The sequence below is a fragment of the Paenibacillus sp. FSL M8-0142 genome (genome assembly GCF_038597315.1).
Lineage (GTDB): Bacteria > Bacillota > Bacilli > Paenibacillales > Paenibacillaceae > Paenibacillus_AQ > Paenibacillus_AQ lactis.
This window is the reverse complement of sequence record NZ_CP152008.1, coordinates 6,394,987-6,452,657: the sequence shown is the minus strand read 5'-3', so window position 1 is coordinate 6,452,657 and position 57,671 is coordinate 6,394,987. Positions and strand designations below refer to the sequence as shown.

Here is a 57,671-nt window from a genome sequence, read left to right as displayed (position 1 = left end):
TACTTGATGCGAACCAGCCGGTATCGATTGAGCATCTGACTTTCAGCTACAAGCCGGGTGAGCCGGTGCTGAAGAATGTCAGCTTCCGGATGGAGCCGGGGACGGTTACGGCCGTTGTCGGGCCGAGCGGAGGCGGGAAAACGACGCTGTTCTCCATGCTGGAACGTTTCTACCTGCCGCAGGAGGGACAGATTAAGCTTGGCCAGGATCCGATTCATACATTTGCTCTACGGTCCTGGCGCGGATTGATCGGTTATGTCTCGCAGGAAAGCCCGATGATTGCCGGTACGATCCGCGAGAATCTGTGTTATGGGACGGAGCGGGACATCAGCGACGCGGAAATCCGGAGAGCGGCTGAAATGGCTTATGCGGACGGATTTATCGATGAGCTGCCTAACGGCTTCGATACCGATGTAGGTGAGCGAGGGATCAAGCTTTCGGGCGGACAACGGCAGCGGATTGCGATTGCGAGGGCACTGCTCCGGGATCCGAAAATATTGATGCTGGACGAGGCGACCTCGAGCCTGGACAGCCGCTCCGAGATTGAAGTCCAGAAGGCGCTGAAGAACCTGATGGCCGGAAGGACGACGATTATTATCGCTCACCGGCTGTCGACGGTGGTGGGCGCGGACCAGATCATTTTCATCGAGAAGGGGGCCGTTACCGGAAGGGGCACCCATGAGGAATTGGTACGGGAGCATGCGATGTACAGGGAATTTGCAGCTCAGCAGTTACAGATGAACGAAAGTCCGGAGGCCTAGGAAGCAGGCCGGGGCAGGGGATAATGCTTCGGAAAGAAAGGGATGGATATGGCAAACATATTGGTCGTCGATGATGATCCGAATATTCGGGAGCTGGTGAAGGTGTTTCTGGAGGAGGCCGGCATGGACGTCCTGGAAGCTCCGGATGGACTGGCGGCGCTGAGCGTGATGGAACAGAGCCCCGTTGATCTGGTCGTGATGGATATAATGATGCCGAATATGGACGGCTGGGAGCTGTGCCGGGAGATTCGCCGGCATGACGGCGTTCCGGTGCTGATGCTGACTGCCAAAGGGGAAACCAGGCAGATTGTGAAGGGCTTCGAGCTCGGTACCGATGATTATCTGGTGAAGCCCTTTGAGCCGGCCGAGCTGGTGGTTCGGGTGAAGGCGCTGCTGAAGCGGTATCAGGTGGCCGCCTCGCAGACGGTCACCGCCGTGAACCGCCGCACCTATGAAGCGAAGACGGATGAGGAGACATTCACGCTGCCGCTGAAGGAATTCGAGCTGCTATTCAAGCTGGCCAGTTATCCGGGCAGCACGCTGCCCCGGGACCGGCTGATCGAGGATATTTGGGGCTATGATTTTGAGGGGAATGAACGGACGCTCGACGTCCATGTGAACCGGCTGCGGGAGCGGTTCCCTGAGGCGAAATACCGGTTTCGCATACGCACCGTGCGCGGGCTCGGCTACCGGCTGGAGGGGTGTGAGGACTAGTGCGCAAAACCGGCAAATGGGCATGGAGAATCCTGAGGGAGATCCTGCAGATCATTGTCCTCTTCGCCGTGCTGGCCGTCTCCTGGACGGCCGCGACTTATCTGACCAAGGTCGTGTACACGAAGACGGGTGCGCCGTCATCGGCTTATTTCGCGCAGATCATCGACTTGTTTCTTGGCGTCGTGATATTCTTCTTATGCATTATGCTGATCGGACTGATGTTCAAACACAAGCAGATGGCCGTTTTGAATGCGATGATTGATGCGATGCGCCGCATCTCTCAAGGTGATTTCAACGTCAAGATGGAGGAGCATAAGCTGCCCGGTGAATTTAAAATGATTGCGACCGGCATTAACGACATGGCCGAAGGGCTTGGGCGGATGGAGACGATGCGCCAGGATTTCATCTCGAACGTATCGCATGAAATCCAGTCGCCGCTGACGTCCATTCGCGGCTTTGCAAGGGCGCTTCGCAATCCCCGGCTGACGGAGGAGCGAAGGAATCATTACCTGGAGATCATTGAGGGAGAGAGCAGACGCTTGTCCCAGCTTAGCGATAATCTGCTGAAGCTGTCCTCGCTCGAAGGGGACCGGACCGCGTTCGATATGCAGCCCTACCGGTTAGATGGGCAGCTTCGCGCCGTGGTGCTTGCAAGTGAGCCGCAATGGCTGGCGAAGCGGATACAAGTGGATCTCGAGCTGGCGCAGGTGGAAGTCCGGGCGTCGGAGGATTTAATGAGTCAAGTGTGGATGAATCTGCTGCACAACAGCATCAAATTCACCCCGGAGGGCGGCGTGATTACGATTGAGCTGAAGGCAGACCGGGAAGAGGCCGTTGCTACGATTGCCGATACGGGAATCGGGATGTCGGAAGCGGATCAGCTGCGCATCTTCGAACGCTTCTACAAGGCGGATAAATCGCGAAATCGTGAGGCCGGGGGGAGCGGACTCGGGCTGTCGATCGTGAAGCGGATCGTCGACATCCATCAAGGGACTGTGACCGTGCTGTCCAGGCCCGGAGAAGGCTCCGTCTTTACCGTGAGGGTGCCGCTTGCGCCTCCTCCCGAATGAGGGGCGGACGCAACAAGGCTCACCTGCCATCGCGAGATGTCCGGTGAGCCTTGTCTTTGTTTGTTGCGTTGGTAAGTGGGAACCTTACGCCAAGACGCTGCGGCTGTCACTTGGGTTACAGCCGTTCAGCGTCATAGCACTTTCTCCAGGAAGCTGATCGTCCGCTCGTTCTTCGGATTGCCGAATACCTCTGCGGGCGGTCCTTCCTCCACGATATAGCCGCCGTCCATAAAGATGACCCGATCGGATACCTCGCGGGCAAAGCCCATTTCATGCGTGACGATCATCATCGTCATCCCTTCGCGCGCCAGATCCTTCATGACGCCGAGCACCTCGCCGACCATCTCCGGATCAAGCGCCGACGTTGGCTCATCGAACAGCATGATGTCAGGGTTCATGGCGAGCGCCCGTGCAATCGCGACCCGCTGCTTCTGTCCGCCCGAGAGCTGGCTAGGAAAGGCCTCCGCCTTATCGGACAGCCCTACCCGTTCCAGCAGCCGCAGGGCCGTGGCCCGCGCTTCCTCCTTCGTTTGCTTGCCGAGCTCGACCGGGGCAAACATAATGTTCTTCAACACGTTGAAATGGGGGAACAGGTTGAAGTGCTGGAACACCATGCCGATATTTTCCCGTACCTTGTTGATGTCGGTTTTCGGATCGTTGATGTCCCGTTCGTCCACGATGACTCTGCCGGCCGTGATATCCTCCAGCCGGTTGATGCACCGGAGGAAGGTGCTCTTCCCCGAGCCCGACGGGCCGATCACGCAGACGACCTCACCTTCCTGTACCTGCATGTCGATGCCCTTCAGCACCTCGTTCGAGCCGTAGCTCTTCTTCAGTCCTTCTACACGGATTTTACCCAACTCGAACCCTCCTTTCCAGACGGTTCGCAATCTTCGTCAGAATGGTGATAACAATCAGATACATGATCGCTACGACCAGCCAGATATCAAATGATGCGAACGTTCTTGCAATGACGATTTTACCCGATTGGGTCAATTCGACCAAACCGATGACCGACAGAATGGACGTATCCTTCAGCGTAATGACGAGCTGGTTGATAAACGTTGGAATCATGATTTTGACGGCCTGCGGGATGATGATCTTCATCATCGCCTTGCGATACGGCAACCCGAGCGAGCGGGCTGCTTCCAGCTGGCCGGGATCGATGGACTGGATGCCGCCGCGGATAATTTCCGTCACGTAAGCCCCGGCATTGAGGCTCAAAGTCAGAATGGCTGCCACCAGCGGGGACATCGTGAATCCGAGAGCCTGCGGAATGCCGAAATAGATGAAGAAGGCAAGCACCAGCAGCGGAATGCCGCGGAAGATGTCGACAAAGACGGTTGCAATTCCCCGAAGCCATTTGTTGCGGCCCACCTTCATGAAGCCGAAGATCAGGCCGATGAAGAAGGCGAAGAACAGCGATACGAAGGTAAGCAGCAGCGTTTTGCCGAGACCTGTGAGCAGTGCCGGCATCGACTCGGCAATCAATCCGAGACGGCTCTGGTTAGCCGGTCCAGCGGCGTTCTCGCCAATGTATGTTTCGAGAATGCGGTTATACTCGCCGTTTGCCTTCAGATTAGCCAGCCCGGCGTTGAATTTCTCCATAAGCTCCTGGTTCTGCCCCTTCTGAACGGCAAAGCCGTAGGATGCCCCGGGTTCTTTGTCGGTAACGAGCTTCAGCCCGTTATTTTGCTTGACGCCGTAAGCCAGCACCGGATAATCGTCAAAGCAAGCGACGGAATTGCCGGTTTTGACATCTTCGTACATCTGGGCCGAGTCATCGAACGGCACGATGGTGAAGCCGTATTTCGATGCGATGGATTCGGCGAAGCTGTAGCCCTCCGTGCCGGTTTTGACCGCCACCTTCTTGCCTCGCAAATCCTCGTAGCTTTGAATACCCTCTTGGTCCTTACGGACGGCCATCACGACACCGGAATCGAAATAAGGGTCCGAGAAATCGAATTTCTGCTTCCGTTCCTCCGTGATGCTCATGCCGGCGATGACGCCGTCCACCTGGCCGGCTTCCAATGCCTGAACGGCTGCGTTGAAGCCGAGCGGCCTGATCTCGTATTTGAAGTTCTGATCTTTGGCGATCGCTTTCATTAAATCCATGTCGATGCCGACGAATTCGCCGCTCGGATCCTGGAATTCAAACGGAGCGAACGTGACGTCCGTACCGATCAGATAGGTTTTGCCCGATCCCGGCTGATCCGCCTGGCTTTGCGCCAACACCGGTACGCCCGTCGTTGCAGCGAGCAGCAGGACCAAGGCAAGTACTACACCCCGTATTAATCTCATAATGACCTCCTCATGTTAAAAACAACATATTAAGTTAGTTACCCACTTACCATCTTACATTAACATCCTGCTGCCTATTTCGTCCTCTATTTCTATTTTATTTGTCATAGCGGCCTGCAACCACTGGCATTTCCTGGATGCCAAAATAGAGGGGGCGGATGAACGAAAAAAAGTTGTGAAACCGCTTAAACGGGATGCAACATTTACCAATCGGTTTGCGTTAGAGAGGTAAGGCAAGCATCAGAAGCGGGCCAATATTAAAGGAGGTTGACCACACATGAAAAGATGGGTCAAACAGGTAGGTTCCATTATGATTGCAGGCGCTCTGCTGACAGGCGGCACGGCTTGGGCCGGATTCGGCGGCGCCACGGAAGCCTATGCGGCCGAGGCGGTGCAGCAAAATGTCGTGACGGTGCTCGGCAAGGGCGAGATATCCGTGAAGCCGGATATCGTATATTTGTCCATTGGGGCAGAGTCGTATGCGGAGACGGCTAAATCGGCGCAGAAGGCCAACGCGCAAAAAATGGATAAGGTTATCAAGGTGCTGAAAGAGACCTGGAAGATCGACGACAAAGATATTAAAACCGAACAGTTCTATGTGCAGCCAAATTACTCTTATACGGAAAAAGAAGGCCGCAAGGTGCAAAACTACTCGGCTTATCATTCCCTTGAAGTAACGCTGCGCGATCTGAACAAGGTGGGCGAAGTGCTGGATGCAGCGGCTGAAGCCGGGGCCAATTCGATCGGCAATGCCCGCTTCTCCGTGGAGAATCCTGATACATTCGAGGCTCAAGTGATCGATAAGGCAATGGCGAATGCCGATCTCAAGGCCCAGGCGATCGCCAAGGCTTCCAAACGTCAGCTTGGGGTTGTCGTTAACGTAACCGAAGGCTCCGTGAACAACAACGTTGTGTACGGCATGTATGACAAGATGTCGATGGAAACGGCTTCGATGGCCGACGGCGGCGCTGCGACATCCGTGAAGCCGGGCGAGATCAAAATCACGACCCAGCTGTACGTGCAGTATGAGCTGAAATAATCTCCTTTATGAGGAACCGGCAAGAGAAGAGACCGTTCACCGCTTAGCAATGCGGGGGGCGGTTTTTTGTATTTGGCAACCCTAAGCCTTGGACGGTTCGATCCACCACGGGATCCAGAATCCGGCGAAATATCCGGGGCTTCCCCTGTCGAATTACTAAGAAAAGTGTTGTGTACAAAGGGAAAACAAGGTATAGTGAATATGCGAAAAACGTAAAGCCGCCAGTACGCGGCGTGAACATCGAACGAAATATGAAGCAAACGGTAAAGCCATACCCATGGATATGGCTTTTTTTTCTTAAAGAGACTTTAAAGCATCGTCCCTCAAGAAACGGATCCCCCTTCAGGCACAGGCTGGAACACGGGCGGAATTACCGTTTCTTCTTAATGGAAATGGAATTGTAGGTTCGGTCAAATCAAGAGGCCCTGTGCCGATAGGCCGCATTTTGAACAAGGAGTTGGTGCATGTGATTGAACTTGTCCAGATCGAGAAGCATTTCCAAGGACAAGCGGTCGTGCATCCGCTGTCGCTCTCTATTAAAGAAGGGGAATTCCTGACTTTGCTGGGCCCCAGCGGCTGCGGCAAAACGACGATTCTCCGGATGATAGCAGGATTTGAACAGCCGACAGGGGGCCAGGTATGGCTGGCGGGTCAGAACGTGACAGAGGTGCCCGCGAATAAGCGGGATCTCAATCTCGTATTCCAGCATTACGCCCTGTTCCCGCATATGACGGTGGAGGATAATATCGCCTTCGGGTTGAAAATGAAAAAGCTGCCGCGCCAGCTCATCAAGGAACGCGTGGAGGAGGCGGCTGCGATGACGCAGCTCACCGCTCTGCGGGAACGGTTCCCGCACCAGCTCTCCGGCGGACAGCAGCAGCGCGTGGCGATCGCCCGCGCGATTGCGAACAAGCCTAAAGTGCTGCTGCTCGATGAGCCGCTCGGCGCGCTGGATCTGCAGCTGCGCAAAAGCCTGCAGTCGGAGCTGAAGCATCTGCAGCGGACGCTCGGCATTACCTTCGTCTATGTAACGCATGACCAGGAAGAAGCGATGATGCTCTCGGATCGGATCGTCATCATGAACCAAGGGAAGGTCGAGCAGATCGGGACGCCGCGCGACGTGTATGCGAAGCCGCAAACGCTCTTCGCTGCCACATTCATTGGGGAGAACAATGTTTTCTCTTCGCCGGAGGGCCTGTTCTCTGTCCGTCCCGAGAAGCTGGTTCCGCAGCGCGGCGTGGCCGGCAGGAAGACAGGCGTCATCGAAGACGTCCAGTTCCTTGGCAGCGTGCATAAGCTGCTTGTCCAGCTGGACGACGAGCCGATGAAGGTGACGATCGCGCTCGATATTACGGAGGAGCATCCTTGGAAGATCGGCGAGAGGGTCGGGGTGAATTGGAACGACAAGGATGAGGTGATGATCGGGCCATGAGGAAATCGAAATTCCTGCTGACCCCGGTGCTGCTGTGGATGTCCCTGTTCCTGATCATCCCGATGCTGATTGTGATCGGCATTTCATTCCTGTCGCGGGATGCCCAAGGCAATTTGGTGTTCGAGCTCAGCATGGAAGGCTACAAGACCTTTTTCGATCCGTTATATCTTGGGATCTATTGGGATACCTTGGTGCTGTCGCTGCTAACAACCATCATCTGTCTGCTGGTCAGTTATCCGCTTGCCTATTATATTGCGGGCGCATCCCCGCGAATCCAGACTTGGGGTCTGATTCTCATTACGATTCCGTTCTGGATTAATTTCTTGATTCGAACCTACGCCTGGGTGCTGCTGCTTCGGACACAGGGCGTTGTCAACAGCCTGCTGATGTGGCTCGGCTGGATCGATGAGCCGATTCAGATGCTGTACACCTACGGCGCCGTGCTGCTCGGCATGGTGTATAACTTCATTCCGTTCATGGTGCTGCCGATCTATGTAGCGCTGGAGCAGATGGACAAGCGCCTCCTGGATGCAGCCAGCGATCTCGGCGCGTCCAAATGGAAGGCATTTCGGCATATTACGCTGCCGCAGAGCAAATCCGGCATCATGACCGGATCGGTGCTGGTCTATGTATCGACCTCGGGGATGTTCGTCGTCACGGACATCCTGGGCGGAGCCAAGTCCTCCATGATCAGCAACATCATCCAGTCGCAGTTCCTTGGAGCCCGCAACTGGCCGTTCGGCGCCGCGTTGTCGGTCATTTTCGTGGCCACGTCCCTGGTGCTCATTCTGCTGTTTAACCGGGCGATGCAGGCCCGCCATCAACGTGTAGGGGAGGGGAGATAAGTGAAGAAGAAGCGCCAGCCTTTGCTTTCGATTCACGCCTTCCTGATGATGGCGTTTATCTATGTGCCGATCCTGATTATCATCATTTATTCCTTCAACGATACGCGGTTGAGCGGGAACTGGGAAGGCTTCACCTTCGACTGGTATATCTCGCTCTTCGACAACCGAAACGTGATGGAAGCCTTGATGAACAGTCTGACCGTGGCGGTGGTGTCCACGATCATCTCGACAATGCTGGGAACGGCGGCGGCCCTCGGGCTCCGAAATTTGGGACGCAGAGGCCGCAGCGGCATGAACGGTCTCCTGTACTTACCGGTTATCATTCCGGATATTATCATGGGCCTGTCGCTGCTCGTGCTGTTCAGTCAATTAAATATTCCGCTCGGCAAGATGACGGTGATGATCGCCCACATCACCTTCAGCATATCCTATGTCTATGTAGTGGTGAGCGCCCGGTTGTCGGGAATGGGCAAGCAATTGGACGAGGCGGCCCAGGATCTGGGCGCTACGCCTTGGCAGGCCTTCCGGCATGTGACGCTGCCGCAGATCGCACCGGGTATTATCTCCGGGGCCTTGATCGCGTTTACGCTGTCGCTTGACGATTTCATGGTCAGCTTCTTCGTCGCCGGACCAAGCTCGACTACGCTGCCAATCTACATCTATGCCCAGGTGAAGCGCGGAATTTCGCCTGAGATTAATGCGTTATGTACGATACTGATTCTGGTGAGCATCACGCTCATCCTGCTGGCTCAATATATTCTTAACCGCGGCAGCGGGGATAAGAAACACAAAACGCTGCCGATTTAAAGCAAATGTTCCATTTCTTTTTGGGAAGGATCCGATATATCCATCATGGATACGAAAGAGAGGAGATAGGGAATTGAAAAGATCAAGATGGACCCGCCTGCTTGCTGCAGGGCTGGTCGCCGTATTGTCCGCAAGCCTTCTGGTTGCGTGCGGATCAAGCAAGGAGACACTTCACATTTACAGCTGGGCTGACAACTTCGATCCTGAGGTACTGGAGGATTTCGAGAAGAAGTTTAACGTAAAGGTCACGTATGACAACTACGCGAACAATGAAGATCTGCTGGCGAAGATTAAGGCCGGCGGCAGCGGCTACGACCTGATTCAGCCGTCCGATTACATGGTCAAGACCATGATTGAAGGAGACCTGCTGGAGCCGCTCGACATGAACAATATCCCGAACTTCGTCAATATTTCGGAGACGTTTAAGAACCCTTCTTTTGACCCGGGGAACAAGTACTCCATCGTCTACACGTCCGGTGTGACGGGGATTGCTTACAACAAGAAGTACGTGAAGGATGAGATCAACAGCTGGGAAGATTTGTGGAATCCGGAATACAAGGGCAAAGTGCTGCTTCTGGACGACAACCGTGAAATGATCGGCATGGCGCTGAAGAAGCAAGGGAAATCCAACAGCACGACGGATGAAGCCGAGATTAACGCTGCGGCCCTGGACCTTAAGACGCTGCTGCCGAACGTCCTTGCCTTCGACACGGATAACATCAAGCAGAAGATGATTCAAGAGGAAGGCTGGATTGCAACGGTATGGTCCGGTGACGCTGCATTCATCGCGGAAGAAAATCCGGATGTGGCGTATGTGGTGCCGGAGGAGGGCGCAACGATCTTCTCGGATAACTATGCAATTCCGAAGGGCGCGAAGAACAAGGAGCTGGCGGAGAAATTTATCAATTTCATGCTGGAGCCTGAAGTCAGCGCGAAGAACTACGAATATATCGGATACAGCAATCCGAATACGAAAGCGATGGAATTCCACAGCGAGGACTATCGCAGCAACACCATGATCAACTTGACCGACGAGGAGCTGGGCCGCACGGAATGGCTCGATAACGTCGGAGAAGCTCTCCAGATCTATGATCGCTTGTGGACCGAGCTGAAGAGCGGACGATAGAGAATTGGTGCTTTAGCACCTTTTTTATAAGCCTTGCCCATAGGGGCAGGGCTTTTTTTATTGGAATGGGGATCATGACGGAGGAGCAGCGGTCTATGAGATATGCCAAAGATTTTGAATGTTATAGAACCAGCTGAAGTGGTAAGACACTATAAAGAGATACGGTTCGCAGATCGATCAGGTGAAGGAAGCAGCCCGTTCATAAGTTTTGGTCAAATATGGGGAAATAAGACTATAAGACTATATTCTTCATGTAGTTCCTATAGCATGGAATCAAAATTGTCATTCACTTGTTACCAAACGGTGGTCCGGATTTTTTATAATGAATGAGGGTAATAAACAACTATGGCAACTTAAATTGGAAAAGGTGGAACTAATATGAATTCCAAATTTCGCGTATGCGCAACAATTATTGCAACTGGCGTCCTGCTCGGAAGTCTTGGCTTGAACGGACAGGTCATCGATGCAAGCCCCTCGAAGCCCTCTGTTTCCGCCAGCCACAACGTAGCGAAGAAGAATGAAGTGACATTGAAATGGAACGGCAAGACCCTATCCCAGAAGGGAGTCCTTCTGCACGGAGTTACTTATATCCCTGCAACCGTACTCCGGGATGCGGCGGGAATGCCCCTGAAATATGATTCGAAAAACCGTACGTATACCCTGAACGCCGGCTATCATCAACTAAGTGCCGTTGTGTATGATTCGAAGGAAATCGGCTTGTTGGTCAACGGCCTCTATGCCGGAGAGCCTGGGGGTCAAATCCTCAACGGACGGCTCTATCTGCCGTTCAAGACGGTCAGCGAATACTTAGGGATCCAGGGACAATGGAGTCCGTCCTCGAAGACGCTCAGCTTGACGAAGAAGCAGAGCGATCTAACGATCAAATCGGAAACGTTGAAGAAGACGATCCAGGGCGTGGAAGCTGCTGTGAGTTATCCGGTTGTCAGCGGCTTAAGCAATGGCGAGGCCCAAACTCAAATCAACAGCGTATTGAAAAAGCATGCGGAAAGCGTGATCGCCCGCGCAGAGGAAAGCATCAAGGAGCTTCCTCCGGGTGAAGACAGCTTCCCTTATGCCTTCGAAGGCAATTTTGTGGTCCACTACAACAAGGACGGCTTGCTGAGTGTTACGGCGCATGATTATTCCTATCTCGGCGGCGCGCACGGCATGACCTTCAAGAACAGCTTCACGTTCTCCCTGAAGGATGGAAAGCTGCTGAAGCTTGGCGATTTCATCGACCTGAAGGGCAAGAAGAAGAAGCTCGACAACCGCGTCTTGAGCGAGTTGAAGAAGGGCGGGGGCTACCTTGGCGGATTTGAAGGAGTTCCGGAAGATGCGGAATTCTATCTGAAGGATAACGCCGTGGTCCTGTACTTCCAGCTGTATGAATACACGGCTTATGCCTACGGCTTCCCTGAATTTGAATTGAAGCTGAAGGAATGGAAATAAGGATGGGAACCGCAGGTTCTGAACCATGGGATAACTGAATCCTAGGGGGCGCGAGGCCTGTGACCGTTTGATACACTGTGCTGTAAAGATGCAACAATGTGCCGGAATGCAATCAGAAATCCCTTGGATGGCAGCCTGAGGTTAACTTCAGGCCTAGCGGCCAAGGGATTTTTTCATGCGTAGGGCATGGCGGCGGGTTCTACATCACAGTTGGGTATAGCTAATGAGACGGATCTGGGCATTTACAAGCTCATGAACCAATTAGGAATCCATCCTGAAGAGATCCGATAGAATCTCATGTTGTTTGTTCGGGAGCCCTTCGTCTGAAGCGGAAATGTCCAATTCCGTAACCAACAAGACCGGCTCCCCAAGCAACGACCGCATGGACAAGCGGATAAACAGTCTCCTCCGAGTGACCGGTGTAGTGGACGAGCCCGTAAAGGGGAACGGCGTACAGAAGGACGAATGGAACGAGAATGACGTAGAGCTTCAGCAAGTAGCCGACGACCATGAAGAACACGCCGACGAGCCAATAAGCCGAGAACCAGCGGGGGTAGAATGTCTGATTGGTATACCCCATCACAAAACCGGAGAACAGAAGCAGAAGGACAAGAACAATGGAGGCAACTCCATGTATCGCATGCGGATCGGCGCCGGTAACGGCTCGCTCCAGGTTCATGATCAGAAACGGAAGATGGATGAGCACGAGCATGAAAACAAAGGATATTTTTGAACCGATCATAAGGACCTCCCTGTATATAGGAATCAACAATACAATGATACCAGAAATAACCATGGAGGGCTGGGTTGGTCAATATGTTCTATGCTGACATAAAAAAGGCATGCACCTTTACGTGTGCATGCCTTTTGCATGTATTGCTTCTTATAGTCCTTGCGAAGGCGTCTTCTCCAACACTTGGTCGACGAGACCGTATTCTTTGGCTTCTTCAGCCGTCATGAAGTAGTCGCGGTCGGTATCCTTCTCGATCCGCTCCAGCGGTTGGCCGGTGCGCTCGGCAAGAATACGGTTCAGCTTGTCGCGCATCTTCAGAATGCGGCGTGCCCGGATTTCGATATCCGTTGCTTGACCTTGTGCGCCGCCAAGCGGCTGGTGGATCATGATTTCGCTGTTCGGCAGCGCGTAGCGCTTGCCCTTAGCGCCTGCATTCAGCAGGAATGCACCCATGGAGGCGGCCATACCGACACAGATGGTCGAGACGTCCGGCTTGATGAATTGCATCGTATCGAATATTGCCATCCCCGCGGTGATCGAACCGCCAGGGCTATTGATGTAAAGGTGAATATCCTTCTCCGGATCCTCTGCCGACAAGAACAGCATTTGGGCAATGATGGAATTGGCGACCACGTCATTGACGTCGGAGCCGAGGAAGATTATGCGGTCTTTCAGCAATCTGGAATAGATGTCGTATGCCCGCTCGCCGCGGTTGCTTTGTTCAACGACCATAGGTATAAAACTCACGTGAAAAACCTCCTCATTAAGTGCATCACTAATAAATACTGTTACCGTATTACCCACATGATAAACAATTTTAATCAAAAAGTCAAAGATAGTCAAACTATTGGGTAAAAAAAAGAGCCGTCATGGGCACTTTCGGGTAATTCATATATGAGAAAATTTAAAGATGGCGCGCCCGCGAGGAATCGAACCTCGATCTCAGGCTCCGGAGGCCTACGTCATATCCATTGGACCACGGGCGCATATAAAAAATCAGCAACGAAGATGATTATACCCTATCTAATAGAAAAACACAAGAGCGGATAAAACATTGTTTTGATATATAGAGAGGTTTCGATTTGGCCATAATGTATAAGAATGATGGTTGCAGAGAAATATACGTTCGGACACTTGCAACCTGCATCATTATTGGTTAGAATAGGGGTGGGACTTAAAAGGTTATCCCGGGACATTTTACGTCCAACCGATAGAAGAGCCGAGACGAAAGTTTGCAGGAGTGGAATGCATGCGTAACCTATTAGAAATACAAGAGCAGCTTCTGCCCGATTTGATGGACACCTTTAAACGAAGGTACACGATCCTCCATCAGATCAAGCTGTCCGGGCTGGTCGGCCGACGAACGCTGGCGTCATCCTTATCGATGACGGAACGGGTTCTGCGGGCTGAAACCGATCTTCTGAAAGCGCAGGGACTGATCGAGATTGAGACGCTCGGTATGCGGATCAGCCATGCAGGACTGTGTCTCCTCGAAGAACTGGAGCCGCTCATGAAGGATTTGTTCGGGCTGGTCGAGCTTGAGGAGAAGATCAAGAAGGCCTACGGACTCCGCAAGGTTGTCGTCATTCCCGGTGACAGTGAATCCTCTCCGGAAGTGAAGCGCGAGCTCGGACGTGCCGGAGCAAGAACACTGCTAAGCTTCGTCGAGAACGGCGATACGATCGCCGTCACGGGTGGATCCACGCTCGCCGAAGTCGCGGAGCAGATGTCACCGCTTGCGGCAGGGCCTCTGAAAGGCACATGGTTTGTGCCCGCACGCGGCGGTCTCGGAGAGAGCATGGAAATTCAGGCCAACACAATTGCTTCCAAGATGGCGAAGCGCGTGGGTGCCGAATATCGTCTGCTGCACGTGCCTGATCTCCTTAGCGAGGATGCCTATCAATCCCTAGTGCAGGATCAGCACATCCAGGAGATTGTGGATGTCATCCGACGTTCCCGGATCATTATCCACGGGATCGGCGACGCGATGGAAATGGCCAGAAGACGCAAGCTGGACGAGGACTCGATCCGTAGCCTCCAGCAGGATGGGGCGATTGCCGAATCCTTCGGATACTACTTCAGCGAGGAAGGCGCGGTTGTCCACAAGATGCTGACTCTCGGGCTCCGGCTGGAAGACATCATGCAGACGGAGACGATCATTGGCATTGCCGGCGGCCGAAGCAAAGGCAAAGCGATTCATGCCGTGCTGAAATTCGGGCACGAGGATATCCTCGTTACGGATGAGGCGGCTGCGCTGGAGGTAGAGAAGGAGATCGATGCAGCGGCATCGTAACCTTACGGTCCGGCAAGCATACAGGTGCAAGGCCTCGTTATTCTTTATCCCGTTGTCTTGATCGGCTTAACGGCCGGTCTTGAATATATTAATTTTACAAATATGGAGGGAACTACTCATGGTTAAAGTAGGTATTAACGGTTTTGGACGTATTGGACGCAACGTGTTCCGTGCTGCGCTGAACAACAGCGAAGTAGAAATCGTTGCAATCAACGATTTGACGGACGTAAGCACGCTGGCTCACCTTTTGAAATATGACACGACTCACGGAAGACTGAATGCAACCGTTGAAGCTAAAGAAGGCGCACTGGTTGTAAACGGCCGTGAGATCAAAGTATTTGCTGAGCGCAACCCTGAAGCATTGCCTTGGGCTGAGTACGGCGTAGAAATCGTTGTTGAGTCCACGGGTATCTTCACAGCGAAAGAGAAAGCTTCCGCTCACCTGAAAGGCGGCGCTAAGAAAGTTATTATCTCCGCTCCAGCTACGGACGAGGATATCACTATCGTTATGGGCGTTAACGAAGAGAAATACGATGCTGCTAACCACACCATCATCTCCAACGCTTCTTGTACAACCAACTGCTTGGCTCCATTCGCTAAAGTTCTCGACGAGAAGTTCGGCATCGTGAAAGGTATGATGACTACCGTTCACTCCTACACGAACGACCAGCAAGTGCTTGACCTTCCGCACAAAGACCTGCGTCGTGCTCGTGCAGCTGCTGAGAACATCATTCCTTCCACAACAGGTGCTGCTAAAGCGGTTAGCCTGGTTCTGCCGCAATTGAAAGGCAAGCTGAACGGTATGGCAATGCGCGTACCTACGAAGAACGTTTCCGTAACGGACCTCGTTGTTGAGCTGTCCAAGAACGTTACGCAAGAAGAAGTTAACGCAGCGCTGAAAGCAGCTGCTGAGGGTCCATTGAAAGGCATCCTGAACTACTCCGACGAGCCGCTCGTATCGAGCGACTACAATGGCGATCCTGCTTCTTCCACGATCGACGCGCTCTCCACAATGGTTGTTGGCGACAACATGGTTAAAGTTGTTTCCTGGTATGACAACGAGTGGGGCTATTCCAACCGTGTCGTTGACCTCGCTGCTTACATCGCAAGCAAAGGTCTGTAATTGATCCAGCCAACCAATCGAAGAGGAGTTCCGTTTACGGGCCTCCTCTTTGGTTCATGGTTTTAACCTGTTTTCATGCCAGAGTACTGGGAAGTAGCGAGAGAAGCCGGCTCTGGCGGGCGATTAGAGAGAGAAACGAGAGCAGCGGCATGCTGCCCGGCGAGGGAGAACATTTTGTTAGGAGGAACGTGGAGATGAACAAGAAAAGTGTACGTGACGTAGAAGTAAGCGGCAAACGGGTGTTTGTCCGCGTCGATTTCAATGTACCGCTCGAAGATGGTAAAATTACAGACGACACTCGGATTCGCGAAACTTTGCCGACGATTCAATATTTGGTGGAGCGGGGCGCCAAGGTCATCCTGGCGAGCCATTTGGGCCGTCCGAAAGGCGAGGTTGTCGAATCGCTGCGTCTGAATCCTGCGAGCGAGCGTCTGTCCGAGCTGCTGGGCAAGCCGGTAGCAAAAGCGGACGAAGCTGTAGGGGAAGCGGTAAAAGCGCAGGTCGAAAAGCTGCAAAACGGCGACGTGCTGGTGCTTGAAAATGTTCGTTTTTATCCAGGTGAAGAGAAGAATGATCCGGAGCTGGCGAAGCAGTTCGCAGAGCTTGCCGATCTGTTCGTGAACGACGCGTTTGGCGCAGCACACCGTGCGCATGCATCTACTGAAGGTATTGCTCATCATCTTCCAGCCGTATCCGGCCTCTTGATGGAGAAGGAGCTGTCCGTTCTCGGCAAAGCCCTCTCGAATCCGGATCGTCCGTTCACGGCGATTATCGGCGGCTCGAAGGTTAAGGACAAAATCGATGTCATCGACAACCTGCTGAACATTGCCGACAACGTGATCATCGGCGGTGGATTGACGTATACCTTCCTGAAGGCGCAAGGGCATGAAATCGGCCAATCTCTGCTGGATAAAGAGAAGCTGGATGCCGCGCTCGGATTCATCGAGAAAGCGAAGCAGCTCGGCAAGAATTTCTACCTGCCTGAAGATATCGTCGTTACCGACGAATTCAGCGCAAATGCCAACACCAAGATTGTCAATATCGATGGTATTCCGGCTGATTGGGAAGGCATTGACATCGGACCGAAGACTCGTGCCAAATATGCTGAAGTCATTAAAAACTCCAAGCTGGTTGTATGGAACGGACCTATGGGCGTATTCGAAATCGAACCATTCAGCCATGGTACCCGTGCAGTGGCACAGGCATGTGCAGAAACGGAAGCCTACACGGTGATCGGCGGCGGGGATTCCGCAGCAGCTGCTGAGAAATTCGGACTCGCTGACAAGATGGACCATATTTCCACCGGCGGCGGTGCGTCTCTTGAGTTCATGGAAGGCAAAGCACTTCCTGGTGTTGTGGCACTGAACGATAAATAAAGATATAGATCAATGATTTTGGATAGCTAATGTGGAAGAAGCTTGAACCCCGGCTCACCGGGGGGAATAAAGGAGTGAACTGTGTGAGAACACCTATCATAGCTGGCAACTGGAAAATGTTTAAGACGGTTCCGGAAGCAAAGGCTTTTTTCGAAGAGATTAAAGGCAAAGCGGAAGTAGAAGGCGTGGAAAGCGTGATCTGCGCACCGTTTACGAATCTTCCGGCTTTGGTGGAAGCAGCCAAAGGAACGAACATCAAGATCGGCGCGCAAAACCTCCATTTTGAAGATAACGGCGCATTTACAGGCGAAATCAGCGGTTTGATGCTGAAGGACCTGGGCGTTGATTATGTCATTATCGGACATTCCGAGCGCCGCCAATACTTTGCGGAAACCGATGAGATCGTGAACAAGAAGGTTCATGCGGCATTCCGTCACGGCTTGCTGCCGATCGTATGCGTAGGCGAGAAGCTGGAAGAGCGTGAAGCCGGCCAGACGAAAGATGTGTGCAAGGTGCAGACCGAAGCCGCATTTGCAGGTCTCCCTGCAGACCAAGCGGTTCATGTTGTCATTGCTTACGAGCCAATCTGGGCTATCGGGACAGGCAAATCTTCCACGGCTGAGGATGCTAACGAAGTGATCGCCTATATCCGCGAGCTGGTGAAGGGCTTGTACGGTGAAAGTGTTGCAGCTCAAGTACGGATTCAGTACGGCGGCAGCGTGAAGCCTGAAAATGTAGCGGAGTATATGGGACAAAGCGACATCGACGGCGCGCTCGTCGGCGGTGCAAGTCTTCAGCCGGCTTCCTACATCGCACTCGTTGAGGGGGCGAAGTAAGATGACAGCTCCAAGACCAGTAGCCCTGATCATCATGGACGGTTTCGGGCTTCGCAACACCGAAGTAGGCAATGCAGTCGCTCAAGCGAACAAGCCGAATTATGACCGGTACTTGAAGCAGTATCCGAACACAACGCTTACCGCTTGCGGCGAAGCGGTTGGTTTGCCGGAAGGCCAGATGGGGAACTCTGAAGTAGGCCACCTGAACATCGGCGCAGGCCGGATCGTGTACCAAGACCTGACCCGGATCTCGAAGTCGATTCGTGAAGGCGAGTTCTTCGAGAACGATACGCTGGTCGAGGCGGTTCGCGCGGCAAAAAACAGCGGCAAGAAGCTTCATCTGTACGGGCTTGTGTCGGATGGCGGGGTACATAGCCACATCGAGCATATGTTTGCGATGCTGGACCTGGCCAAAAAGGAAGGCATGCAGGACGTTTACATCCATGGCTTCATGGACGGACGGGATGTAGCGCCTGACAGCGGCAAGCAGTTCGTGAAAGATCTCATTGCCAAGATCCAGGAAGTGGGCGTTGGACAGATCGCTACATTGTCCGGACGCTATTACGCGATGGACCGCGACAAGCGTTGGGATCGCGTGGAGAAGGCTTACCGCGCCATGGTATACGGAGAAGGACCGAAGTACACCGATCCGCTCAAAGCGATTACCGAATCGTATGAGAAATCCGTATATGACGAATTCGTCGAGCCTACGGTGATCGTTGATGACCAAGGCCAGCCGATAAGCCTTGTGGAAAGCGGCGATTCGGTCGTCTTCCTGAACTTCCGCCCTGACCGCGCGATTCAATTGTCCCAGGTGTTCACGAATAAGGATTTCCGCGGATTCGATCGTGGTCCGGGATTCCCGCAGAACCTGCATTTCGTGTGCTTGACCCTGTTCAGCGAGACGGTGGAGGGCTTCGTTGCCTACAAGCCGAAGGATCTGGACAACACGCTTGGCGAAGTGCTGGTGCAGCATAACAAGAAGCAGCTGCGCATTGCGGAAACCGAGAAATATCCGCATGTGACGTTCTTCTTCAGCGGCGGACGCGATGTGGAGCTTCCAGGCGAAACGCGCATCCTCATCAACTCGCCGAAGGTAGCAACCTATGACCTCAAGCCGGAAATGAGCGCTTATGAAGTCGCAGATGCGTGCGTGAAGGAAATCGAAGCCGAGAAGCATGATGCGATTATCCTGAACTTTGCGAACCCGGACATGGTTGGCCACTCGGGCATGCTCGAGCCAACCAAGAAGGCGGTTGAAGTGACGGATGAGTGCGTCGGCAAAGTGGTTGAGGCCGTTCTGGCTAAAGGCGGGGTCGCCATCATTACGGCTGACCACGGCAATGCGGACATGGTATTCGACGAGAATGGACGCCCATTCACGGCTCATACCACCAACCCGGTACCGTTCATCGTTACCGATGAGAACGTGACGCTGCGCGAAGGCGGCATTCTGGCCGATATTGCTCCGACGATCCTCGACCTGATGGATCTGCCGAAGCCGGCCGAAATGACCGGAACTTCCATGATTGCGGCGCGTAAATAAAGACGGACAAAATCTTTACCATAAACGATACCAAAGAAAAAGGAGACTATACCCATGACTATTATTTCTGACGTATATGCTCGCGAAGTCCTTGACTCCCGCGGCAACCCGACTGTAGAGGTTGAAGTATACCTGGAATCCGGCGCGATCGGACGCGCGATCGTTCCATCCGGCGCTTCCACTGGCGTTCACGAGGCGGTTGAGCTTCGCGACGACGACAAATCCCGTTACCTGGGCAAAGGCGTTCTGAAAGCTGTTGAGAACGTGAACGAAATCATCGCCCCTGAAGTAATCGGTATGGACGCGCTTGACCAGCTCGGTATCGACAAGCTGATGATCGCTTTGGACGGAACGCCTAACAAAGGCAAGCTCGGCGCAAACGCGATCCTGGCTGTATCCATGGCTGTAGCCCGCGCTGCTGCTGACGCATTGGATCTCCCGCTGTACGTATACCTCGGCGGATTCAACGCCAAACAGCTTCCAGTACCAATGATGAACATCGTGAACGGTGGTGCACATGCCGACAACAACGTAGACGTTCAAGAGTTCATGGTACTGCCTGTGGGCGCACCTAGCTTCAAAGAAGCGCTTCGCATGGGCGCTGAAATCTTCCACAACCTGAAGTCCGTTCTGAAAGGCAAAGGCCTGAACACGGCAGTTGGCGACGAAGGCGGTTTTGCTCCAAACTTCACGTCCAACGAAGATGCACTGTCCTCCATCATCGAAGCGATCGAAAAAGCCGGCTACACGCCAGGCAAAGACGTATTCCTGGGTATGGACGTTGCTTCCACGGAATTCTTCAAGGACGGCAAATACGTTCTGGAAGGCGAAGGCAAATCCTTCACGCCTGCGGAATTCGTTGACCTGCTCGCTTCTTGGGTAGACAAATACCCAATCATCACCATCGAAGACGGATGCTCCGAGGACGATTGGGAAGGTTGGAAGCTGCTCACTGAGAAGCTGGGCAACAAAATTCAGCTGGTTGGTGACGACCTGTTCGTTACGAACACTGAGCGTCTGGAGAGAGGTATCAAGGAAGGCATCGGTAACTCCATCCTGATCAAGGTTAACCAAATCGGTACATTGACTGAAACATTCGATGCAATCGAAATGGCAAAACGCGCAGGCTACACCGCTGTTGTCTCCCACCGTTCCGGTGAGTCCGAGGACAGCACGATCGCTGACATCGCTGTTGCTACCAACGCAGGTCAGATCAAGACGGGTGCACCTTCCCGTACGGACCGCGTAGCGAAATACAACCAATTGCTTCGCATCGAAGACCAATTGGGCGAGCTTGCTCAATACAACGGCTTGAAGTCGTTCTATAACTTGAAGCAACAATAATTTAGGGTAAAGCCCGGCTCCTGCTGTTGCGGGGGCTGGGCTTTTTAATTTGCGCTTTTTTTGGAAGTGGGAGGAGGGCTTTGCTGCACTCGTTTAGCGTGCCGTGGGGCGGTGCGTATATCGGCTTCGGTCGCTGTTAAAATCGGGAAACTGGGAATGATCAAGTTGAGGGAAGTTTCCCGATTTTAAAGGCGAGCGCGTTGCTCCTCCGCCGATATACGCACCTGTGGCAGGGGAAGAAGTGTGCAGCAAAGCCCTTGCGGGTGTCCCATGGAAGCGCAAAGGCAAAGCCCGGCTTGGCTGCAAAGGCAGGAGCCGGGCTTTTTATGGAGGAGGGGGGCTGTGGCTGCACTCCTTAGCGAGCCGTGGGGCGGTGCGTATATCGACTCCGGTCGCTGTTAAAATCGGGAAGCTGGAATGGAATAGGTAGAGGATGCTTCCCGATTTTAAAGGCGAACGCGCTGCTCCTCCGCCGATATACGCACCTGTGGCAGGGGAGGATGCGTGCAGCCCAGCCACGTAGGTGTCCCATGGAAGCGCAAAAGCAAAGCCCGGGTTTAGCTGCAAAGGCAGGAGCCGGGCTTTTTATGGAGAAGGGGGGCTGTGGCTGCACCCGTTAGCGAGCCGTGGGGCGGTGCGTAAATAGTCTCCGGTCGCTGTTAAAATCGGGAAGCTAGAATGGAGTCGGCAGAGGATGCTTCCCGATTTTAAAGGCGAACGCGCTGCTCCTCCGCCGAAATACGCACCTTTGGCAGGGAAGGAAGCGTGCAGCCAGCCACGTGGGTGACCTGGAAGCGCAAAGGCAAAACCCGCCTTGGCTGCAAAGGCAGGAGCCGGGCTTTTTATGGAGGAGGGGGGCTGTGGCTGCACTCGTTAGCGAGCCGTGGAGCGGTGCGTATATCGGCTTCGGTCACTGTTAAAATCGGGAAGCTAGAATGGAATAGGTAGAGGATGCTTCCCGATTTTAAAGGCGAACGCGCTGCTCCTCCGCCGATATACGCACCTGTGGCAGGGAATGAAGCGTGCAGCAAAGCCCTTGTGGGTGTTCCATGGAAGCGCAAAGGCAAAGCCCGGCTTGGCTGCAAAGGCAGGAGCCGGGCTTTTTATGGAGAAGGGGGGCTGTGGCTGCACTCCTTAGCGAGCCGTGGGGCGGTGCGTATATCGGCTTCGGTCGCTGTTAAAATCGGGAAGCTAGACTGGAATAGGTAGAGGATGCTTCCCGATTTTAAAGGCGAGCGCGCTGCTCCTCCGCCGATATTCGCACCTGTGGCAGGGGAAGAAGTGTGCAGCAAAGCCCTTGTGGGTGTCCCATGGAAACGCAAAGGCAAAGCCCGGCTTGGCTGCAAAGGCAGGAGCCGGGCTTTTTATGGAGAAGGGGGGCTGTGGCTGCACTCCTTAGCGAGCCGTGGGGCGGTGCGTAAATCGTCTCCGGTCGCTCATAAGTCTGACTTTTCAAGGTTATTAATTTTTGTATGTAAGTTTTTTACCTCTGCCCTTAATTTTGTGATGTCCTCTTTAATTTCAGATCGGTTAACCGCAAGTTTTACGATTCGATATAGGACTAATAAAACAACAAAGATTATGACTAGATTGGCGATCAGGCCTCCAAAACCAAATGCCGAACCCATATCAACACCCCCTTATCATGGGATTTTATTAAACTATTTACAATTATACCATTACACGCGCTCTTCGTTCGACCGTATGGTGAAAACAACCGATTGCTTTGCACCAGGCTCCTGCTCTTGCGGGGGCTGGGCTTTTTATTTTGCGCTTTTTTCGGGAGTGAAGGGAGGGGCTGTGGCTGCACACCTGTTAGCGTGCCGTGGGGCGGTGCGTATATCGGATAAGTGAGCAGATTTGAATTCCTCATTCCGCAAACTATGGTAAAATTGGGTATGCGGCATAGTGGAGGTGCATTCATATGGTCATGGGCCCGGAGCCATTGGATCAAGTACAACAGGAAGTTTCAGAAAGAAAGGTCAAGGAGAAGCTTGCAGGTCATCAGCAGCGGGGGTTGCTGAGCGATATAGCGATGACTTTATTAGCGGCTGGTGTATTGATCGTGATCGCTGTTATTTTTGGATTTATCATTCATATTGTCAGGTAGTGATTGGAGTTGCATTGAAATACTGATGGAAAAGAAATTGGGGTTTCATCCAATCGTAGGGGGAACGAAAACGTAATGAGTAAAGTTGTTTCTGGATGGTTGATCGTGTGCCTCTTCAGCCTGATCTCATTCGCATCAGGGGTTGATGCGGCTTCAACCAAGGTTAAGACAAGCGTACATTACTTCCTCGGCCAACAATATGTGCAAATTAGCGGGGAAAACAAAAAAGTGGTCAGTGATATCAATAGGATTCTTAAAGCAGACGCCCAGCTTTTAGCTTGGGCGAATATGGAATACAAAAAGAGCGGTGAACATACCTCTTTTCGTTCCAAAGCCAATACCAAATACAATAAAAACGGAAAGTTATCGATTGTTAATACCATCTACTTAAATTCTGAAGGCGGCCAAACCATCTCAGCCAGTACATTTAATTTTGATCTAAGGACAGGCGAGCGCTTGGAGCTTGATGATGTGATCAAGACTGAAAGTCAAAAGCTCAATCTGATTGAGGCTGTTACATCGCAGCTTGTAAAGAGGGAGTCCAAAGGGGATCCAATCTTCACGGATCATATTGAATTTTACCTTACTCAGTCCAATCACTCATTTTACTATTATGATCAGGGCATCGTCATCCGCTTCAATCCAGGTGAAGTTGGGCCTCACTCCGAGGGATTTGTGGATGCTAAAGTAGACTATTCAACAATTAACAAGAAAAGGAATGGCCCGCCATCGCCTGCTCCAACCATTCCAGGTTATACGTATGTCACAAAGTCCCATATCGAAAATGAATTTACCGGATTTGATTACGGGAATATTTATGAATTAGCAAACGGGCAAACGTGGAAGCAAGTGGGGTATGTATTTTATTATAATCCCTCTTGGCCGGAAGTGATCATTTATCAAAAAGGGTCCAAATATTACTTGAAAGCCGAGTACATAGATGAACTCGTAGAGGTTGAGCTTGTCGGAACAGATTAACTGGATCTCAATGTTTTTTAAAAAGCGCTACTACCCACTTCAGCTAATAAAGAAGCCGCCGTCCCTCTCACCGAGGAAACGACGGCTTCTTTGAATTACAGCACCTCCAGCGGAATGCGGTCCCGGATGGATTGCCCATGGCTGTTCCTCCACTCGACGACGACATAAACGCCGGAAGGCTGGAATTTGATCATATTCCGTTCGGCAGCCGTAATCGGGCTTTCCACCGAGCCTAGATCCTCCAGATTCTGGAGGAGATTGATCGCCCCGCCTACGGCTGTCTGGCTTCCACTAAGCACGGGAACGGCTTCATTCTCGCTGCCGAGCGTCTCATAAACGGTATAGCTCAGGTAGTCGGAGTGCCTGATTTCGTTAGAGTCCCCCAGATAGACCAGCTTCGCATTGCCGCGCCAAATGGAGTCCTTTGTTCGAATGACGGTATAGTCCTCCACCCGCCAGGCGGCTCCATTCCCTTCTAGTGTATATAATTCCGTATGATCCGCAGTCTTAGTATCTGCAGTTTCGGGATCAGGTATTGCTTTAGACCAGAGGATGCCTAAAGTGATGAGACTCGAGGCAAATAACACCACAAGCGCTCTGATCCATTGCTTCCGGGCCATGCTAAGCAGCTCCTTTCAAAATCAGGTAAGCGGGACGGCCCATCATCGCTTCTTCCAGAACAGCTGCAGCGCCACCTTGGCGCACCACAAGGAAAAGACGAAGAACAGCAGTGCCCAGATAATCGCGGGAACCACAGTCATATTGGCCAGATTGCTTGCGTCTCCTGCTTGCGATGGCTGGCTCAGCGCCCGTATGGCCAAGGTCAACGGCCCCATGACGGACTCCTCCAGCACGAGAAAGGCCAGGAGCAGGTAATAGAAGTTGCGGATTTTCGGTCCCAGCATGTAGAAGATAAGATTGACGATGATGAAAATAATGAGCCACCACAGCCCGTACCCCTTGTGTACGAAGAAAATAATCATAATAACCGCCAGCGCGGTAATGGTCATTAAGCCTTCGCCCTGCCGTTTGCGGGCATATCCCAGGAACATGAGAATGGCGAACACGGAGGCCGATACATACCCTGCCAACGAGACAACGACAGGACTCCAGCCCCCCGAGGACAGCATGGAATACGTGACGCCGCTGTGATCCGGGTTCAGCTCAATGCTGAGCACTCGGCCGGACATGAGGAGGGTCATGAGCGCGTGTCCCAGTTCGTGAATCATCGTATCGAGGATGCGGAACCAGGAAGAGAAGGGGATCAGCCGGGTCAGAATGGCCGCCCCTACCAGAAATAATAGTGCCTTGATCCATTTATTCATCAGGAAGTCCTTTCCGGCTTCAGTCTTTGATCTGGAGCATCGTTCGCTTTCATCCCTTATAATATAGATGAGTTTCATATGAAAATCCATTAGACTGGCCACGCAAAATGGTATAATTGAAGTCATGACGGAGGTTCATGACCGATGAAAAATGAGAAGCCGGATTTCAATAATAACAAAAACAATCACATAGAGCACATAAGACATACCACGCTAGTCAATGATCAGGGGATTCGATTTGCGGAAATCGAGTTCGGCGGGGAGGAGCGGGACATGCCGCTTGCCGCCCGGTCCGGGGAGGGTCTGGATCCGGAACAAGAGCGGGATAGGCAAACGGAGGCACCTCAAGCACCGGGGGAGAGAACCTCGTTGGTAGTGAAGCCGCAGCAGCCCCTTGATCTGAATTTGGACGACAGCTTCCGTTATCTCACCAAGGAGCAGCAATTCGCGCTGAAGGCACGGGAGCTGGCTTGGCATACGGAGGATGAGGCTCCATTCGTTCCGTTCAAAACGTACTGGCCGACGTACGAGCAGATGAGGCCTGAACAGTTTCGCTGGTATTTTTACTGGCGGGAGGAGGTAAGGTCCGGCCGGTACCCGGATACGGATTTATCCTATTTGTTCCTGTACTTTTACGAGCTGATTCACGGCGTAGGCTGGAGCGACCCGCGGCAAGGGTACGATTTGATGCTGCAAGCATGGAACGCTTACCGAGAGCGTTATGCCAAGCTCGATATGTACTTGCGGGAATGGCTATATGATTTTATGATCGTGCATCACCTGGATATGCCGATTCCCGAGACGTATGATCGCCTGCCGCGGGCCATTTCGCCAGAATTGAAGGAGCGGGAGTACATGCGGCGCTTCTCCCTTCAGCCTGCCGAGCTGACCTGGGAGCTGCTGTGCGGCCTGCTGGATTATGACGCCGAGAAGAGCCGTTTCTATCAGGAATCCGGACGCAAGGACATGCAGCGGTATGCCCCGAAGGTTGTGGCGCTGGTCGACAGCTATCTGGCCAAAAAGACGGGGCAGCGCTTCATCGACCGCTTCCAACCCCGGCCAAGACAGGTCAAGCGATATCTGTTTCGCAGCGCGGTGTATGACCATGGTCTGCATGGGCGAACGGTTGTCCTGACAATCCTCTCCTTAAGCGAGTATGCCCCATTGCGGGCTTACATGACCGGGTTGATCCGGCTGACGGAGAACAAGCTGAGGGAGCTTAGGGGCTTCAAGGGACGGCTTCGCGGGACGGAGGCCATCGGACCGGATGTGGCGCAGCTGGTTGAACGGTATTTGACCAAAGAAATAGAGCAGCAGCTTGAAGCCGAGCGGAAGAAGAGCATCCCGGAGGTGCAGATCGATACAAGGAAGCTGCGGCGACTGCAGCGGGAGTCGGACGAGGTCCGCGACATGCTGCTTGTCGAGGGGGCCGGATCGGAGGAGGCCTTGGATGAGAAGTCTTCATTAGTCCATGCAGGTTCAGATCAGTCCCCGAAAGCCGTCTCATCTGGAAAGCGCAAACCGAAGAGTGTGGATGTCGTTCAGGCCGTGATGGATTTTGATGCGGGGCTCCCTAGCGAAGATTCTTCCGGAATGGAACCGCGGATCGAAGGGACGGCTAACGCAACGACCGTAAAAGCGGCTAAACCAACGACCGTCGAAGCGGCAAACGTACCGACTGGACAAACTACGGGGGGATCTTCTGCGGAAGCCGCTGAGCAAATCTATAAACAGGCTGCTGAACAATCTATCGCGCTTACTACTGTAGAAACTACCCTGGATACTAACATAAAAACTATCGAAGAACCAATCGAAGAAACTACCAAAGAAGCTACCGAAAAAAACGCTGAAGTAACGCTTGGCGCTAAAGAAATCCCTCATATTGAACGGGGATCGGAGGCTGAAGCGAGTAAAGCAGAGGAAGCATCCCATTCACACGGACAGGCATGGCAATGGGATGTTGAGGATGACGATTGGCAGCAGCTTGCGGAGCGTCTGACGCCCGTGCATATGGAGATTCTGCACGTCTTGAAGGCGGGACCGAATTCGGCTGCGCTGCAGCCCATTGCAGAGCGCGCAGGCTCGATGCCTGCCCTGCTGCTGGATGAGATTAACGAGGCTGCAATGGATACCATTGGCGATCTGCTGATTGACGGAGAATCCATTGCGGAAGAATATGTCGACAAGATGGATGCTTTGAAGAGGATATAAAAGCAAGGGCGGTACAACCGGCCCCTAATGCTTTTGAAAGAAGGTGAATATCGATCATGAACGAGTTGAAAATCCCGAAGCGGCTCACCACTGCCCTTGTGAACTCCATGACGGCAGGCGTCGTGCCGCGCGTTGGGCTTGAATATATTGCCGTCGGGCGTAAACCGGAGGTGGAGTCGATCCTGCGGGATATGGACAATATCGCCGAAGGGGGGGCGGCTTTCCGCCTTATCACGGGACGTTACGGCAGCGGCAAGAGCTTCCTCCTCCAGATGATACGAAACTATGCCATGGACCGCGATTTCGTCGTGGCGGACGCGGATTTGTCGCCGGAGCGCCGGCTCGTAGGCACGAAGGGGCAGGGGCTGGCGACGTACCGGGAGCTCATGACCCATCTGTCAACGAAGACGCGGCCTGACGGCGGAGCGCTGGAGGCTATTCTGCAGAAGTGGATTGCGGCGATTCAGCAGCGGATCATGGTTGAGGCGGGCCTTCGGCCGGATGATCCCGCCCTGAACGAACGCGTGGAGCTGGACATTTTCGCGGTGACGAATGAGATGCAGAATCTGGTGCACGGGTTTGATTTTGCAAAGGTGCTGGCTGCTTATTGGAACGGCTACAAGCTTGGCGACGATGACCGGAAAGCGGCGGCGCTGCGATGGCTGCGCGGGGAAGTGCCGACCAAGACGGAAGCCCGCAAGGAGCTCGGCGTAGGGGTCATCATCGACGATGACAACTGGTACGACTATATGAAGCTGTGGTCCGAATTCACGGCTGCGATTGGATACAAGGGACTGCTGCTGTTCATTGACGAAGGGGTTAACCTGTACAAAATCACGAACAGCATCTCCCGTCAGAGCAACTACGAGAAGCTGCTCACCATGTTCAACGACACGATGCAGGGCAAAGCCCAGCACCTGGGGATCTACATGGGCGGCACGCCCCAGTTCGTCGAAGACGAGCGCCGGGGGCTGTTTAGCTATGACGCCCTCCGTTCCCGTCTGATCGATGGACGTTACGGCAGTAGCACGCTTCGGACGTATACGTCTCCCATTCTGAAGCTGGACATGCTCTCGTACGAAGAAATTCTCATCCTTCTGCAGAAATTGAGGGATATCCATGCGCTGCACTTCAAGTATGAGCCCCAGCTGAAGGACGAGCAGCTGGTGGCGTTTATGCAGGCTGTCGTGAACCGGCTGGGCGCGGAAGAACTGCTGACGACCCGGGAGGTTGTGCGGGATTTCATGGACCTGCTGCACACGCTGCATCAGCATCCGGAAGCCAGCTTCGAGCAGCTTATGGGCGAGCGTGCGGAGGCGCAGCCAATCGGCAAAGGAGCGGATGAGCCGGGGGACGACATGGATGATCTGCTGGCGGAGTTTGAGCTATGAGCGCAGCGAATCCTTTTTCCCGGTTGGCGCCATTCATTCAGGAATTCATCTACAAAAAAAGATGGGATACCCTTCGCGAGGCACAGGTTGAAGCCTGCCGCGTCCTGTTCGATACGCCGAACCATTTGCTGATCGCATCCGGTACGGCTTCGGGGAAGACGGAGGCGGCGTTCTTTCCGGCCCTGACGGAGCTGCATAACAGGCCATCAAGCTCGGTAGGCATTTTGTATATCGGGCCGCTTAAGGCGCTGATCAACGACCAGTTCGAGCGCATCAGCGATCTGCTGAAGGAGGGGCAGGTTCCGGTATGGCACTGGCACGGCGACGTGTCCCAGGCTGAGAAGACGAAGCTGATGCGGAAGCCTTCCGGCGTGCTTCAGATTACCCCGGAGTCGCTTGAGGGGCTGCTGATGAACCGGCCGAATGCGATACCGGCCCTGTTTCAGGATCTTCGGTATGTCATTATCGACGAGGTCCATGCGTTCATGGGGGCTGATCGCGGCATTCAGGTGCTGAGCCAGCTCACCCGCATCGAGCGGATGGCTTCGTGCGAGCCTCGCCGGATCGGCCTGTCGGCTACGCTGAGCGACTACGAGACCGCGGCCGGGTGGCTGGGTGCGGGAACCCAGCATGCGGTCGAAGTCATTGCTCCGCAAGGCGGGCGGAGACTGCGGCTGTCGGTGGAGCACTTCTCCTTTCCCGATGCGCGGGACGAGAAGCAGGCCGAGCAGCTGGAGCTCGCGCGCAAAGCCTACTATGATTTCGTGTACGATCACACGCATATGAAAAAAGCGCTCGTCTTCACGAACAGCCGCTCGGACGCAGAGCTCACGACGCTGGAGCTGCGGCGGATCGCCGCGAAGCGGCAGCAGCCGGACGTCTTCCATGTCCATCATGGAAGCATCTCCGCCATGCTGCGCGAGGAAGCGGAGGCCGCGCTGCGGTCGGGGCCGGGGCCGGCGGTGGCCGCGGCAACCCTGACCCTGGAGCTTGGCATCGACCTCGGCGAGCTGGAGCGGGTCATCCAGCTTGGTGCGCCGTACAGCTGCTCCAGCTTCGTGCAGCGGCTCGGCCGTTCCGGCCGCAGGGGGGACCAGGCCTCCGAGATGATGTTTCTTTGCCCGGAGGACGAGGATGAAGAGGCGCTGCTGCCGGCGCGCATGCCCTGGATGCTGCTGCGGGCGATCGCCGTCATCGAGCTGTACATCCGGGAGAAATGGGTTGAGCCGCTCACCTTGCGGAAGAAGCCGGTGGGCGTGCTGTACCATCAGACGATGAGCACGCTGAAGAGCATGGGAGAAGCCGAGCCGCAGGATCTGGCGCGGGCTGTGCTTACGCTCCCGGCATTTCGCGGCATCGAGCCGGAGGAGTATAAGGAGTTCCTGCAGTATTTGCTGCAGACCGATCATATCCAGCGCACAGAGGAAGGCAGCCTCATCATCGGTCTTGGCGGGGAGAAGATCGTAAATAACTACCGCTTCTATGCGGTATTTAAGGACGATGAGGAGCATGTCGTCTACAACGGATCCGAGGAGATCGGATCGATTACGACCGTGCCGCCTCCGGGCTACTGCTTCTCGCTGGCCGGCAAGCTGTGGAAGGTAGAGGAAGTGGACACCAAGCACAAAGCATTGTACGTGAAGGCTGCCAAAGGCAAGGTTGATACGTTATGGCTGGGCGCCGGCGGCGATGTCCACACCCGGGTCGTACAGAAGATGCGGGAAGTGCTGGCGGACAGCACCATCTATCCGTATCTCGCGCCCGGCGCCGTGAACCGCCTGGAGCGGGCGCGCCGGCTTGCCCGGGAGAGCGGGCTGCTGAAGCAGGTCGTTATCCCGGCGGGCGGGGATTCGCTGTTTATACTGCCTTGGGCGGGCAGCAAGCAGTTCCGGACGCTCGAGCGGCTGCTGAAGCATAATCTGTCCGAGCCGCTCTCCTTGCGCTCGATCGTGCCGATGGAGCCCTATTACATGATCGTTGCCGGCAAGGCGGATGCCGGGACGCTGCTCGAGGAGATCCGCCGCGAGCTGGCGGAATGCAGCGACGCCAGTTCGCTGCTGGACCCGGACGAGGCGCCTTACCTCGGGAAATACGACGAGTTTGTGCCGCCTAAGCTCGTCCGCACGGCGTTTGCCGCCGACGGGCTGGATGTGCATGGCCTGGCTGAGTTGTTGCGGTCGTGATAAGCGCCTTGCGGGGGTTTTAGCCAGCGTTCATAAGCGCAAACATAGTAGCGAAGTAAACATGCAATCGAAAACAGCCATGGAAGAACGGGACATGCCCGATTCCATGGCTGATTTTTTATTCTTCACTTTTTGATAGCACATAGGATTTCAGGTCATTAAAACGTTTCTCGTTTTCTCGGATCCACTTCGTTTCATCGCTGAATCGGCCGGGACTCGTCGCAGGATTTCAACTTAGGATCTATAACTAGAAAGATAAATTATTCCAGCTTTGTCGATCTGTGTTACAATATTCTTAGGTAGAAAATACAATACTTTGAATTTCTGTGAACTAGAGGTGAAAACAGCTGTGAAAAATAGAAACAAGACAGGTATTGTAGTGGCCCTAATTTATTGTTTTGTCCTTTATGCGATTTTAATTGATGCACCCCCTGGTGAGGCTCCGGTTAATCCGCCATGGGCACCCGCCATGATTCCGCTTGGAGCTGTTATCATTACATCTCTCTTTGATTACGTGATCAAGTTCGATTTCTTCGAAAAAAAGAAAAAGTGAATGGATAAAATGCCAAAATTAAAAATTGCGAAGTCTTTTAGTGGCTGGAGTTCTGCTCTACATTTCTGCTCTACATTTAATTGAATTCCAGCCTTTGACTGAAAACCTGCAGACTTCTCTTCGAATTAAAATGATCCCTTCGTTTATTTTCTTAATTTAAAGAGTCGTCTGAACCGGCTTGATCATCGCTTGTGAATCTAGGTTATCCCCAAAAATGAGCCTTGGTGATGTCATTCACCAAAGGTTCTGTTCCTTTTGGAACCGTACTGCCCTCCCTCAAAAGGTTCTTCCATCACTCGCACGCAGATGGGATCACCCGATCCACTTCCGTCGTCTTCCATCGGTTCCATCGGCCCCGAGGATTGGTGCGAATGACAAGCCTCGCATAAAAATCCGCCTACCCGAAAAAATAAGCATTGTGCTCAACGCCATCGTATGGTAACTTATGTACATAAAAACGTTTTTATTGCAAAGGAAGATCAGTGAATGGGCAAGGTAACCATCAAAGATGTCGCAAGAGAGGCCGGCGTATCGATTTCGACGGTATCGAACGCGCTCAATGACGTGGACGTGCTGAATCCCGAGACCAAGTCGCATGTGTTGAAGGTGGCGGAACGGCTCAACTACGTGCCGAACCTGAACGGCAAGCTGCTGAAATCGGGCAAGACGAAGATGCTTGGCTTCTTCACCACCAGCGTATCGGGGCCCTATTTCTATACGCTCGTGGAATCCATGTCCCGCGAGTGCGACCGTCTCGGCTACGGGCTGAACGTGTTCGTGACGAAGGACAAGCAGGTCATTATGAGCAACATTTTGGGCGGGCGCGTAGACGGCGTCATCATTTTCGAAGAGCTGAGAATTGATGATAAAGACATTGCCGTCATGGAGAAGGACAAGATCAAGGCGGTATTCCTCGATCGCGTCGTTCAGAACGAGACGATGGGGAGCATTATTTTCGATTCATATGAAGCTGGATATGAGGCGACGAAATACTTGATCAGTCTCGGACACCGCAATATTGCTTACATATCGGGCGTGGACACCATGTTCGACAGCGTCCAGCGGAAGGAAGGCTATCTCGCGGCCTTACGCGAAGTGCAGTTTCCGATCGATGAGGACTTGATCCTCCAGGGTTATTTCGAGGAGGAAGGCTCCTATAATGCCGTAAAATCGTTCATCCACATGCATCCAGGCAAGGTGCCGGACGCGTTCCTGGCAGGGAACGACCTCAGCGCCATCGGCTGCATCCGGGCACTGAAATCGCTCGGCTACGAGGTTCCGAAGGATATCAGCGTCGTCGGCTTTGACGACATCGATATCGCACAGTATTTTACGCCGCCGTTATCGACGGTGCGCAACCAGATTGCGCGGCAAGGCATCCTGGTCGTTGACCATCTGGTGCGCATGATCCAGAAGAAGGAGCAGGGCAAGGTGCAGAAGCTGGCGGGAGAACTGATCGTCCGCGGCTCCAGTCAAGTGAAGGTCCGATCGGAATGAGCCGGAGCCAGTAGACTAGGCAGAAGGCATCATTTCGGATCTGTTTTTTTAAATTCATCCAAGCATAGGGGGTTTTTTATTGCCAAAAATAAAAACGTTTTTATTGAATGATTGCGTTCTTATGGATGGGTAACAAGGTGTAGTGCAATCGAGGGGTCTGGAAACAACCATGTTATTAAAGGAGGAGGCGAACGAGGTGGCCAAGACAGCCGAGGCTCCGTCCGCGACGCCCGCAGGAACGGGAGCCGTGCTTCCATCCGGCAAAAAGCCGATGGGGCGGAGAGTGAAGGAGTTTGTCGTGGATTTCGGACGGCAATGGGAGCTGCAGTCCATGATTCTTCCGGGCGTCGTGTTCATGTTTATTTTCTGCTACATTCCGATTTACGGTCTGACGATCGCATTCAAGAGCTACACGGTCATCGACACGATCGATTCCGCGCCGTGGGTCGGCTTGGACAATTTCAAAATCATCATGTCGGACAAGTACTTCTGGGATTCCGTCGTAAACACGCTGGGCATCAGCTTTCTGAAATTAGCGATCGGGTTCGTCATTCCGATTATTCTTGCCATCATGATTTACGAGGTCAGCTTCGGGCGGTTCAAGAAATTTGTGCAGACGGTGTCGTACCTGCCGCACTTCCTGTCCTGGATCGTGCTCGGCGGGATGCTCATTACCTGGTTCTCGACGACGGGCTTGTTCAACCAGCTGCTGCTCAGCCTGGGTCTGATCTCGCAGCCGCAGAACATTATGCTGGATCCGAACAAGTATTGGTGGATCGCCACCTTGTCCGACATCTGGAAGGAAGCGGGCTGGGGGACGATTCTGTATCTGGCGATTATGGCCAAGATCGATCCGACCTATTACGAAGCCGCGAAAATCGATGGCGCCAGCCGTCTCAGACAAATCTGGAATATTACCATTCCGAACATGAAAATGATCATCAGCTTGAATTTGATCCTAACTGTAAGCGGTTTATTGGGCTCGAACCTGGATCAGACGCTGGTGCTTATGAACTCGCAAAACCGGGAAAAGGCGGAGGTTATCAACTCTTACGTATACCGGATGGGGATGACGCAGGGTGACTTCTCCTACGCAACGGCCGTGGGCCTTGGCGTCTCGATCGTTTCGGTCATTCTGCTCGTGACCGCCAACAAAGTCACCAGCAAATTAAACGACAACCAGTCGGTTCTGTAACGGTTATTTAGCCCAAAATGCCCGCTGCATCCAAGGCGCCGAATCGGACGCTAAGGGTTAAGTGCGGGCGGTAGAAGTGTAACGGGAGGGAGGCTTTACCTTGAATTCGAAAGCAGCGAAAGGGGACTGGGATAGCCGGATCTTCGATGCCGTCAATATCGCATTGCTGGTAGTGTTTACGCTTATTATCGTGGTTCCGCTTTGGAATGTTCTGGTCTCTTCCTTCAGCTCGGGCAGAGCTCTGGCGGAGGGCGGGTTTATTTTCTGGCCGACCGAATTTTCCCTTGAAAATTACCAGGCCGTATTCCGGGATGACGGCATCTGGCAGGCCTTCTTCATCTCGGTCGCCAAAACCTTGATCGGGGTCATCACCCACGTGTTTTTCTGTGCGATGGTGGGCTACGGCCTCAGCAAGCGGTACGTGCGCGGCCGCAAATTTTATGTCACGATGGGCGTCATCACGATGTTTTTCTCGGGCGGGATGATTCCGACGTACCTGCTCATCAAGGACCTGGGCATGCTGAACAGCTTCTGGGTGTATATTATTCCGGCGCTGCTCAGCTTCTACGATGTCATTATTCTGATGAATTTCTTCCGCAACGTGCCGGATTCGCTGGAGGAGTCCGCGAAGATTGACGGCGGCGGGGATTGGCGGATCTTCCTGAGCATCTTCATTCCGCTGTCCATGCCGGCAATGGCGACCATTGCGCTGTTCAACGGCGTCGGACAATGGAACGACTTTATGACGACCAAGCTCTATATCACGGATCAGTCGCTGTACCCATTGCAAATGATGCTCTACGAAATTATCGTGCAGTCGCAGACGCAATCGATGCAGAACGCCGGCTCGGTCGTGATCGAGACGACAACGAAGGGCGTTCAGCTTGCCACGATCGTTGTTACTACGCTGCCGATTGTTGCGATCTATCCAATACTTCAAAGGTACTTTATTTCCGGAATGATGCTGGGAGCGGTGAAAGAATAAGAAAGCAGCAGTAGGTTCGGGTCTGAAAGAAAGCGCTTTTATTAAAAGGGAGGGTTACTGGATGTTGAAGATGGATAAATCAAAGGGCAAAACAAGATTCGCATGGGCTTCGCTCATGCTGGCGATTATGCTGGTGGTTGCCGGCTGCGGCTCGGGCGGCGACTCCGGCTCCAAGAAGGAAAACTGGATCTCAATCGAGGACCGGTACACCCCGGATCCGGAAACGCCGGCGTGGAAGCTCGATAAGAAGGAAGAGGCGACGGAGCTGACCTGGTATGTGAACGCTGATTGGTGGAACACCGATTTCGGCAAGGACGTCGTCACGAAGAAAATCAAGGAAGACCTTAATATCAACATCAAGTTCATCACGGGGGACGATACGAAGCTGAATACGTTCTTTGCCGGCGGCGATATGCCGGATTTGATCACGACCTTCGACTCCAACTCGCCGGTAGTGCAGAAGGCTGCGACTTGGGCATTGCCGCTCAATGATCTGGCCGAGAAGTACGACCCTCACTTCAACAAGGTGGCAGCGCAGGATACGCTGAACTGGTTCCAGCTGAAGGACGGCAAAACCTACGGCTATCCGAACTACTCCAACACCCAGGCGGATTATGACAGCGGTAACATTCCGGCGAAGACGGCGTTCATCATCCGCAAGGACGTGTATGAGGCGCTGGGCAAGCCGAGCATGGGAACGCCGGATGAGTTCCGCGCGGTATTGGCTGACATCAAGCAAAAATTCCCGCAGCTGATTCCATTCGGATTCAACTCGATCGGCGAGGGAACCGGGTCGCTGGGCGACGTGCTGCAGGACTTCATCGGCGTGCCGTTGGAGGACGAGAACGGCGGGTTCTACAACCGCAATCTGGACGAGGACTACCTGACGTGGGTGAAGACGCTGAACACCGTTTATCGTGACGGCGCAATCAGCGACGACAGCTTTGCGGACGACGGGACGGCTTTTGAAGAGAAGGTGAAAGCGGGCAAATACGCGACGATTCTGCTCGACGGAACCCCGCAGCAGGGCGGCAATCTCCAAAGCTTCGCCAGCGCTAACCCGGGCAAGGAATACATCGCGATTGACGGGCCGCAAAGCACGGCGGGACATGCTCCGACCTTGAACCAATCCGGCATCACCGGCTGGATGATCAGCTTCATTACGAAGAGCAACGCCGATCCGGCCAAATCGATTCAGCTGTTCACGTACCTGCTGAGCGAAGAGGGCCAAATGCTGATGAACTACGGAATCGAAGGCGAAACCTATCAGGTCAACGCCGACGGCACCGTAGCATTCCTGCCGGCCGTGAAGGAGCTGCAATTGAACAATCCGGACACCTTCAAGAAGGATTATCGTATGGGTGAATTCATGTTCTTCGGCCATGACCGCCATAAGGCGCTAAGCCAGGACGCCTTCCCGGATGCGATCAAGCAGATGCAGGAATGGGGCCGGGGCAAGCTGGTGCCGCACTTTATTCTGGAGAATATCAATCCGGATCAAGGGACCCCGGAGGCTCGCGCATTGAGCGCCATTAATACGAAGTGGAACACGACGCTCGTCAGCATGATCCGTGCCAAGGACGATGGGCAATTCGAGAGCATTTTGAATGAATACAAATCGTTCCTTGAGGCCAACAGCTGGGACAAAATCGTGGACATCCGCAACGAGAAGATGAAAGCGAATAAGGAGAAGCTTGGTCTTTAAATAGACGAAGGTCCATGCAGGGGCTGCGGAGATTTTTCCAAGAAGGGGAGAGCTTCAGCAGACAAGCCCCTGGCATGGGCCGATCCGATGGATAGGAAACTTAGCGAACCTGGAGGGAAACAGCATGCTAAACATCACCATTTATGAGTCGAGAGGGGAAGACGAGCTATTCGTCCCGAAATCGAAGGAACAGCTATCTCCGGTACCACCGGACGAGGAGCATAGCTTTATTACCATTAACGATGAGCTTACCTATCAGGAGATGGACGGATTCGGGGCATCGTTTACGGATTCGGCCGCGTATTTGATCCATCAAGTGCTGGAGCCGGAGCAGCGTTCGGTGCTGATGAGGAGGCTGTTCGATGCGGAGGAAGGAATCGGCTTGTCGGTGCTTCGCAATCCGATGGGCGCTTCCGACTATGCCCGCGATTTCTACAGCTATGACGATATGCCGGACGGTGAAACGGATGAGGAGCTTAAGCGGTTCTCGATCGCGCATGATGAGGAGGACATCATCCCCTTGGTGCAGGAGGCGCTGCGGCTGAATCCGGATGTTAAGCTGATGGGCTCGCCTTGGAGTCCTCCCGGCTGGATGAAGACGAGCGGCTCGATGATCGGCGGGGAATTGAAGCCGGCATATTACGGGGTGTATGCAGATTATTTCGTGCGGTACATCCAGGCTTATGCGAAGCATGGCCTGCCGATTTATGCCGTAACCCCGCAGAACGAGGCATTGTATTCGCCCGTGCACTATCCGGGCATGATCATGCTGCCGGAAGCGCAGAGCGATTTTATTAAAAACCATCTCAAGCCGAAATTCGTGCAGCACGGCATCAACACGAAAATACTGTGTTATGACCACAACTGGGACAAGCCGGAGTATCCAAAGGCAGTGCTCGAGCAGGCGAATGACGAGGTGGATGGCGTCGCGTGGCATTGGTATGGAGGGCGGCCATCGGCGCAGACCGAGGTGTTTGAAGCTTTTCCTGGCAAAGAGGTCCATTTCACGGAGGGATCGGGCGGGGAGTGGATTCCGCCGTTCGAACCGGCTTTCTCTAATGTGATGCGGACGGGCATCGATATTCTCCGGAATTACAGCAAGTCGTTCGTGCTATGGAATATGGCGCTCGATGAGAAGAACGGGCCTACGGTACCGGGATTCGGCAAGAGCACCTGCCGCGGTATCGTCAAGATCGATCAAGGAAGCAAGGAGCTGACCTATACGCTGGATTACTACGCGCTCGCCCACTTCAGCAAATGCATTCGTCCCAAAGCGGTCCGAATCGCGTCCGAATCCAGCCATGCGCCGGTATCCAACGTTGCATTCAAAAATACGGACGGCTCGGTGGCCGCCGTGATGTTCAACGACGGGGAGCAGGCTGCCAATGTATCGCTTGCGCTGAAGGGTATAGAGGCGTTAAGCTTCCGCATGGAAGCCAAGAGTGCCGTAACGGTACGGATTGAAGCATAACTGAATATGATAGAGGCACCCCCTGGCATGGAAGACGGCCTTGGGGGTGTTCGCTGTTCATTTTGTGCCGATGGGAAATCTTCTTACCGCTAGCGCATCCTGATCGGATCCCGTTTAATAGTCTGGCTCCCGGCCAGGTCCCTGCCCAGTGATCCCATAAAAAGTTGGTTATTTGAACCGGAACGTTTAGAATAATGAGCATAGGGTTAACCAAAGAACTTATAGGTGGAACATGATGAAGATAAAAACATTGTTTATCGCTCCTTATCCGGCCATGACCCCGCTCATCGACGAATGCCGGCAGGAGGATCCCGATCTGGACATTCATATCGAGGTGGCGAACCTCCAGGAGGCGATTCCGCTTGCGCAGGCAGGAGAGTCTCAGGGCTATGACGTGATCATCAGCCGGGGCGGCACGGCCAAGCTGATCGAGCCCGAGGTGGCGATTCCGGTCATTGACGTTCATGTTTCGGGCTATGACATGCTGCGGGTGCTGACGCTGGCGAATGATTTTCCCGGAAAAAAAGCGATTGTCGGTTTCTCCAACATTACCCTTGGGGCCAAGGCCATTACCGATGTGCTGGATATCGAGATCGAGGTGTGCATGGTCGAGAAGGCAGGGGAGGTCGACTCGATTCTGGAGGAACTCAAAGATAAGGGCTATGAGCTGATTATGGGGGATGTCGTAACGATAGAGGCTGCCGCCAAGCACCGTCTGGAGGGCATTCTTATCCAGTCCGGGCGGGAAGCGATTTTTGAAGCGTTCCAAAGGGCGAAGTCGGTTCATCGCCTTTATCGACGAAAGGAGTGGGAGATTTCCTTCCTCCATTCCCTGCTTGCCGAGACGGCCAACAACCTCATCGTGCTGGATCGCCAAGGCGAAGTGGTCTATCAAAACTGGATCGACTATGATTCCTGCCCTGTTCCGGTCGATGAATTAAGCGCAGGCATTCGGGAGAATCCGGATCAGACCCGTGTTCTGACGGTTCAGGAGCGCGGGCAGCGCAAGCTGAAGCAGAAGCGGATATTGAAATACATCCAGGGGAAGCCGTACTATCTGTTCGATTTCTCCGAAATGAAGGAGAGTACCGGACAAGTGGCCTTCCCTGTCGAGGCCGTATCCCAGCTGCCGATGATCATTGCCCGCAGCGAATCGATGGCCGGATGCCTCGCAGCAATGGAGCATCATCTCGAGAGCGACTCCTTCATCCTGATTGGGGAAACGGGTACCGGCAAGCAGCTGCTGTCACGCTACATTCACTTCAAGAAACACGACCGCAAGGGGCTGTACGCGGCATTGACGGCGAAGCAGGCCTTGACCGAGATCGAAGGCGAAGGCTTCGACGACGATATCAAAACGGTCTATATTAACGGAATCGACATGCTTAGTCCGAACGAGATTTCGAACCTTCAAGCTCTGGTGAGGGCTGAACGCAGCAGGGGGCGAACGGTGATACTGGCCTTCGAGAAGGAGGATCCGGTCTATCAATCGCTCCTGTTCGATGAGCAGTCCGTTCGCGTGAATGTGCCGGCACTGCGGGAGCGCAAGGAAGATATTAAGGCGCTGGCAACCTACTATATCGCTGCCTATCACGGAACGCTGGGCACATCGCCGGTCAAGCTGAAGGACGAAGCCGCGATGATGCTGGAAGGGTACAGCTGGCCGGGCAATGTGGCCGAATTAAGGACCTTGCTGAAGGATGCGGTGACGGAGGAAAAAGGCTATGTGATCGGGAGGGCGCAAATTTCCCGGCATCTTGGCAGGAAGCAGATACAGCATTCTGTAAACGCCGGTTTGCCGGCGGATTTTCTTCAAGGAACTTTGGATGAGATTGAAAAGCGGATTATTCATGCCGTCATGAAAGAAGAACATGATAATCAAACGCGCGTTGCGGAACGGCTGGGGATCAACCGCTCGACGCTGTGGCGAAAGCTGAAACAATAGTTTCAGCTTTTTTTGTTATGCTGATTTATCTGCGCATTATGCGTGAGGGGTATCGGTTCAGGAGGAGCGGTCAGAATAAGGGAAGGCACGGAGTCAGGCTTTGAAGCGGTAGTGTCTCATTTAGTTTGGCATCTTGGAGAAGGAAATATAGCTCTTTCGATAGAATGTTTAAAATTGCAACAATTTTTGAACAATGTGTTGCAAATTTTAAAGTAAGCATTTACAATAATCCCTGCAAGCGATTTCAATTATGAATCACTGTTTAATATTGAAACAATTATTGAAGGGGTGCTACAATAATGAAGATCAAAGCAGCTTTAGATCGAATTCCCGGAGGCATGATGGTAGTTCCGCTGCTTATTGCAGCAGTTATCAATACCTTCGCTCCGGATTTGCTTCGCATCGGTAATTTTACTGAGGCCTTGTTCGTAAACGGTTCAAGCACATTGATCGCGCTGTTCCTGCTCTGTACGGGGGCGCAGATCAACGTCAAATCGTTCGGCGTATCGGTCGGTAAAGGCGCGACGCTGCTCGTAACCAAGTGGATAGTAGGGGCGGCATTCGGCTTGATCGCTTATGCGTTTGCCGGCGAGAATGGATTGTGGCTCGGCCTGGCGCCGATTGCGGTCATCGCGGCGATGACCAATAGTAACGGGGGCTTGTTCGTGGCGTTGGTCGGCCAGTATGGCAGCAAAGAGGACCGCGCGGCCTATTCTTTGCTGGCATTGAATGACGGTCCGTTCCTGACCATGGTGGCCTTGTCGATTTTCGGTGCGATGGGATTCGTCGACGGCATGTTCTCGTTCGTCTCGTTCATCTCGGTGCTGCTGCCGATTCTCGTCGGTATGGTGCTGGGCAACCTGGACGAAGACATGCGCAAGTTTCTGGATAAAGGAAGCTCTATGCTGATTCCGTTCTTTGCATTCTCGCTCGGTATGGGCATCGATTTCGGCGCGATCGTGGAAGGCGGACTGTCCGGTATCATTCTTGGACTCTTGACGGTGTTTGTTACAGGTACTGCAGGTTACTTTGTATTTAAAGCGATGAAATGGAATCCGATTGTCGGAGCGGCTGAAGGCTCGACTGCAGGCAACGCGGTGGCGACTCCTGCTGCCATTGCGGCCGCCAATGCATCCTTCGCGGCCTTTACTGATATTGCGACCGTGCAGGTGGCGGCCTCGGTGGTAACGACGGCCATCCTGCTTCCGATCTATGTCGGCTTCCTGGTCAAACGGATGGAGAAGAAAGGATATTCATTTGAGCGGGAAGCGGAAACCGAAGTTTAAAAGGTGTGATAAATGTGATCAATCAAATGGGAATTATCGCTGACGATCTGACGGGGGCTAACGATTCAGGCGTGCAATTAGCGAAGAAGGGCCTCTCCTCGACCGTTATACTGGACTACCGTCAGAGCGGTGACGCTGCGCCTGCCGATGTCCTGATCGTGGATACCGACAGCCGGGCGAAGCAAGGCGCTGAAGCCTATGAAGCGGCTTATGGAGCGGCCCATTATTTGAAACGGCATGGTTACGGGCATATTTATAAAAAGGTGGATTCGACGCTGCGGGGCAACATGGCGGAGGAGCTGAAGGCGGTGGAGCAGGTGTTCAGCCCGGATCTGATGTTGATTGCTCCGGCCTTTCCCAAGATGAACCGGGTAACCGTCGGCGGGCATCACTATGTGAACGGCTCGCTCATCACGGATACGGAATTTGCCAAGGATCCTAAGACACCGGTTACGGAGAGCTTTATTCCGAAGCTTCTCCAGGCGGGGGCCGGCCGTGAGGTAGGGCTGATTGATACGAGCCTTCTTCGGGGGCCCGCGGATGAGCTTGCCGCTTATGTGAACCAAGCGATTTCGCGCGGGCAGACCTGGCTGGTCTGCGACAGTGAGTCCGAGCAGGATCTGCAGACCATCGTAGCCTTCTTCTCGAATTGGGATCAATCGATCGTCTGGGCCGGTTCGGCCGGACTGATCGAATATCTGCCGGAGGCTTTAGCCTTGAAGCCGTCGGGTAGCGGTGAGGGTGCCGTGGCGATGGCCGGCAAAACGCTGATTGTCTCCGGCAGTTTGTCCCGAACTACGCGGCAGCAGCTGACGAAGGTCGGCGAAATGGCTGAGGCCTGCATGCTGGAAGTGGATCCGGTCGACTTGGTCCGAGGCGATACAGATGCCGATCGTTACGTTCGAGCATTGGAAAAGAGCTCGGACAAGCCTTATGCTGTATTGTATGTAGACGGCTCCGAGCACAATCGCATCGCTGCGAAAGCAGCGGGAGATCAGCTTGGACTGTCCTTGACGGAAATAAGCGAAGCGATCTCTCGGGGACTCGGGCATATTACACGGGAGATTTTGCAGGCATTTGAGGATATTGAGGGGCTGGTGCTGACGGGCGGAGATACGGCGAAGGCGGTCTGCCAGGAGCTGGAGATCGGCGAAATGCAGCTCCATTCGGAGGCGGAGCCCGGACTGCCGTTCGGTAAGCTCCAAGGCAAGGGTCGCAGTTATTGGGCGATTACGAAAGCCGGAGGCTTTGGCCGTGACGAGTCGCTCGTTGATGCGTTGCAGTATATGACCACAAAGAAAAGGGTGAGAGTATGAGTGAGCGCAAACCGATAATCGGCATCACGATGGGCGATGCCGCTGGCGTCGGACCGGAAATTATTCTGAAGAGCCTCAAGCATGGGGAGATGTATGAGATCAGCAGACCGTTCGTCATCGGGGACCGTAAGATCCTGGAGCGCGCGAAGACGTTCGTAAACAGCGATTTGGCCATCGAGAGCATTGCTGCGGACGAGCTGGAGCAGGCCGATTACCGTCTGGGCACGGTATACGTGCTGGATCTGGACTTGCTGCCGGGCGATCTGCCGGTCGGTCAAGTGTCGGCCGAGGCTGGACATGCCGCGTTTAAATATTTGGAAAGAGCCATTGAGCTGGCGAAGGAAAATCGCATTCAAGCAATTTGCACGGCTCCGCTGAATAAGGAGGCTCTCCACAAGGGCGGGCACAAATATCCGGGTCATACGGAGATTTTGGCAGACTTGACGGGAACGCAGGACTTCTCCATGATGCTGTCCGCGCCGAACCTGAAGGTCATCCATGTGACGACCCATGTCGGACTGATCGATGCCGTGAAGATGATCACGCCGGAGCGGGTATATCATGTGATCAAGCTGGCGCATGAGACGCTGCGGAAGGCGGGGATCGATGCGCCGAAGATTGCCGTGTGCGGGATTAACCCTCATGCCGGGGAGAACGGCCTCTTCGGGTACGGGGAAGAAGAGGAGAAAGTCATTCCGGCTGTTGAGAAAGCTCAGGCGGAAGGCATTGAGGTTGTGGGACCGCTCCCGGCGGATACGCTCTTCTTCCGGACGGTTCGCGGCGACTTCGATATCGTCGTGGCCATGTATCACGATCAGGGACACGGACCAGTCAAAGTGCTGGGCCTGGATGCGGGCGTCAACATTACGGTCGGGCTGCCGATCATCCGCACAAGTGTTGACCACGGCACGGCATTCGATATTGCCGGAACGGGCATCGCTGATGAGAAGAGCTTGATGGAAGCGATCCGCCAAGGGGCCGAGCTGGCGCCGAAGGCTTAACCGATCAGACTGTGAGTATCAACCAATATGCAGTCCTTTCTTGCCGGATGGCAGAAGGGGCTGTTTTTTTCATGAAGAGAGCGATGGCTGACCATTGGATGGGCAGGACTGCTTGAATCGTATTTCGATCCCGATGGATCTAGGCTTTATGCAGCTGTAAATCATATGGAGAAGCGACACTCGCTTTACAAAAATCTTTGGCGCTTATGCGAGATTAGATGCTAAGCGGCTTTGCATTTTTTCTTACGTAACAGGTCGCCCCTTGACTTCGGGAGTTATGATCAGGTATGATTTCCAATAACTTGAATATGCCAATGACAAGCGATGATGAGAAGAGTACCTAGGTAAGGTCCTTGACCAGAGAGCCCCGGCAGGTGAGAAGGGGTAAGGAATGAGCCTAAGGGAATATGGCCTCTGAGCTGCGCACCGAAGCTGATCCAAGCCGTAGGCTGCGCCGGAACCTGCACCCGTTACTGTGCTAGGGTATACGTGCATGGAATGCGCAGTACCCGAAGAGGTGAATGCTGTGAGGCATTCGTGAAATTGGGTGGTACCACGTGAGCACAAGCTCTCGTCCCTTTGGGATGAGGGCTTTTTTTTGTTTGTGAAAAAAAGGAGGGATTATATGATGACCAACATTTTTATCGGGGGCGCGTGGCCTTACGCGAATGGATCGCTCCATTTGGGGAGGCTGGCGAGTCTGCTCGCTGGCGATGTATTGGCTCGTTATTTTCGGGCTAAAGGCGAGCGGGTGCTGTATGTATCCGGCAGCGATTGCCACGGAACGCCGGTGGAGGTTCAGGCCATTGCCGAGGGGATTGCTCCGCGGGATATTGCGGACCGGTACCATCAAGAATTTTCGGAATGCTTCCGGCGGCTTGGGTTTACCTACGATCTGTACACCCGTACAGACCAACCCTTCCATCACCGTATTGTACAGGAGCTGTTTCTAAAGCTTCAGGAGAACGGGCATTTATACCGGAAAACGATCCGGCAAGCGTATTGCGAGACCGACCACCGGTTTTTGCCGGACCGTTATGTGGAAGGGGACTGCCCGATATGCGGAAGCCGGGCTCGCGGCGACCAATGTGACGTATGCTCCGCTATTTTGGACCCTTCGGACCTGACGAACGTAGCCTGCAAAATTTGCGGCAACCCTCCGGTAGAACGCCCCACGGAGCATTTTTATGTACCGTTGTCCAAGTTTCAGGAAGATCTCGCGCAATACGTGAAGGAAGCTGAGGGCTGGCGGGAGAATGCGGTGCTGCAGAGCCGGCGATATCTGGAGGAGGGCTTGCGGGACCGGGCGGCTACAAGAGATTTGGACTGGGGGATCGACGTCCCGGTTCCGGGGCTTGAAGGGAAGAAAATCTATGTCTGGATCGAGGCGGTTAGCGGATATTTATCGGCAAGCAGGCAATGGGCCGCGGAAACGGGCGGAGATTGGGAGTCCTTTTGGCAGGAAGATGGCGACATTACCGCCTACTACGTTCACGGTAAGGATAATATCCCGTTCCATACGTTGATTTGGCCGGCGATTCTTAAAGGGGTAGGCGGGCTGCATCTGCCGGATCGGATCTTGTCCTGCGAATATATGACCTTGGAAGGGAGAAAATTTTCGACAAGCCGGAACTGGGCGATCTGGGTGCCGGACCTTCTTAGCCGCTATCAGCCGGATTCGATCCGCTACTTCCTGATCGCCAACGGACCTGAGCATCGGGATACGGATTTCTCTTGGCTCGATTTTATTAACAGGCATAATGGTGAGCTGCTCGGAGCTTTCGGGAATTTGGTGAATCGGACGCTGGTTTTTATCGAAAAATCGTTTGGCGGCAAGATTCCTGAAGGGAATTTAGAAGAGGATTGGCGGAAGATCATCGAGCAATCGTATGTCGATACCGGAACGCTCATCGAACAAGGTCGTTTGAAGGAAGCCTTAGCCTCCGTCTTTCGGATCGTGCGCCAGGCTAACAAATTTTATGATGAGCGGAAGCCATGGCTTCAAATCAAGAATGACCCGGAGGCTTGCGGTCACACACTGCATACCTGTGTGCAAATCATCGCTAACCTTGCGAATCTTCTGCAGCCTTTTATTCCGTTCGCCTGTGATCGGATACGGGACTTTCTTGCGTTGGATGAGCCGGGCTGGTCTCGGCGCCATGTACCCGTAAATCGGACGGTATGCCAGTTGGCGAAGCTGTTTGAGCGCATTGATCCGAGCCGGATCGAGGAGGAGATGAGCCGCTTGGGTGGGGCTGATCTGCAATGACCCTTTTTAGGGATAAGGGATCTTGGTTGCTGTATGATGTTGATCGGGTCGGCTGCGTCCAAAAGCCGGAAATCCGGGCCAAGAACATCCGGTAGTTTACCGAAATGTTGAAGAAGGAGAGAGCTACCCAAGCGGGTCGGTCGATGACTGCCCGCAAGAGTTAGCGCCCGGAAAGAAGGATTCCCGGGGACGGACAATATCCGTTATAATAGCGTTAACGAAAGAGGCAAGCGAGCATAATATAAGCAAGTTTATCAAGCGAAGAGGAGGCCGCTGAATGAATCAAGCCCGACCGCCCTGCTAATCCCTCGCCGTACTTCGTGCACGAGGTCCCCCCTCTGTATCCGGATTTGAAATAAGACAATCCGATAAGAGAGGGAGCCGATAATGAACCATTCGATAAATATAAATGTGTGGAAGCTGCTGGCGATCCGCTTCTTCTACAGTCTCATTCCCGCGTACGTCATCGAACGATTGTACTGGGAAGATCGAGGCATGACGATTCCGATGGTCGTGTACGCGGAGATTATTTATGCCGTTACAATCGTGCTGCTGGAAGTGCCTAGCGGCATGATGGCTGACCGCTGGGGGCGGAAGACCATGATGCTGGTCTCCGCGCTCATGGGGTGCGCGGAGTTTCTGCTGCTCCTGTTCGCCGAGGCATTTTGGCATTTTGCGCTCGTTGTCGTTGTGGCGGCAATTGGCGGCGCGGCCAGCAGCGGGGCCGAGCAGGCGCTGCTGTATGAGTCGCTGCGAGAACGAGGGCGGGAGCGCTCCTTCGAGAAGTGGCTCGGCCGCTTGAACGCGGTGGATATAGCATCAACGGTGCTGGCGGCGCTGTGCGGCAGTCTGCTGGCAAGCCGTCTGCCTTACGAATTCAACTACGCGCTGTCGCTAATCAGCATGCTGGTCTGCCTCGGCTTGACCTTGACGCTGACGGAAGCGGGGTCGTCCGGGGACGGGGAGGAAAGTCCGATTCCAATCCGCGTGTACCTTACCGCATCATGGAGACTGTTCAGGGAGAACCGGGGGCTGCTATTGGTAATGCTGTCCGGCATGGTCACAGGGGCAGCCGTCAATTTCATCGATGAGTTCTGGCAGACATATTTAGAGCGTGTGGAGATTCCCGTGCTGTATTTCGGCCTGTTCTCCGCAGGCATCTTTCTGCTCAGGCTTCCGGGCAACTTGCTGGCATTCGCGCTGAAGGAGCGGTTCAGCTACAGGCTGCTCTTAACCCTGGTTACCGTCGTGCTGGCTACCTGCTTCTTCTGGCTTGCCGCCATGCGGGATAGCCGCTCGATAGCGGCATTGTTTGTCATATCCCTGTTCGCTGGCCTCATCGAGCCATTAGCCGCAGGATATCTCCAACACCGGGCAGACTCCCGAATGCGGGCGACGATGGGATCATTCCAGTCGTTGGGGGAGAAGGCGGTACTAATTGCAATCGGCTTAGGCTTCGGATACTTTTCGTCGAAATTCGATGTGTTTGGCGGATATGGCTTCATTGCCGGCATCTGCGCCTTGTATGCGTTGTATTTTCTAACCGCTTCGCACAAAGCCGTTTAAACAATGCCTTGGTGCTGCAAGCTTTCCCTTAACATCGACAGCCTCAAATTGATTCAGGTGCTATTAGACCGCGCAGATTCCTGGATGTATTTCCGTGTACGGGTGGTGGCGAGCACCTGCCCCAGCGCCGATGGTGATCCAAGCGACAACCTGTACAATCTTCCGACATTCTATGTTTTTAACAAAGACCTCGCAAGATCATCTTGCGGGTTTTTTGTTTTGGGGTGAGAAATTCATCCACCGTTTACGTCTATAGAGTACAGACCATGCATGGGCTCTGAAAGTTAGGAGGAATAACATGACTCAACCGCCGCAGGATGCGGAACTGATAGAACGGATTATCAACGGGGACAAGCAGCTGTTCGCTGTGTTGGTTGACCGGTATAAGAACAAAATATACGGAATTTTCTACGGAATGGGCGCCAGCCATCAGGATGCGCAGGACTTGGCCCAGGAGACCTTTATTCGGATATACCGCAACTTGCCAAGCCATCGCCAAGGCAGCAGCTTTTTCTCATGGATGTATACCATCGCCGTGAATTTGATGAGAGACCACCAGCGGAAAAAGAAGCCCGTTCTGACGTCAGATACGCCTGAAGCCGTATCGCCTGACGAAAAAACGCCCGAGCAGCAATTGCTGCACCAGGAGATGAAGCGGGAAATCCACCAACAATTAGATGAGCTCCCTGAGCAATATCGTCTTGTCCTCCTGCTGAAATATACCAATGAGTTAAGCTATGAGGAAATAGCGGACATTGCCAATATGAGCACCTCTCAAGTGAAAAATGCCTTATACCGCGGCAAGAAAATGCTAAAAGCAAGAATCGAGCGCAAAGGAGGGATCCTGCTTGAAGCTAAAATCAAATGAGGAAGATCCAATGTGGGAGCATATGTTGTTCAGCCAGGGCACCGATACCGATTTCACACAAAAGGTCATGCAAAGCTTAGAAGAGGTCGAGATGGATTACAGCAAACAGGGAAGTCATCAACGTTGGAAACGAGCCAAGCAGAGAAGACGGATGATCACCGCTGCCGCAGCAGTCTCGCTGATTGTGATGGGCGGTTCCCTGCTGGCCTGGAAGCAGCCTGACCTGATACGCCAGGTCTCGAGCATCTTCAGTCCGCAACCGCAGACTATAGAAGAAAGTTTGCCTCCGGAATTAAAAGCTTGGACAGAAATGAGCGACTTGAGCTGGCTTGAAGATTATAAAAAATCCAAGCCGCTTGGCCTGGTGCAAACGCCTAAGATCAAGGTAGAAGACAAAGGCTACAGCTTTGAAATTGTGAATGTCATGGTGGACAGCTCCCGAATTGTCATTACCGCCAAACAGACTGGACCTGATGGCAAAGAGCTGCAGAGTCCCTTGGAAGACGGCGGCCTGCAGGTGACCGATCTTGAAGGCAATGTGATCGCTTCGCTCGCAAGAGGAATTAATATGATGGACGGTCTGGAGGAATATGTGTTTATTTTTGATCAAACCGTACCTGACCGGATTCTCGTAACGGGAAATCCTGAATACATCAGAGAGTCAGTGGACAATCAGGAGACGGGGCGTTTTGAGCGCAAGCAAGTCGAGGTCGATTGGGACTTCCAATTTCAGATTGATATGAAAAAATCCAAGCAATTCGAACACCGGGATATACTGGATGCGAAGTATACAACCCCGGAGGGGCTTGTGGTCAGTATGGAACAGATGATCCGTACCCCGAACGGCATTCGTTTGGATATGGGCTTTAAGCTAAAGGATATGCTTGCCAGCAAGGCAACTGCCGACTGGGGAGACGATCTCCACATTTGGTACCATCTTGAAACGGATCAACCGCAGAAGATATTGCGCTTTGGGGATGGGATCGGAAGACACTCTGTCAAAATCCAGGGGCTGCCCACTGTCAATGAGGACAACGGCACATTACCTTGGTCTGAAACATGGTATACAGGCACTGTTCCGCCCGAGACCAAGAATATACGATTCGTATTGGACGGATACAGCCTGCCTGTTAAGAATGAAGCTGCTGTTCACATCCATATGGAAAAGCTGGAACAAACCCCCGTTGTCTTCGAACATGAGGGAGACCAAATTACGATCACGGGCTCGAGTATGGAGAAGGATGCGGTGAAATCCAACGGCAACGTTCTGCGGCTTCATGCCAAAGGCCGTTATACAAATAACGTCACTAGAGACCAATGGATCGCTTTGGACAGCAATGGTGAAGAATATCCGGTTGAAATTGAGGGATCCGGCAGCGCGAACGAGGACGGAACAGCAGAGTGGATAATGGATTTTGTCGTAGCAGGAGTGGACCCTAACTTATCTGAATTGACCTTAAAGCGTACGGTGGTAGACAAAAGATTCACCGACGTGAATTGGGCCGTCGATCTCCCTTCCTACACAAGCTTGCCGTGGGAAAGTCTTGCGGAAAATAAATAAACTGCACCCCATCAAGTAGACAATTCAAAAATAAAATTATCAATTAAGCGGCCTTGGTCCTGGAATTCCATCGGATTAAGGCTGTTTAATTTTGCTTGCTTTACTGCATGGAGCTTAAGATCAGCACTAATAAAAATCTCCCCCTACGGCATCCAAGCTTTTGTTATTTCACCTGTCTGCCGTAAGGGGAGCATATCAAACGGGGGTCCCTGCTATTTTAAAATTTACCCGAGCGAAGGAGGCTTCAGACAGCGCAGGCTTTCTTCATCCGTTCATCCGTTCACTCATGTATCCAACCGGAAAGCGCCGAGACGAATGCTTCAGGCTCCTCCAGCATCGGATTATGGCCGCTGGCTTCAAAAACAACCTTGCGTACATGGCCATACCGTTCATCTACGGGATCCCACAGCGATACCGGACCGACTAGGTAGTCATACCGTCCGAGTCCGAGGAATACGGGGGTGCGCAGCTCCGCCAGCAGCGGAATCAGATTTTGCTCAGCGAAGGTCCTGCCCCATAAATCATCGATGACGGGCATATTGGTGTAGACTCCGTCCCACATTGGCGAGGCGTCAAAGGTATAATCATGAAAGCTGTGCGCGCCCATGCGGATACATATATGCACAAACCGTCTCTCAGGCTCCTTCGCGAGATCTCCCTCAAGCAGGGCGATGTCCTGCTCGAATTGCCGTTTACGCTCCGGACTGGCGGTATCCTGGAAGAAGGCCAGGCTCTGCTGCTGCCGCTGCGGGCTGTTGGTCGGCGCGGTGTTCAGCAGAACAAGCTTGCGGACAGCTTCAGGATAACGGCGGGCGTAGGCCGCTGCCATGAACGCATGCCCGGAATGGCCCATGAGCACAAAATCCTCCAAGCCCAGTGCTTGCCTCGCAGCCTCGATATCCTCCACGATGCGGTCCAGCGTATAATCTTCCGGCTGAAGAGGCCGCGGCGGCTTCACAAACCCCCTGTGGTCAAGGGCAATCAATTGGAATGCTGTATAAAAATGCTCCGAAAACAAGCGCGGATAATACACACTGCTTCCTACGGCAAGAATGGGTTGGCCTTGCCCGCGGACTGCATAGTTCAATGCAAATCCACCGCTCATGATCGTGCCGTTTCTGTTCATGTTCATCGTCCTCTTTTCGTTTATATTCGTTAAGCATCAACTCCTTTCACGAAATATTCCATCACATTCTCCATCGAACGCTCCAGCATTTCATGCTCACCTCGATTACATCATGGTTGTTTGATGCCAGTATACCGGAAACTCGGAAATGGTGGGTATAGGTTTTTAATTGATTATAGTAAGACCATAGGCTTAAAGCTTATCGAACATCGTCCGCTCTGCTTCTTCTGTGAATGGTACGTGGTCAGGTGCATGCTTGGATGGCTGTCGACCCAACTTACATTGTGGACCATTTCAGCCGGGATTGGCTGAAACGCATGCATGTTTTCGGACTCTACCGCTTCCGGAACAGGGCCGTCCACAGGAAAGACTCCCCAAACAGCGGGCCGGGCTGCTCCATGCTCCGCATTCGCCGGAATTCGACTGGCTCGAAGGATTTGAAAATATCCCGCAGCTTCTCCTCCGTGTACCCGAGGCCTCCTTTCAGGCTTCGCTCCCGGTATACGTCCCAATCCGACATCTCTGCCCCCATGCCGCCTGCGGCAAAACAGACAAGGCCGAAGAAGCCGCCAGGCTTTAAGCAGGTGTTCAGCATTTGCAGGTAGCTGATTCTCCGGTGCGGAGCAATATGATGAAAGCAGCCGCAGTCGTACACGAAATCGTAGGCGTTCGGGGAGAGTTTTAGCTCGAACAGATTACGGCAGTGGAACTGCACCTCGGCATTCAGGGCATCGGCACGTTCCTTGCCCCAAGCGATCGCCTCCTGCGACAAATCGACCGCATCGACGGAGCAGCCCTGCCGCGCCATGTAAATCGCATTGCGTCCGGCGCCGCAGCCGAGCTCGAGCACACGCCCGGGCCCGATCCGCCCATCTTCGAAATACTGGACGAGATTCTCGTCCGGCGCATTGACGAAGAAGGGAATGCTGCGGTTCCGGTCTGCGTAGAAGCGGTCCCACCATGGGCCCTCCTCCCGGAAGAAGGAGTCAAGCATCTGGAAAACATCCTCGATTTCATGGATCTGCTCGACGTTTATCGACATCACCATTCATCTCCTTTTTTAAGAGGTTATATGGAAATTAGAGCCGCTAAGAGTGACGATAAGCTGCGGATAAGCGGTTGTAATGGACGCCGTGTACTCCTTGATTCGGTTGAAATCGAGGGCTTCGTGAAAGAGCTCCCGGTCTGGTGTGAATGTAACGCTGGTACCAGTCTCCCGAGTAGTTCCGATGATCTGCATCCCGGTCTGAGGAATGCCGTGGCGGTACTCCTGGCGATGAATCCTCCCGTCCCGCCGGATCTCGAGCGTCAGCGCTTCGGAGAGCGCATTGACAACGGCGATGCTGATTCCCTTCTCGGCTCCCGGGACCAGAAACTGCGCACCGTTATTCAGGCGTTGGATATCCGTCAGTACGGATTGCGCCTCAGGTGTGTTTGAATGCGGGAGCGCCTCTACCGGAATGCCCCTTCCGTCATCAGCGACGGTCACGCTGCCATGCTCATGCAGGAAAATTCCGATCTCACCGGCATAACCTGCCGAATGCTCCAAAATGACGTTCTCCATTACTGCCCAGAGCAGGTGATGCGCATCAAAATTTCCGGTCGTGCCGAAATACAAGCTTGCATGCTGACGGGCTTCTGCCATATCCATGTAGCTGCCCGTATCCAGCATGTCGCCGGCTGCGGCGAGCAGCAGCAGGAGCGGAAGCTGACGATGCTTCGGTACCGTATAACGCCCGCCCGGCTCCTGTTCCAGCAAGTCCGCGCCAAGAAGCGCCTTCAGGTGATGATACAGCTGGCCCGTCGTCCCCATACGCAGGCGTTCAACTAGCTCGGAGCCGGTGAGGGGCGCTGCCAGCACCGTCTTCAAAATATCCAGCCGCTGTTTATGGCCGAGCGCGGTGATGATTTTGGCTGCCTTCTCGGTCTGGATATCCAAAAGATCAGCCATTTGCCGTTCCTGCGGCTCTAAGCGGATACCTTGCCCTTGCGAAAACACCGTTCCGGCATAAAAAACAGAGCTGCGCTCCTTGAATGGCTCATCGCTTCCCGAAACGTCATTCTGCGCCTGCCGAACCGGACGGTTCTCCGGCTTCCGGTCCAACAGCAGCTGATAAACCAGCTGCTGCAGCTCTGACATCTGCTGCTTTAAAGCTTCAATTTCACGGATTACATCCCGATTGTTCATAGGCTGGACCCTCATGTTCATATCTGAATTATGTTATTACGTAATTATTATATTTCATAATTAAGTGATTGTATATCCATAATCAGGAATATAACCAACGACGGTTTTGTTTGACTTTAGCCATTTTTTATATAGGTCAGGCCGCAGGACCATCGTACAATGAAGGCAAAAGGGGGAAGCGAAGCTTGAATATACGAATCATACGAAACTTCCGGCAGGACGACATGCCTTTGCTCGGAGCGTTATACGAGGCCGTGCGCCAAGGGGACGGACTGTTCTGGTGGGTGGGCGATGAAGACAACTGGACGAACGTCTTCTGCGCATTTGAAGAGGGGAAGATGGTTGCCAAAGGACAGGTGGCTGTCATCAATGTGCTTCCGGAGGATTGCCCGGAAAACTGCAAGCACCATATTTACGTAAATTTGAAAACCATCCCCGAACGGGAGCGGGATGCTGAGCTGCTGGAGGAATTGTACCAACTTCTCTACGCCCGGGCGCTCGAGCTGAACGAGACGCTGCCCGGTCATCACGGCACTTATTTGTGTGTCGGTAATTTTGCCCATGAGGAGAGGAATACGGCTTTTTTCACAGAGGAAAAAGGATTTAGGCCGCTGGAGAACCTGTACTCCATGGTCCGCTCCTTGAACGAGCCGATCCCTTCATTTGCGATTGATGAGAACTTTAGCTGTCAGTTATGGGACATGCAGACCGAGCGGGAGGAAGCGAGGTATCTGAAGCTGGAGGCCGAGGTATGGCCGGATGCACCGCTTGGCTTGAACCGGCTCCGGGAATACAAGGCGAAAAAGAATTGGACGGCAATCATCGCCGCTGAGGGAGGACAGATTGCAGCCAGTGTCATGGCATGGCAGGAGGAAGGCGAGGGCGTCATTGAGGACGTGTTCGTCCGTGAGCCTTGGCGCCGGCAAGGGCTTGCCAAGTACTTGTTAAGCCGGGCGATGATGTATTTGCGGAAACACGGCTCGGATACGGCGGAGCTGGTAGTGAAAGCGGCGAATGCCTCGGCCTTGTCGCTCTATCAATCGGTCGGATTCGCCCAAGCCGGGGAAGAGCAGCGATTCTATCTGCCGATCCCGTGAGGAGGAGCATGGCAAAAAGGAGAAACGCTGCCGTTTCGGCTGCGATTCTCCTTAATTTTATGATTTCCGTCGAAAAACGGCCGCGATGCTAAGAACGAAGCCGAAGTCGATGATCATGAGGAACACTCCGAGCAGCACAATGCTGTCGGCCCCCATTTGCGTAATATGGTACAGCAGGAGTAGTTCGATCCCGAACAATGTGCTCTGGCTGCCGAGTAATAACAGATGCAGCGATTTTCGCCTGAAGACTGTCAGCGCATATACGGCCCCCACGATAAGCGAGAAATCGCGGCGTCAATTAAAGTGATCAATCTACTTCCTCCCTGTTAGAAAGGCGTTAAGCCGGAGCAGGGCTGTCTCCATCTTTCACATTCGGGTTAACAGCAAGAATATCCTCCGTAACCTTCCACAGCTTCGGCAAGTATTGCAAGGCTAATTCCGCTCTGCTGAACAGGTCATCCCTGCCGGTGATGCCGAGGTCGGCAAGGAGCGAATCAAAGGCCGGCCGGTACTCCTGCTGCAGCTCCGGGGTTGCATCAGCTGCCAGGATGGCATGGCAGCGGGCGTACGTGGCGACCATCCAGAAGACGGCCTCCCGGTGGTTCCCCTGGGCGATCAGCTCCCGGCTGCCGTCGATGGCAATCGGCCTGGCCTCCGGCGTAATATCGCTGCTGAAGAAGAAGGGCGTCTTGGCAACAGCGCTGGCTGCATCAAAGGTGCGGGCAAGACCCTCAAGATGTCCCAAAGCTTGATTTTGAGTCATCAGCTGACAGCCCAGCAGCTCCAGCAGCTCGCTGTACACCTCATCATAACCATATGCTCTCAGCACATCGCGGGCCGCCAAATACCTGAGCCGGACGGTTGGATTACGAAGGTCGGCAACCAGCAGCAAATGTGTCGTAATCCCGGTGGGAAACAGCCAGGAGGTTACCTGCTGGTGCCAAGGTGCGTCCTTCTGGATGGAGCGAAGACCTGTTATGATGCGCTCCCGGACACTTTCGCAGCGGCGCATGACCCAGGCCCGGTCAGCGAATTGACGGGCAACGGCAGCCTGCAGCTTGCGAAGCTGTCCGGATGGATCGGCAATCAGTGTGTCCACGCGAAAGCTGCCGGCCAAATGATGAGAGGATAGCACCCGCTCGGGCGAAGCAAGGTCCTGCCACGACAAATAAGTGACCTCAATCAAGGCGTCCTGGTAACGAAACTTTCCAGGCTTCATCGGAGGCTCTGCGCGATCGGTAACGACCACAACGTCGATATCGGAGGATGGCGCGATCTCGGCATCGTCCGGCTTTCCTACCGTTGAGCCGCTAAAGTAGGCCCCCATAAAGCCGGGCTCGCTGCCTGCATGCTGCAGCACCCAATCCGCTGCGGCCGCCCGAGCTGATCCAACGTTCATAACCCGATTTCCTCCCCTATCTGCATAGTGTTGTATTCACTTAGAAAAAACATCCTGATCTTCTTACCATTATATTGACTTCCATTTGGTAGTACAACTACAGTACCATTGATCGATCAATCACTTATTTTGCTCCAGCACCGACGATTCTGCTCCATGCCCCTGCCGTACTAAAAAAGGACATTTCCTCCGGATGGATCCCTCAAGATCCCGAAGTAGAAATGTCCTTTTGCTATGATTACATCTCAGCGATAACAAGCTCAGTCCCCGTCTTCTTGAATTTCGGAATAAAGCCTCGATTCACGTTGGAGTCGGTCACGATACAATCGATTTTGTCGAGCGAAGCAATCGACACGGTCACGTCCTTGCCGAATTTGGTGCTGTCGGCCATCACGTAGACCTCCTTGGACAGCTCGATCATCTTTTTGCGGGTAATGGCTTCCTCCAGATTGTAATCGGAGATGCCCCGCTCGATCGTAATGCCGCTGCAGCATATGAAGGCTTTCTGCACATTTAGCTCGTGAAAATTAAAGATATACTCATACGCAACGACCGACTGCTCCTCGCGCCGTATTTTTCCTCCGATCATGATCAGCTCCACGTCGCTGTCCATCAGCTCCATCGCAACCGGAAGCGAATTCGTTACGACAGTGAGCTTCTTCCGGAGTTTCACGTACTTGGCGATCTGGTAGGTCGTCGAGCCGCTGTCGATATAGATACAGTCGCCTTCTGCGACAAATTCGCTGCACCTGCGGGCGATCCGGTCCTTCTCCTCCAGATGGCTGACCATGCGCTCATCCATGGAGGATTCGCCGAACCGGGACTCCGCAAGCTTCACGCCGCCGTATATTTTCTCGATCCGCCCTTGGTCGGTCAGAATATTCAGGTCCCGGCGCAGCGTATCTACAGAAATCTTCAGCTCATCGGTCAGCTCCGTGATCTTCATGACTTTTCGAATTGTCAGCAGTTCAATGATTTTCTGTTGCCTCTCCAGCGGAAACATGCCCCTCACCCATCCCATCAGCATTAGCCGAAGCCTCGTTTTTTCATGTCCAGTTTACCGATTTTCCCCTGCTTATTCAATAGAGTATCCCACATTATTCATAAGTTAGGCATTCATTAAGGATGAATATGACCATAACATGGTATAGATTTAGTAATGATTTATGCATAATTTACGTGAATTTAACAGTTAGCATGATTCCTGTTTACATAGGATTTCTATACTGGGGGTGTGTTTAAGGGAGGTGACCGGTTTGCTGAAACTTCAGCATGTAAGCAAACATTTCGACAATAAAGCGGTTCTCGACGATATCAGCGTGGAGATCGGCACGGGAGAGATCGTCTCCCTGCTCGGTCCGAGCGGAAGCGGGAAGACGACGCTGCTGAATATGATCCTCGGTCTGACGAAAGTCGACCAGGGCAAGATTTTATTCCACGATCAGGACCTGAGCCGTGTGCCGATGAAGAAGCGGGGATTCAACATTGTTTTTCAGGATTACGCGTTGTTTCCCAATCTGAATGCTTACGAGAACATCGTCTATGGCTTGCGCAATAAGAAGGGGGCTGCCAGCGCGCAGGAGGTTCAAGAGTATATTGATTTTCTTGAGCTCCAGCCGCATTTGAAGAAGCGGATCAGCGAGCTGTCCG

49 protein-coding genes, 1 tRNA gene and 1 other annotated feature (2 of these 51 only partly in view) are annotated in these 57,671 nt (G+C 53.4%); of the genes, 36 read left to right on the top strand and 14 right to left on the bottom strand.

Going from position 1 to position 57,671, the window contains the following annotated elements; all coding sequences use genetic code 11:
• The 3 genes in view from NSQ46_RS29085 to NSQ46_RS29075 are tightly spaced (at most 48 nt apart) and all read left to right on the top strand, a layout consistent with a single transcriptional unit that may run on beyond the window.
• Positions 1-761 carry the final stretch of an ABC transporter ATP-binding protein gene (locus NSQ46_RS29085; protein WP_213613393.1) on the top strand. 1,033 nt of this gene lie to the left of the window's left edge, so the window shows 761 of its 1,794 coding nt (coding positions 1,034-1,794); its start codon lies beyond the left edge, outside the window; it ends in the stop codon at positions 759-761.
• 48 nt (positions 762-809) lie between these two features.
• Complete coding sequence (locus NSQ46_RS29080; protein WP_342575732.1) at positions 810-1,475, top strand: response regulator transcription factor; 666 nt, start codon at positions 810-812, stop codon at positions 1,473-1,475.
• Positions 1,475-2,545 carry a HAMP domain-containing sensor histidine kinase gene (locus NSQ46_RS29075; protein ID WP_251537837.1) on the top strand — a complete coding sequence of 357 codons (1,071 nt, stop codon included), beginning with the start codon at positions 1,475-1,477 and terminating at the stop codon, positions 2,543-2,545. Before NSQ46_RS29080 ends, NSQ46_RS29075 begins: the two co-directional genes overlap by 1 nt.
• A gap of 131 nt (positions 2,546-2,676) precedes the next feature.
• Here NSQ46_RS29075 and NSQ46_RS29070 read toward each other — a convergent pair whose 3' ends face one another.
• Together NSQ46_RS29070 and NSQ46_RS29065 are read right to left on the bottom strand one after the other, a co-directional pair.
• Positions 2,677-3,405 carry an amino acid ABC transporter ATP-binding protein gene (locus NSQ46_RS29070; protein WP_251537839.1) on the bottom strand — a complete coding sequence of 243 codons (729 nt, stop codon included), beginning with the start codon at positions 3,403-3,405 and terminating at the stop codon, positions 2,677-2,679.
• Entirely contained in the window at positions 3,398-4,846 is a 1,449-nt protein-coding gene (locus tag NSQ46_RS29065) for an amino acid ABC transporter substrate-binding protein/permease (RefSeq protein ID WP_251537840.1), read from the bottom strand. Before NSQ46_RS29065 ends, NSQ46_RS29070 begins: the two co-directional genes overlap by 8 nt.
• A gap of 277 nt (positions 4,847-5,123) precedes the next feature.
• Between NSQ46_RS29065 and NSQ46_RS29060 the strand changes: the two genes are divergently transcribed.
• The 6 genes from NSQ46_RS29060 to NSQ46_RS29035 all read left to right on the top strand — a co-directional run bounded on the left by NSQ46_RS29060 (position 5,124) and on the right by NSQ46_RS29035 (position 11,544).
• The gene (locus tag NSQ46_RS29060) at positions 5,124-5,885 is read left to right on the top strand and encodes an SIMPL domain-containing protein (RefSeq protein ID WP_028406084.1); all 762 of its coding nucleotides are present in this window, start codon (positions 5,124-5,126) and stop codon (positions 5,883-5,885) included.
• A 460-nt stretch (positions 5,886-6,345) separates the two neighbouring features.
• Positions 6,346-7,317 carry an ABC transporter ATP-binding protein gene (locus tag NSQ46_RS29055; RefSeq protein ID WP_144870191.1) on the top strand — a complete coding sequence of 324 codons (972 nt, stop codon included), beginning with the start codon at positions 6,346-6,348 and terminating at the stop codon, positions 7,315-7,317.
• Positions 7,314-8,162 carry an ABC transporter permease gene (locus NSQ46_RS29050; protein WP_007133008.1) on the top strand — a complete coding sequence of 283 codons (849 nt, stop codon included), beginning with the start codon at positions 7,314-7,316 and terminating at the stop codon, positions 8,160-8,162. Before NSQ46_RS29055 ends, NSQ46_RS29050 begins: the two co-directional genes overlap by 4 nt.
• The gene (locus tag NSQ46_RS29045) at positions 8,163-8,969 is read left to right on the top strand and encodes an ABC transporter permease (RefSeq protein ID WP_007133009.1); all 807 of its coding nucleotides are present in this window, start codon (positions 8,163-8,165) and stop codon (positions 8,967-8,969) included.
• 73 nt (positions 8,970-9,042) lie between these two features.
• Positions 9,043-10,095 (top strand): spermidine/putrescine ABC transporter substrate-binding protein, encoded by a 1,053-nt coding sequence (locus NSQ46_RS29040; protein ID WP_144870176.1) that lies wholly within the window; start codon positions 9,043-9,045, stop codon positions 10,093-10,095.
• 378 nt (positions 10,096-10,473) lie between these two features.
• Positions 10,474-11,544: a DUF4163 domain-containing protein gene (locus tag NSQ46_RS29035; protein WP_210094348.1), complete on the top strand. Its 1,071-nt coding sequence runs from the start codon at positions 10,474-10,476 to the stop codon at positions 11,542-11,544.
• A 295-nt stretch (positions 11,545-11,839) separates the two neighbouring features.
• Here the strand turns inward: NSQ46_RS29035 and NSQ46_RS29030 are convergent, their stop codons facing one another.
• The 3 genes from NSQ46_RS29030 to NSQ46_RS29020 all read right to left on the bottom strand — a co-directional run bounded on the left by NSQ46_RS29030 (position 11,840) and on the right by NSQ46_RS29020 (position 13,263).
• Positions 11,840-12,286 (bottom strand): hypothetical protein, encoded by a 447-nt coding sequence (locus tag NSQ46_RS29030; RefSeq protein ID WP_251537841.1) that lies wholly within the window; start codon positions 12,284-12,286, stop codon positions 11,840-11,842.
• Positions 12,287-12,427: 141 nt separating this feature from the next.
• Entirely contained in the window at positions 12,428-13,024 is a 597-nt protein-coding gene (gene clpP / locus NSQ46_RS29025; RefSeq protein ID WP_007133013.1) for an ATP-dependent Clp endopeptidase proteolytic subunit ClpP, read from the bottom strand.
• 164 nt (positions 13,025-13,188) lie between these two features.
• Positions 13,189-13,263: transfer RNA gene (locus tag NSQ46_RS29020), tRNA-Arg, on the bottom strand.
• 263 nt (positions 13,264-13,526) lie between these two features.
• On the opposite strand from NSQ46_RS29020, the gene NSQ46_RS29015 reads away from it, so the two are divergent.
• The 6 genes from NSQ46_RS29015 to eno all read left to right on the top strand — a co-directional run bounded on the left by NSQ46_RS29015 (position 13,527) and on the right by eno (position 20,795).
• Positions 13,527-14,570: a sugar-binding domain-containing protein gene (locus NSQ46_RS29015; protein ID WP_210094346.1), complete on the top strand. Its 1,044-nt coding sequence runs from the start codon at positions 13,527-13,529 to the stop codon at positions 14,568-14,570.
• Between the two features lie 118 nt (positions 14,571-14,688).
• The gene (gene gap, locus NSQ46_RS29010) at positions 14,689-15,693 is read left to right on the top strand and encodes a type I glyceraldehyde-3-phosphate dehydrogenase (protein ID WP_007133015.1); all 1,005 of its coding nucleotides are present in this window, start codon (positions 14,689-14,691) and stop codon (positions 15,691-15,693) included.
• Between the two features lie 194 nt (positions 15,694-15,887).
• Complete coding sequence (locus NSQ46_RS29005) at positions 15,888-17,069, top strand: phosphoglycerate kinase (protein WP_007133016.1); 1,182 nt, start codon at positions 15,888-15,890, stop codon at positions 17,067-17,069.
• Positions 17,070-17,152: 83 nt separating this feature from the next.
• Positions 17,153-17,905 carry a triose-phosphate isomerase gene (gene tpiA, locus NSQ46_RS29000; protein ID WP_028406079.1) on the top strand — a complete coding sequence of 251 codons (753 nt, stop codon included), beginning with the start codon at positions 17,153-17,155 and terminating at the stop codon, positions 17,903-17,905.
• 1 nt (position 17,906) lies between these two features.
• Positions 17,907-19,451, top strand: a complete 1,545-nt coding sequence (gene gpmI / locus NSQ46_RS28995) for a 2,3-bisphosphoglycerate-independent phosphoglycerate mutase (protein ID WP_028406078.1) — start codon at positions 17,907-17,909, stop codon at positions 19,449-19,451.
• Between the two features lie 54 nt (positions 19,452-19,505).
• A complete protein-coding gene (gene eno / locus NSQ46_RS28990; protein WP_007133019.1) occupies positions 19,506-20,795 on the top strand; it encodes a phosphopyruvate hydratase in 1,290 nt (429 codons plus the stop codon).
• A 1,436-nt stretch (positions 20,796-22,231) separates the two neighbouring features.
• On the opposite strand, the gene NSQ46_RS28985 is transcribed toward eno, so the two are convergent.
• On the bottom strand, positions 22,232-22,423 hold the full coding sequence (locus NSQ46_RS28985; protein ID WP_028406730.1) for a hypothetical protein: 192 nt from the start codon (positions 22,421-22,423) through the stop codon (positions 22,232-22,234).
• Positions 22,424-22,719: 296 nt separating this feature from the next.
• Between NSQ46_RS28985 and NSQ46_RS28980 the strand changes: the two genes are divergently transcribed.
• Positions 22,720-22,905 carry a hypothetical protein gene (locus NSQ46_RS28980; RefSeq protein ID WP_342575723.1) on the top strand — a complete coding sequence of 62 codons (186 nt, stop codon included), beginning with the start codon at positions 22,720-22,722 and terminating at the stop codon, positions 22,903-22,905.
• Between the two features lie 75 nt (positions 22,906-22,980).
• Positions 22,981-23,883 (top strand): RsiV family protein, encoded by a 903-nt coding sequence (locus NSQ46_RS28975; protein ID WP_342575720.1) that lies wholly within the window; start codon positions 22,981-22,983, stop codon positions 23,881-23,883.
• A gap of 95 nt (positions 23,884-23,978) precedes the next feature.
• Here the strand turns inward: NSQ46_RS28975 and NSQ46_RS28970 are convergent, their stop codons facing one another.
• On the bottom strand, positions 23,979-24,503 hold the full coding sequence (locus tag NSQ46_RS28970) for a hypothetical protein (protein WP_342575718.1): 525 nt from the start codon (positions 24,501-24,503) through the stop codon (positions 23,979-23,981).
• A 42-nt stretch (positions 24,504-24,545) separates the two neighbouring features.
• Positions 24,546-25,208 carry a M50 family metallopeptidase gene (locus NSQ46_RS28965; RefSeq protein ID WP_028406734.1) on the bottom strand — a complete coding sequence of 221 codons (663 nt, stop codon included), beginning with the start codon at positions 25,206-25,208 and terminating at the stop codon, positions 24,546-24,548.
• 144 nt (positions 25,209-25,352) lie between these two features.
• On the opposite strand from NSQ46_RS28965, the gene NSQ46_RS28960 reads away from it, so the two are divergent.
• From NSQ46_RS28960 to NSQ46_RS28880, 17 genes are all read left to right on the top strand, one after another.
• The gene (locus tag NSQ46_RS28960; RefSeq protein ID WP_342575716.1) at positions 25,353-27,419 is read left to right on the top strand and encodes a TerB N-terminal domain-containing protein; all 2,067 of its coding nucleotides are present in this window, start codon (positions 25,353-25,355) and stop codon (positions 27,417-27,419) included.
• A 56-nt stretch (positions 27,420-27,475) separates the two neighbouring features.
• On the top strand, positions 27,476-28,810 hold the full coding sequence (locus tag NSQ46_RS28955; RefSeq protein WP_342575715.1) for an ATP-binding protein: 1,335 nt from the start codon (positions 27,476-27,478) through the stop codon (positions 28,808-28,810).
• Positions 28,807-30,993, top strand: coding sequence for a DEAD/DEAH box helicase (locus NSQ46_RS28950; RefSeq protein WP_342575713.1), 2,187 nt, complete (start codon positions 28,807-28,809; stop codon positions 30,991-30,993). The genes NSQ46_RS28955 and NSQ46_RS28950 overlap by 4 nt, the downstream gene beginning before the upstream one ends.
• A 349-nt stretch (positions 30,994-31,342) precedes the next feature.
• On the top strand, positions 31,343-31,546 hold the full coding sequence (locus NSQ46_RS28945) for a hypothetical protein (RefSeq protein ID WP_028406738.1): 204 nt from the start codon (positions 31,343-31,345) through the stop codon (positions 31,544-31,546).
• Between the two features lie 486 nt (positions 31,547-32,032).
• Positions 32,033-33,043, top strand: a complete 1,011-nt coding sequence (locus NSQ46_RS28940) for a LacI family DNA-binding transcriptional regulator (protein WP_007132950.1) — start codon at positions 32,033-32,035, stop codon at positions 33,041-33,043.
• A gap of 271 nt (positions 33,044-33,314) precedes the next feature.
• Positions 33,315-34,238, top strand: a complete 924-nt coding sequence (locus NSQ46_RS28935) for an ABC transporter permease subunit (protein ID WP_245255876.1) — start codon at positions 33,315-33,317, stop codon at positions 34,236-34,238.
• A 100-nt stretch (positions 34,239-34,338) separates the two neighbouring features.
• A complete protein-coding gene (locus tag NSQ46_RS28930; protein ID WP_210094340.1) occupies positions 34,339-35,223 on the top strand; it encodes a carbohydrate ABC transporter permease in 885 nt (294 codons plus the stop codon).
• A gap of 61 nt (positions 35,224-35,284) precedes the next feature.
• On the top strand, positions 35,285-36,928 hold the full coding sequence (locus NSQ46_RS28925; protein WP_186332972.1) for a sugar ABC transporter substrate-binding protein: 1,644 nt from the start codon (positions 35,285-35,287) through the stop codon (positions 36,926-36,928).
• A gap of 124 nt (positions 36,929-37,052) precedes the next feature.
• Entirely contained in the window at positions 37,053-38,399 is a 1,347-nt protein-coding gene (locus tag NSQ46_RS28920; RefSeq protein ID WP_342575709.1) for a glycoside hydrolase family 30 beta sandwich domain-containing protein, read from the top strand.
• A 232-nt stretch (positions 38,400-38,631) separates the two neighbouring features.
• Complete coding sequence (locus NSQ46_RS28915) at positions 38,632-40,344, top strand: PrpR N-terminal domain-containing protein (RefSeq protein ID WP_342575707.1); 1,713 nt, start codon at positions 38,632-38,634, stop codon at positions 40,342-40,344.
• 299 nt (positions 40,345-40,643) lie between these two features.
• Positions 40,644-41,630: a 2-keto-3-deoxygluconate permease gene (locus tag NSQ46_RS28910; protein WP_213613363.1), complete on the top strand. Its 987-nt coding sequence runs from the start codon at positions 40,644-40,646 to the stop codon at positions 41,628-41,630.
• A 14-nt stretch (positions 41,631-41,644) separates the two neighbouring features.
• Positions 41,645-42,946, top strand: a complete 1,302-nt coding sequence (locus NSQ46_RS28905; protein ID WP_342575706.1) for a four-carbon acid sugar kinase family protein — start codon at positions 41,645-41,647, stop codon at positions 42,944-42,946.
• Positions 42,943-43,947 carry a 4-hydroxythreonine-4-phosphate dehydrogenase PdxA gene (pdxA, locus tag NSQ46_RS28900; RefSeq protein ID WP_028406747.1) on the top strand — a complete coding sequence of 335 codons (1,005 nt, stop codon included), beginning with the start codon at positions 42,943-42,945 and terminating at the stop codon, positions 43,945-43,947. The genes NSQ46_RS28905 and pdxA overlap by 4 nt, the downstream gene beginning before the upstream one ends.
• Before the next feature lie 315 nt (positions 43,948-44,262).
• Positions 44,263-44,529, top strand: a binding site (T-box leader).
• Positions 44,530-44,575: 46 nt separating this feature from the next.
• Complete coding sequence (gene metG, locus NSQ46_RS28895; protein ID WP_342577027.1) at positions 44,576-46,216, top strand: methionine--tRNA ligase; 1,641 nt, start codon at positions 44,576-44,578, stop codon at positions 46,214-46,216.
• 387 nt (positions 46,217-46,603) lie between these two features.
• On the top strand, positions 46,604-47,782 hold the full coding sequence (locus tag NSQ46_RS28890; RefSeq protein WP_251536227.1) for an MFS transporter: 1,179 nt from the start codon (positions 46,604-46,606) through the stop codon (positions 47,780-47,782).
• Between the two features lie 298 nt (positions 47,783-48,080).
• Entirely contained in the window at positions 48,081-48,650 is a 570-nt protein-coding gene (locus NSQ46_RS28885) for a sigma-70 family RNA polymerase sigma factor (protein ID WP_028406749.1), read from the top strand.
• Entirely contained in the window at positions 48,631-50,211 is a 1,581-nt protein-coding gene (locus NSQ46_RS28880) for a DUF4179 domain-containing protein (protein WP_251536225.1), read from the top strand. Before NSQ46_RS28885 ends, NSQ46_RS28880 begins: the two co-directional genes overlap by 20 nt.
• A 280-nt stretch (positions 50,212-50,491) precedes the next feature.
• Here the strand turns inward: NSQ46_RS28880 and NSQ46_RS28875 are convergent, their stop codons facing one another.
• The 3 genes from NSQ46_RS28875 to NSQ46_RS28865 all read right to left on the bottom strand — a co-directional run bounded on the left by NSQ46_RS28875 (position 50,492) and on the right by NSQ46_RS28865 (position 53,525).
• Positions 50,492-51,337, bottom strand: a complete 846-nt coding sequence (locus NSQ46_RS28875; RefSeq protein WP_342575702.1) for an alpha/beta hydrolase — start codon at positions 51,335-51,337, stop codon at positions 50,492-50,494.
• 334 nt (positions 51,338-51,671) lie between these two features.
• Entirely contained in the window at positions 51,672-52,373 is a 702-nt protein-coding gene (locus NSQ46_RS28870) for a class I SAM-dependent methyltransferase (protein WP_342577026.1), read from the bottom strand.
• A gap of 24 nt (positions 52,374-52,397) precedes the next feature.
• Positions 52,398-53,525, bottom strand: coding sequence for an ATP-binding protein (locus NSQ46_RS28865; protein WP_342575701.1), 1,128 nt, complete (start codon positions 53,523-53,525; stop codon positions 52,398-52,400).
• Between the two features lie 185 nt (positions 53,526-53,710).
• Here NSQ46_RS28865 and NSQ46_RS28860 point away from each other — a divergent pair, with 185 nt between their 5' ends.
• A complete protein-coding gene (locus NSQ46_RS28860; RefSeq protein WP_342575699.1) occupies positions 53,711-54,622 on the top strand; it encodes a GNAT family N-acetyltransferase in 912 nt (303 codons plus the stop codon).
• A 57-nt stretch (positions 54,623-54,679) separates the two neighbouring features.
• Here the strand turns inward: NSQ46_RS28860 and NSQ46_RS28855 are convergent, their stop codons facing one another.
• The 3 genes from NSQ46_RS28855 to NSQ46_RS28845 form a co-directional block, all read right to left on the bottom strand.
• Positions 54,680-54,895 carry a hypothetical protein gene (locus NSQ46_RS28855; protein WP_213613357.1) on the bottom strand — a complete coding sequence of 72 codons (216 nt, stop codon included), beginning with the start codon at positions 54,893-54,895 and terminating at the stop codon, positions 54,680-54,682.
• Between the two features lie 64 nt (positions 54,896-54,959).
• Complete coding sequence (locus NSQ46_RS28850) at positions 54,960-56,021, bottom strand: hypothetical protein (protein ID WP_342575697.1); 1,062 nt, start codon at positions 56,019-56,021, stop codon at positions 54,960-54,962.
• Positions 56,022-56,259: 238 nt separating this feature from the next.
• Positions 56,260-57,048, bottom strand: coding sequence for a DeoR/GlpR family DNA-binding transcription regulator (locus NSQ46_RS28845; RefSeq protein WP_342575695.1), 789 nt, complete (start codon positions 57,046-57,048; stop codon positions 56,260-56,262).
• A 229-nt stretch (positions 57,049-57,277) separates the two neighbouring features.
• Between NSQ46_RS28845 and NSQ46_RS28840 the strand changes: the two genes are divergently transcribed.
• Positions 57,278-57,671, top strand: partial view of an ABC transporter ATP-binding protein gene (locus NSQ46_RS28840; RefSeq protein ID WP_342575693.1) — the 5' portion only. It continues 359 nt past the right edge of the window; only the first 394 of its 753 coding nucleotides appear in the window; the start codon lies at positions 57,278-57,280; its stop codon lies off the right edge, out of view.

What these genes read in the sequence shown, in the direction of transcription:
- pdxA (WP_028406747.1), top strand. Translation starts at nt 42,943, where the DNA reads ATGAGTGAGCGCAAACCGATAATCGGCATCACGATGGGCGATGCCGCT.
- NSQ46_RS28910 (WP_213613363.1), top strand. Translation starts at nt 40,644, where the DNA reads ATGAAGATCAAAGCAGCTTTAGATCGAATTCCCGGAGGCATGATGGTA.
- NSQ46_RS28845 (WP_342575695.1), bottom strand. Translation starts at nt 57,048, where the DNA reads ATGCTGATGGGATGGGTGAGGGGCATGTTTCCGCTGGAGAGGCAACAG.
- NSQ46_RS28925 (WP_186332972.1), top strand. Translation starts at nt 35,285, where the DNA reads ATGTTGAAGATGGATAAATCAAAGGGCAAAACAAGATTCGCATGGGCT.
- NSQ46_RS28960 (WP_342575716.1), top strand. Translation starts at nt 25,353, where the DNA reads ATGAAAAATGAGAAGCCGGATTTCAATAATAACAAAAACAATCACATA.
- NSQ46_RS29065 (WP_251537840.1), bottom strand. Translation starts at nt 4,846, where the DNA reads ATGAGATTAATACGGGGTGTAGTACTTGCCTTGGTCCTGCTGCTCGCT.
- NSQ46_RS28940 (WP_007132950.1), top strand. Translation starts at nt 32,033, where the DNA reads ATGGGCAAGGTAACCATCAAAGATGTCGCAAGAGAGGCCGGCGTATCG.
- NSQ46_RS28875 (WP_342575702.1), bottom strand. Translation starts at nt 51,337, where the DNA reads ATGAACAGAAACGGCACGATCATGAGCGGTGGATTTGCATTGAACTAT.
- gap (WP_007133015.1), top strand. Translation starts at nt 14,689, where the DNA reads ATGGTTAAAGTAGGTATTAACGGTTTTGGACGTATTGGACGCAACGTG.
- NSQ46_RS29005 (WP_007133016.1), top strand. Translation starts at nt 15,888, where the DNA reads ATGAACAAGAAAAGTGTACGTGACGTAGAAGTAAGCGGCAAACGGGTG.
- NSQ46_RS28950 (WP_342575713.1), top strand. Translation starts at nt 28,807, where the DNA reads ATGAGCGCAGCGAATCCTTTTTCCCGGTTGGCGCCATTCATTCAGGAA.
- NSQ46_RS28915 (WP_342575707.1), top strand. Translation starts at nt 38,632, where the DNA reads ATGATGAAGATAAAAACATTGTTTATCGCTCCTTATCCGGCCATGACC.
- NSQ46_RS28890 (WP_251536227.1), top strand. Translation starts at nt 46,604, where the DNA reads ATGAACCATTCGATAAATATAAATGTGTGGAAGCTGCTGGCGATCCGC.
- NSQ46_RS29015 (WP_210094346.1), top strand. Translation starts at nt 13,527, where the DNA reads ATGCGTAACCTATTAGAAATACAAGAGCAGCTTCTGCCCGATTTGATG.
- gpmI (WP_028406078.1), top strand. Translation starts at nt 17,907, where the DNA reads ATGACAGCTCCAAGACCAGTAGCCCTGATCATCATGGACGGTTTCGGG.
- NSQ46_RS29030 (WP_251537841.1), bottom strand. Translation starts at nt 12,286, where the DNA reads ATGATCGGTTCAAAAATATCCTTTGTTTTCATGCTCGTGCTCATCCAT.
- NSQ46_RS29080 (WP_342575732.1), top strand. Translation starts at nt 810, where the DNA reads ATGGCAAACATATTGGTCGTCGATGATGATCCGAATATTCGGGAGCTG.
- NSQ46_RS28850 (WP_342575697.1), bottom strand. Translation starts at nt 56,021, where the DNA reads ATGAACGTTGGATCAGCTCGGGCGGCCGCAGCGGATTGGGTGCTGCAG.
- NSQ46_RS28985 (WP_028406730.1), bottom strand. Translation starts at nt 22,423, where the DNA reads ATGGGTTCGGCATTTGGTTTTGGAGGCCTGATCGCCAATCTAGTCATA.
- NSQ46_RS28935 (WP_245255876.1), top strand. Translation starts at nt 33,315, where the DNA reads ATGGGGCGGAGAGTGAAGGAGTTTGTCGTGGATTTCGGACGGCAATGG.
- NSQ46_RS28885 (WP_028406749.1), top strand. Translation starts at nt 48,081, where the DNA reads ATGACTCAACCGCCGCAGGATGCGGAACTGATAGAACGGATTATCAAC.
- NSQ46_RS28975 (WP_342575720.1), top strand. Translation starts at nt 22,981, where the DNA reads ATGAGTAAAGTTGTTTCTGGATGGTTGATCGTGTGCCTCTTCAGCCTG.
- NSQ46_RS29060 (WP_028406084.1), top strand. Translation starts at nt 5,124, where the DNA reads ATGAAAAGATGGGTCAAACAGGTAGGTTCCATTATGATTGCAGGCGCT.
- NSQ46_RS29050 (WP_007133008.1), top strand. Translation starts at nt 7,314, where the DNA reads ATGAGGAAATCGAAATTCCTGCTGACCCCGGTGCTGCTGTGGATGTCC.
- eno (WP_007133019.1), top strand. Translation starts at nt 19,506, where the DNA reads ATGACTATTATTTCTGACGTATATGCTCGCGAAGTCCTTGACTCCCGC.
- NSQ46_RS29035 (WP_210094348.1), top strand. Translation starts at nt 10,474, where the DNA reads ATGAATTCCAAATTTCGCGTATGCGCAACAATTATTGCAACTGGCGTC.
- NSQ46_RS28970 (WP_342575718.1), bottom strand. Translation starts at nt 24,503, where the DNA reads ATGGCCCGGAAGCAATGGATCAGAGCGCTTGTGGTGTTATTTGCCTCG.
- NSQ46_RS28965 (WP_028406734.1), bottom strand. Translation starts at nt 25,208, where the DNA reads ATGAATAAATGGATCAAGGCACTATTATTTCTGGTAGGGGCGGCCATT.
- NSQ46_RS28920 (WP_342575709.1), top strand. Translation starts at nt 37,053, where the DNA reads ATGCTAAACATCACCATTTATGAGTCGAGAGGGGAAGACGAGCTATTC.
- NSQ46_RS28955 (WP_342575715.1), top strand. Translation starts at nt 27,476, where the DNA reads ATGAACGAGTTGAAAATCCCGAAGCGGCTCACCACTGCCCTTGTGAAC.
- metG (WP_342577027.1), top strand. Translation starts at nt 44,576, where the DNA reads ATGACCAACATTTTTATCGGGGGCGCGTGGCCTTACGCGAATGGATCG.
- NSQ46_RS28865 (WP_342575701.1), bottom strand. Translation starts at nt 53,525, where the DNA reads ATGAACAATCGGGATGTAATCCGTGAAATTGAAGCTTTAAAGCAGCAG.
- NSQ46_RS28980 (WP_342575723.1), top strand. Translation starts at nt 22,720, where the DNA reads ATGGTCATGGGCCCGGAGCCATTGGATCAAGTACAACAGGAAGTTTCA.